General features: G+C 64.7%; 47 protein-coding genes and 2 pseudogenes. 23 read left to right on the top strand and 26 right to left on the bottom strand.

The annotated features are described in order from the left end of the window. Window positions 1–79: 79 nt before the first annotated feature. From GJ700_RS02080 to GJ700_RS02125, 10 genes are all read left to right on the top strand, one after another. Window positions 80–901 carry an IclR family transcriptional regulator gene (locus GJ700_RS02080; RefSeq protein ID WP_154370978.1) on the top strand — a complete coding sequence of 274 codons (822 nt, stop codon included), beginning with the start codon at window positions 80–82 and terminating at the stop codon, window positions 899–901. A 129-nt stretch (window positions 902–1,030) separates the two neighbouring features. Beyond that, window positions 1,031–2,338: an amidohydrolase family protein gene (locus GJ700_RS02085; protein WP_154370979.1), complete on the top strand. Its 1,308-nt coding sequence runs from the start codon at window positions 1,031–1,033 to the stop codon at window positions 2,336–2,338. Between the two features lie 3 nt (window positions 2,339–2,341). Next, window positions 2,342–3,502, top strand: a complete 1,161-nt coding sequence (locus tag GJ700_RS02090) for an acyl-CoA dehydrogenase family protein (RefSeq protein WP_154370980.1) — start codon at window positions 2,342–2,344, stop codon at window positions 3,500–3,502. A gap of 17 nt (window positions 3,503–3,519) precedes the next feature. Continuing rightward, entirely contained in the window at window positions 3,520–4,545 is a 1,026-nt protein-coding gene (locus tag GJ700_RS02095; RefSeq protein ID WP_154370981.1) for an acyl-CoA dehydrogenase family protein, read from the top strand. Further along, the gene (locus GJ700_RS02100; protein ID WP_154370982.1) at window positions 4,542–5,342 is read left to right on the top strand and encodes a crotonase/enoyl-CoA hydratase family protein; all 801 of its coding nucleotides are present in this window, start codon (window positions 4,542–4,544) and stop codon (window positions 5,340–5,342) included. Before GJ700_RS02095 ends, GJ700_RS02100 begins: the two co-directional genes overlap by 4 nt. Before the next feature lie 11 nt (window positions 5,343–5,353). Continuing rightward, window positions 5,354–6,478 (top strand): acyl-CoA dehydrogenase family protein, encoded by a 1,125-nt coding sequence (locus GJ700_RS02105; RefSeq protein ID WP_154370983.1) that lies wholly within the window; start codon window positions 5,354–5,356, stop codon window positions 6,476–6,478. An 18-nt stretch (window positions 6,479–6,496) separates the two neighbouring features. Then, a complete protein-coding gene (locus GJ700_RS02110) occupies window positions 6,497–7,423 on the top strand; it encodes a quinone oxidoreductase family protein (RefSeq protein ID WP_154370984.1) in 927 nt (308 codons plus the stop codon). Window positions 7,424–7,426: 3 nt separating this feature from the next. Beyond that, on the top strand, window positions 7,427–8,425 hold the full coding sequence (locus GJ700_RS02115; protein ID WP_229506738.1) for a Rieske 2Fe-2S domain-containing protein: 999 nt from the start codon (window positions 7,427–7,429) through the stop codon (window positions 8,423–8,425). 5 nt (window positions 8,426–8,430) lie between these two features. Next, window positions 8,431–9,465, top strand: coding sequence for an aromatic ring-hydroxylating dioxygenase subunit alpha (locus GJ700_RS02120; protein WP_154370985.1), 1,035 nt, complete (start codon window positions 8,431–8,433; stop codon window positions 9,463–9,465). A 2-nt stretch (window positions 9,466–9,467) separates the two neighbouring features. Further along, window positions 9,468–10,670, top strand: a complete 1,203-nt coding sequence (locus GJ700_RS02125) for a multidrug effflux MFS transporter (RefSeq protein WP_371867787.1) — start codon at window positions 9,468–9,470, stop codon at window positions 10,668–10,670. Here the strand turns inward: GJ700_RS02125 and GJ700_RS02130 are convergent. From GJ700_RS02130 to GJ700_RS02155, 6 genes are all read right to left on the bottom strand, one after another. Further along, window positions 10,630–11,364, bottom strand: coding sequence for an SDR family oxidoreductase (locus tag GJ700_RS02130; RefSeq protein WP_154370986.1), 735 nt, complete (start codon window positions 11,362–11,364; stop codon window positions 10,630–10,632). The two genes, GJ700_RS02125 and GJ700_RS02130, sit on opposite strands and share 41 nt — an antisense overlap. A 76-nt stretch (window positions 11,365–11,440) precedes the next feature. After that, window positions 11,441–12,622 (bottom strand): thiolase family protein, encoded by a 1,182-nt coding sequence (locus tag GJ700_RS02135; protein WP_154370987.1) that lies wholly within the window; start codon window positions 12,620–12,622, stop codon window positions 11,441–11,443. Continuing rightward, window positions 12,619–13,518, bottom strand: coding sequence for a 3-hydroxyacyl-CoA dehydrogenase (locus GJ700_RS02140; RefSeq protein WP_154370988.1), 900 nt, complete (start codon window positions 13,516–13,518; stop codon window positions 12,619–12,621). Before GJ700_RS02140 ends, GJ700_RS02135 begins: the two co-directional genes overlap by 4 nt. Further along, window positions 13,518–14,375, bottom strand: coding sequence for a fumarylacetoacetate hydrolase family protein (locus GJ700_RS02145; protein ID WP_154370989.1), 858 nt, complete (start codon window positions 14,373–14,375; stop codon window positions 13,518–13,520). The genes GJ700_RS02140 and GJ700_RS02145 overlap by 1 nt, the downstream gene beginning before the upstream one ends. Then, complete coding sequence (locus GJ700_RS02150) at window positions 14,372–15,451, bottom strand: amidohydrolase family protein (protein ID WP_154370990.1); 1,080 nt, start codon at window positions 15,449–15,451, stop codon at window positions 14,372–14,374. The genes GJ700_RS02145 and GJ700_RS02150 overlap by 4 nt, the downstream gene beginning before the upstream one ends. 185 nt (window positions 15,452–15,636) lie before the next feature. Then, entirely contained in the window at window positions 15,637–17,664 is a 2,028-nt protein-coding gene (locus GJ700_RS02155) for a TetR/AcrR family transcriptional regulator (RefSeq protein WP_154370991.1), read from the bottom strand. 167 nt (window positions 17,665–17,831) lie between these two features. Here GJ700_RS02155 and GJ700_RS02160 point away from each other — a divergent pair, with 167 nt between their 5' ends. Then, window positions 17,832–19,472, top strand: coding sequence for an ATP-dependent acyl-CoA ligase (locus tag GJ700_RS02160; RefSeq protein WP_154370992.1), 1,641 nt, complete (start codon window positions 17,832–17,834; stop codon window positions 19,470–19,472). A 44-nt stretch (window positions 19,473–19,516) separates the two neighbouring features. Here the strand turns inward: GJ700_RS02160 and GJ700_RS02165 are convergent, their stop codons facing one another. After that, window positions 19,517–20,317 (bottom strand): SDR family NAD(P)-dependent oxidoreductase, encoded by an 801-nt coding sequence (locus GJ700_RS02165; RefSeq protein WP_154370993.1) that lies wholly within the window; start codon window positions 20,315–20,317, stop codon window positions 19,517–19,519. A gap of 80 nt (window positions 20,318–20,397) precedes the next feature. Between GJ700_RS02165 and GJ700_RS02170 the strand changes: the two genes are divergently transcribed. Further along, on the top strand, window positions 20,398–21,138 hold the full coding sequence (locus tag GJ700_RS02170; protein ID WP_154370994.1) for a DUF2889 domain-containing protein: 741 nt from the start codon (window positions 20,398–20,400) through the stop codon (window positions 21,136–21,138). A gap of 59 nt (window positions 21,139–21,197) precedes the next feature. On the opposite strand, the gene GJ700_RS02175 is transcribed toward GJ700_RS02170, so the two are convergent. The 4 genes from GJ700_RS02175 to GJ700_RS02190 all read right to left on the bottom strand — a co-directional run bounded on the left by GJ700_RS02175 (window position 21,198) and on the right by GJ700_RS02190 (window position 25,034). Continuing rightward, a complete protein-coding gene (locus GJ700_RS02175) occupies window positions 21,198–21,755 on the bottom strand; it encodes a 3-phenylpropionate/cinnamic acid dioxygenase subunit beta (protein ID WP_154370995.1) in 558 nt (185 codons plus the stop codon). Between the two features lie 34 nt (window positions 21,756–21,789). Beyond that, the gene (locus tag GJ700_RS02180; protein WP_154370996.1) at window positions 21,790–23,196 is read right to left on the bottom strand and encodes an aromatic ring-hydroxylating dioxygenase subunit alpha; all 1,407 of its coding nucleotides are present in this window, start codon (window positions 23,194–23,196) and stop codon (window positions 21,790–21,792) included. A gap of 120 nt (window positions 23,197–23,316) precedes the next feature. Further along, window positions 23,317–24,306: a fumarylacetoacetate hydrolase family protein gene (locus GJ700_RS02185; protein WP_154370997.1), complete on the bottom strand. Its 990-nt coding sequence runs from the start codon at window positions 24,304–24,306 to the stop codon at window positions 23,317–23,319. Between the two features lie 14 nt (window positions 24,307–24,320). Further along, window positions 24,321–25,034: an SDR family NAD(P)-dependent oxidoreductase gene (locus tag GJ700_RS02190; protein WP_154370998.1), complete on the bottom strand. Its 714-nt coding sequence runs from the start codon at window positions 25,032–25,034 to the stop codon at window positions 24,321–24,323. Between the two features lie 108 nt (window positions 25,035–25,142). On the opposite strand from GJ700_RS02190, the gene GJ700_RS02195 reads away from it, so the two are divergent. Together GJ700_RS02195 and GJ700_RS02200 are read left to right on the top strand one after the other, a co-directional pair. Then, on the top strand, window positions 25,143–25,547 hold the full coding sequence (locus GJ700_RS02195; protein ID WP_154370999.1) for a Zn-ribbon domain-containing OB-fold protein: 405 nt from the start codon (window positions 25,143–25,145) through the stop codon (window positions 25,545–25,547). Further along, window positions 25,540–26,742, top strand: a complete 1,203-nt coding sequence (locus GJ700_RS02200; RefSeq protein ID WP_154371000.1) for a thiolase family protein — start codon at window positions 25,540–25,542, stop codon at window positions 26,740–26,742. The genes GJ700_RS02195 and GJ700_RS02200 overlap by 8 nt, the downstream gene beginning before the upstream one ends. A gap of 30 nt (window positions 26,743–26,772) precedes the next feature. On the opposite strand, the gene GJ700_RS02205 is transcribed toward GJ700_RS02200, so the two are convergent. The 10 genes from GJ700_RS02205 to GJ700_RS02250 all read right to left on the bottom strand — a co-directional run bounded on the left by GJ700_RS02205 (window position 26,773) and on the right by GJ700_RS02250 (window position 42,732). Further along, window positions 26,773–28,002 (bottom strand): NAD(P)/FAD-dependent oxidoreductase, encoded by a 1,230-nt coding sequence (locus GJ700_RS02205; RefSeq protein WP_154371001.1) that lies wholly within the window; start codon window positions 28,000–28,002, stop codon window positions 26,773–26,775. Between the two features lie 2 nt (window positions 28,003–28,004). Then, a complete protein-coding gene (locus GJ700_RS02210) occupies window positions 28,005–29,309 on the bottom strand; it encodes an MFS transporter (protein ID WP_154371002.1) in 1,305 nt (434 codons plus the stop codon). Window positions 29,310–29,338: 29 nt separating this feature from the next. Then, a complete protein-coding gene (locus GJ700_RS02215; RefSeq protein WP_154371003.1) occupies window positions 29,339–30,199 on the bottom strand; it encodes an SDR family NAD(P)-dependent oxidoreductase in 861 nt (286 codons plus the stop codon). 4 nt (window positions 30,200–30,203) lie between these two features. Beyond that, window positions 30,204–31,004 carry an enoyl-CoA hydratase/isomerase family protein gene (locus GJ700_RS02220; protein ID WP_154371004.1) on the bottom strand — a complete coding sequence of 267 codons (801 nt, stop codon included), beginning with the start codon at window positions 31,002–31,004 and terminating at the stop codon, window positions 30,204–30,206. Then, entirely contained in the window at window positions 30,998–31,963 is a 966-nt protein-coding gene (locus GJ700_RS02225) for a VOC family protein (RefSeq protein WP_154371005.1), read from the bottom strand. The genes GJ700_RS02220 and GJ700_RS02225 overlap by 7 nt, the downstream gene beginning before the upstream one ends. A gap of 36 nt (window positions 31,964–31,999) precedes the next feature. After that, window positions 32,000–34,531, bottom strand: a complete 2,532-nt coding sequence (locus GJ700_RS02230; RefSeq protein ID WP_154371006.1) for an efflux RND transporter permease subunit — start codon at window positions 34,529–34,531, stop codon at window positions 32,000–32,002. 17 nt (window positions 34,532–34,548) lie between these two features. Next, the gene (locus GJ700_RS02235; protein ID WP_195763748.1) at window positions 34,549–35,688 is read right to left on the bottom strand and encodes a WD40/YVTN/BNR-like repeat-containing protein; all 1,140 of its coding nucleotides are present in this window, start codon (window positions 35,686–35,688) and stop codon (window positions 34,549–34,551) included. A gap of 99 nt (window positions 35,689–35,787) precedes the next feature. After that, window positions 35,788–37,146, bottom strand: coding sequence for a DUF1329 domain-containing protein (locus tag GJ700_RS02240; RefSeq protein ID WP_154371008.1), 1,359 nt, complete (start codon window positions 37,144–37,146; stop codon window positions 35,788–35,790). A gap of 23 nt (window positions 37,147–37,169) precedes the next feature. Beyond that, the gene (locus GJ700_RS02245) at window positions 37,170–38,810 is read right to left on the bottom strand and encodes a DUF1302 domain-containing protein (RefSeq protein ID WP_229506739.1); all 1,641 of its coding nucleotides are present in this window, start codon (window positions 38,808–38,810) and stop codon (window positions 37,170–37,172) included. Window positions 38,811–39,195: 385 nt separating this feature from the next. Then, window positions 39,196–42,732 (bottom strand): indolepyruvate ferredoxin oxidoreductase family protein, encoded by a 3,537-nt coding sequence (locus GJ700_RS02250; protein WP_154371010.1) that lies wholly within the window; start codon window positions 42,730–42,732, stop codon window positions 39,196–39,198. A 93-nt stretch (window positions 42,733–42,825) separates the two neighbouring features. Here GJ700_RS02250 and GJ700_RS02255 point away from each other — a divergent pair, with 93 nt between their 5' ends. Beyond that, on the top strand, window positions 42,826–43,731 hold the full coding sequence (locus tag GJ700_RS02255) for a LysR family transcriptional regulator (RefSeq protein ID WP_154371011.1): 906 nt from the start codon (window positions 42,826–42,828) through the stop codon (window positions 43,729–43,731). A gap of 77 nt (window positions 43,732–43,808) precedes the next feature. Then, a complete protein-coding gene (locus tag GJ700_RS02260; protein ID WP_154371012.1) occupies window positions 43,809–44,159 on the top strand; it encodes a nuclear transport factor 2 family protein in 351 nt (116 codons plus the stop codon). On the opposite strand, the gene GJ700_RS02265 is transcribed toward GJ700_RS02260, so the two are convergent. Continuing rightward, the gene (locus GJ700_RS02265) at window positions 44,138–44,794 is read right to left on the bottom strand and encodes a TetR/AcrR family transcriptional regulator (protein ID WP_154371013.1); all 657 of its coding nucleotides are present in this window, start codon (window positions 44,792–44,794) and stop codon (window positions 44,138–44,140) included. The two genes, GJ700_RS02260 and GJ700_RS02265, sit on opposite strands and share 22 nt — an antisense overlap. Window positions 44,795–44,920: 126 nt before the next feature. Between GJ700_RS02265 and GJ700_RS02270 the strand changes: the two genes are divergently transcribed. From GJ700_RS02270 to GJ700_RS02280, 3 genes are read left to right on the top strand one after another with little or no spacing between them, the layout of a single operon-like run. Next, entirely contained in the window at window positions 44,921–46,498 is a 1,578-nt protein-coding gene (locus GJ700_RS02270; protein ID WP_154371014.1) for a phytoene desaturase family protein, read from the top strand. A 24-nt stretch (window positions 46,499–46,522) separates the two neighbouring features. Continuing rightward, a complete protein-coding gene (locus tag GJ700_RS02275) occupies window positions 46,523–47,794 on the top strand; it encodes a cytochrome P450 (protein ID WP_154371015.1) in 1,272 nt (423 codons plus the stop codon). 10 nt (window positions 47,795–47,804) lie between these two features. Continuing rightward, window positions 47,805–48,836, top strand: coding sequence for a hypothetical protein (locus GJ700_RS02280; protein WP_154371016.1), 1,032 nt, complete (start codon window positions 47,805–47,807; stop codon window positions 48,834–48,836). Between the two features lies 1 nt (window position 48,837). Here GJ700_RS02280 and GJ700_RS02285 read toward each other — a convergent pair whose 3' ends face one another. Continuing rightward, window positions 48,838–50,943 carry a DUF6351 family protein gene (locus GJ700_RS02285; protein ID WP_371867788.1) on the bottom strand — a complete coding sequence of 702 codons (2,106 nt, stop codon included), beginning with the start codon at window positions 50,941–50,943 and terminating at the stop codon, window positions 48,838–48,840. A gap of 150 nt (window positions 50,944–51,093) precedes the next feature. Here GJ700_RS02285 and GJ700_RS02290 point away from each other — a divergent pair, with 150 nt between their 5' ends. After that, entirely contained in the window at window positions 51,094–53,397 is a 2,304-nt protein-coding gene (locus GJ700_RS02290) for an FdhF/YdeP family oxidoreductase (RefSeq protein WP_154371018.1), read from the top strand. On the opposite strand, the pseudogene GJ700_RS02295 reads toward GJ700_RS02290, so the two are convergent. Continuing rightward, window positions 53,295–54,270 (bottom strand): annotated as a pseudogene (locus GJ700_RS02295) (formate dehydrogenase accessory sulfurtransferase FdhD). The gene GJ700_RS02290 and the pseudogene GJ700_RS02295 sit on opposite strands and share 103 nt — an antisense overlap. 427 nt (window positions 54,271–54,697) lie before the next feature. Here GJ700_RS02295 and GJ700_RS02300 point away from each other — a divergent pair. Continuing rightward, on the top strand, window positions 54,698–55,888 hold the full coding sequence (locus GJ700_RS02300; protein ID WP_154371019.1) for a tyrosine-type recombinase/integrase: 1,191 nt from the start codon (window positions 54,698–54,700) through the stop codon (window positions 55,886–55,888). A 288-nt stretch (window positions 55,889–56,176) separates the two neighbouring features. Here GJ700_RS02300 and GJ700_RS02305 read toward each other — a convergent pair. Next, window positions 56,177–56,314, bottom strand: a pseudogene (locus GJ700_RS02305) (4-hydroxybenzoate 3-monooxygenase); the annotation flags it as partial. A gap of 8 nt (window positions 56,315–56,322) precedes the next feature. Between GJ700_RS02305 and GJ700_RS34905 the strand changes: the two are divergent. Beyond that, window positions 56,323–56,883: an MDR family NADP-dependent oxidoreductase gene (locus tag GJ700_RS34905; RefSeq protein ID WP_229506762.1), complete on the top strand. Its 561-nt coding sequence runs from the start codon at window positions 56,323–56,325 to the stop codon at window positions 56,881–56,883. 82 nt (window positions 56,884–56,965) lie between these two features. After that, entirely contained in the window at window positions 56,966–57,142 is a 177-nt protein-coding gene (locus GJ700_RS02310; protein ID WP_154371020.1) for a hypothetical protein, read from the top strand. Window positions 57,143–57,237: 95 nt separating this feature from the next. On the opposite strand, the gene GJ700_RS34910 is transcribed toward GJ700_RS02310, so the two are convergent. Beyond that, the gene (locus tag GJ700_RS34910) at window positions 57,238–57,642 is read right to left on the bottom strand and encodes a hypothetical protein (RefSeq protein ID WP_195763750.1); all 405 of its coding nucleotides are present in this window, start codon (window positions 57,640–57,642) and stop codon (window positions 57,238–57,240) included. Window positions 57,643–57,671 lie beyond the last annotated feature (29 nt).

Raw genomic sequence — 57,671 nt, forward strand, 5'->3', positions numbered from 1 at the left:
CGGCGAGGCGGCAAATATCCGTATTGGAATGTAATTTTCAATATAGAATGGAGCGATCATTGTTTTCCTGATCGCTCCCATGAAACCAGCTCCCGCCCCGGCCGCACAAACTGAACCGGCGCCAGCCCACGCGGCGACCATCACCATGGTCAAGCCCGTCATCAACGCCCTGCACATCCTGCGCCACCTGGCCAGCGCCGGCGAACCGGCGCGCGCCATCGATATCGCGCGCCTGCTCGGCATTAACCAGAGCACCTGCTTCAATATCCTGCGCACGCTGGTGGCGGAAGACGTGCTGGCGTTCGACCCGCTGTCGAAGACGTATACCGCCAGTATCGGCCTGGTGAACCTGGTCGGACAATTCATCACCCAGGGCCAGCGCCTGGAAGTGGCCAAGCCCCTGATGCGCGAACTGGCGCGCGAATTCGCCGTCACCGTCACCTTGTGGCGACCGATCGGCACCGACCGCATCGTACTGGTCAGTTCGGAAACCAGCCCCACCGACGTCTCGATCGACATGGCCGAAGGCCAACGCCTGCCCTACCTGATGGGCGCCAGCGGCCGTGTCTTCGCCGGCCAGTTGGGCTGGACGGAGCAGCAAATGCGCGCCACGTTCGAGCAAATCCGCTGGTCCGAGCCGCTGACGTTCGACGCTTACTGGCGTGAAGTGCTGGAGGCAAAAAAACGCGGCTACGCCATCGATGACGGCAACTTCGCACGCGGCATCCTGGCCGTTGCCGCGCCGGTGCGGGATGCGAATGGCACGATTGTCTTTACAGTTTCCGGAGTTATGTTCCGAAACCAGTACGACAAGGCCGGGGTCGCGACGGTGGGAAAAGCTTTGAATGCACTGGGAAACAAGCTTTCCACCCTACTTTTCAATACAAATAAGGATAAATAGTTCAAATATTGTCGCAAACCCGGTTAAGTTTATAAACAAATTTTGATTTAGTGTTTACATACGAAGTTGTATCCACTATCATCAAATTTCTCCACGCCAGTGCGTGGCAAACACTTTTCCGAGGATGCGATGAAACTGGAAGACCTCATACTCGTCAGCGTTGACGACCATGTGATTGAACCCCCTAACGCCTTTGCCCGCCACATGCCGGCCAAGTACAAGGGCCGCGAGCCCAAGGTCGTCAGCATCAATGGCCGCGACGTATGGGAATTCGAAGAAAAAGTCACGGGCTACATGGGCCTGAACTCGGTGGTCGGCCGCCCGAAAGAAGAGTACGGCATGGAACCGCTGTCGTATGAGCACATGCGCAAGGGCACCTGGGACATCAGGGCCCGGGTCGACGACATGAACGCCAACGGCGTACTGGGTTCGCTGTGCTTCCCGACCTTCCCCGGCTTTGCCGGCCAGCGTTTCCAGACCGTGCCCGACAAAGGCGCCGCGCTGGCCGCGATCCAGGCGTATAACGACTGGCACCTGCATGACTGGGCCAACGCCGCGCCGGGCCGCTTCATTCCCTTGATGCTGGCGCCATGGTGGGACCCGCAACTGGCCGCCGCGGAAGTCCGCCGCATGGCAACCCAAGGCGTGCACGCGCTGTCGTTCTCGGACAACCCCGCGCTGCAAGGCTTCCCGTCGATCCACAGCGACTACTGGGATCCGGTCTGGAAGGCCTGCTCGGACCACAACGTGGTGATCTGCTGCCACATCGGCACCGGCGCCAAGGCGGCCCACGCATCCGACGAATCGCCGATCGACGCCTGGATCACCTCGATGCCGATCTCGATCGCCAACTCGGCCGCCGACTGGATCTGGGCGCCGATGTGGAAAAAATTCCCCAAGCTGCGCATGGCCCTGTCCGAAGGCGGCATCGGCTGGATTCCTTACCTGCTGGAGCGCGCCAACTTCACGCACCGCCACCACCACGCGTGGACCAATTCGAATTTCGGCGACCTGCAGCCATCCGACATCTTCAACAAGCACATCATCACCTGCTTCATCGAAGATGAATTCGGCCTGCGCAACCTCGATTCCATCAACGCCGACATGGCGACCTGGGAATGTGACTATCCGCACTCGGACTGCACCTGGCCGACCTCGGCGGACGTGTTCCATACCCAGTCGCGCCACCTGAGCGACGACGTGATCAACAAGCTGACCCACCTGAACGCGATGCGCGAATTCTCGTACGATCCGTTCGCCATCCTCGGCCGCGAAAACTGCACGGTCGGCGCGCTGCGCGCCAAGGCCGCGCACGTCAGCATCGAGCCGGCGCTGGGCATGGGCGGCGCGGCGCCGGTGCGCGATCCGAACAAGCCGGTGACGTCGGGCGACATCAACCGCATGTTCGCGCAAGCGGACGCCGGCACGGCGCTGTAAGCCATGCCAGTCGACCAATTCCAGTACAGCCGCATCCCCGATGCGGCCGCGGCCAGCGCCCTGCGCGCCGAAGTCAGGGCGTTCCTGGCCGATGCGCTGCACAACCGGCCGCCGCAACTGCGCGCCCACTCGTGGATGGGCTTCGATCCGGAGTTTTCCCGCAAGCTGGGACAGCGCGGCTGGATCGGGATGGCGGTGCCGCGCGAGTATGGCGGCACCGACGCCGGCGCCTTCGCACGCTACGTGGTGGTCGAAGAATTGCTGGCGGCCGGCGCGCCGGTCTCGGCACACTGGATCGCCGACCGCCAGAGCGCCATGCAACTCTTGAACTACGGCACCGAGGCGCAGAAACAGCGCTACCTGCCGCCGATCTGCCGCGGCGAAAGTTATTTTTGCATCGGCATGAGCGAGCCGAATTCCGGCTCCGACCTGGCGTCCATCAAGACCCGCGCCCGCCGCGACAGCGACGGCAAGCGCTGGATCCTGAACGGGCAGAAACTGTGGACCACCAACGCCCAGCACTCGCATTACATGATCGCGCTGGTGCGTACTTCCGACACCGGCAAGGCGCGCCATGAAGGCATGTCGCAATTCATCGTCGACCTGCGCCTGCCCGGCATCACGGTGCGTCCGATCCGCGACCTGGTCGGCAGCGAACATTTCAATGAAGTGTTCTTCGACGACGTGGTGCTGGAAGCGGACGCGCTGATCGGCGTCGAGGGACAAGGCTGGGAGCAAGTCACGGCCGAACTGGCGTTCGAGCGCAGCGGACCGGAACGTTTCCTCAGCAGCATCGCCCTGGTGCACACGCTGATCGACGCGGTCGGCGCGCAGCCCGATCCGCTGCAGGCGCGTGAAATCGGCCGCATCACGGCACGCCTGATGGCGCTGCGCCAGATGTCGCTGGCGGTCACCGCGCAACTGGCTGCGGGCGCCAACCCGGCGTGGGCAGCATCCTGCGTCAAGGACCTCGGCACATCGCTGGAACAGGAGATCCCGGAAATCGCCCAGTTATTGCTGGAGACCGCGCCCTGTGCGGCCGGCGGCACCGTGCATGCGCAAGTGCTGTCCTACGTGATGCAATCGGCGCCCTCCTTTTCCCTGCGCGGCGGCACGCGCGAAATCCTGCGCGGCATTATCGCGCGCGGACTTGGACTACGATAACTTGGATACCGTTTATCATGCGCGACCTTTTTGATACAACCGTACAGCGCCTGTTCGGCGACCTGGCCACACCGGAACTGGTGATGGCACTGGAGCCGGGCGACTGGCCCGCCGAACTGTGGGACGCCATCGCGGATTCGGGATTCAGCGTGGCCAGTGCGCCGGAAGATGCGGGCGGCGCTGGTTCGGACTGGAACGACCTGTACGTGGTGGTGCGCGCCAGCGGGCGCCACGCCGTGCCCGCACCGCTGCCCGAGGCGCTGCTGGCCAACTGGCTGCTGGGCCGCGCCGGCCTGGACGCCCAAAGCGGCGCAGTGACCTTTGCCGCCAGCGCCACTTTGAAGCTTGACAATGGCACGGTCTCGGGCCAGCTCGACGACGTGCCCTGGGGCCGCCACGCCACCCACGTGGTGGCGCTGGCGGGACGCCAGGTGGTGTTGCTGCGCAACGGCGACGCGGTGTCGGTCTCATTGACGCTGAACATGGCGGGCGAGCCGCGCGACACGCTGAGCTTTGCCGGCGCCGAAGTCCTGGCCAGCGCGCCGCTGCCGGCCAGCCTGCCGGACGATATCTTGCTGCTGGGCGGCGCCATGCTGCGCGCGGCGCAACTGGCGGGCGCGCTGCAGGCGGTACTGGACATGACGGTGCGCTACGCAGGCGAACGTTCGCAGTTCGGCCGCCCCATTTCCGGCTTCCAGGCCATCCAGCACCGCCTCGCGGTGCTGGCGGAACACACGGCCGCCGCCATGGTGGCGTCCGAAGCGGCGTTCGCGGAATCCGGCGAGACGCTGGACCGGCTGGCCATCATGGCCGCCAAAGTCACCGCATCCGAGGCCGCCGGCATCGCCGCCGATACCGCCCATGCTGTTCACGGCGCGATCGGCATCACGGAAGAACATGCGCTGCACCTGCTGACCCAGCGGCTGTGGTCATGGCGCAGCGAATTTGGCTCCGCCACCTACTGGGCGCAAGCAATCGGCCGCCTCGCCTGTGCCGGCGGCGCACAGCAATATTGGCCAACCATTACCAGGGACGCGGCATGAAACCATTCCTCCAATGTGAACGCGACGGCGGCGTGCTGACCGTCCGCATGGACCGGGCCGAGTCGCGCAATGCGCTGACCGATCCGCTGCAAATGCAGGAGTTCGTCGACCTGTGCACGCAAATCAAACGTGACCGCTCGGTGAAAGTCGTGGTCCTGACCGGCAACGGCAGCGCCTTTTGTGCCGGCGGCAACGTCAAGGACATGCGCGAACGGGGCGGCATCTTCGCCGGTTCGCCGTACGAAGTGCGGGAAAGCTACCGCGGGGGCATCCAGACCATTCCACTGGCGCTGTACGAACTGGACGTGCCGGTGGTCGCCGCCGTCAACGGTCCGGCCATCGGCGCCGGGCTGGACCTGGCCTGCATGTGCGATATCCGCATCGCGTCGGACAACGCGCTGTTCGCGGAAAGCTTCGTCCGGCTCGGCATCGTGCCGGGCGACGGCGGCGCCTGGCTGCTGCCGCGCATCGTCGGCATGCCGCGCGCCAGCCTGATGGCGTTTACCGGCGACACCATCGATGCGGCGAAGGCGCTGGCCTGGGACCTGGTGGCGGACGTGGTGCCCGCTGACCAGCTAGACGCCGAAGCGCAGGCCCTGGCGCAGCGCATCGCCGCCAACCCGGCGCATGCACTGCGGCTGACCAAGCGGCTGCTGCGCGAAGGCCAGCACATGCGCCTCGATTCACTGCTGGAACTGTCGGCCGCATTCCAGGCGCTGGCGCACCATACCGAAGACCACCACGAGGCTGTCAACGCATTCCTTGAGAAGCGCACAGCCCAATACACTGGCAAGTAACAAGGAATCCTATGCGTAACGTTTTCCGTGAAGACCATGAAGCTTTCCGCGAGCAGGTGCGGCGCTTCATCGACAAAGAAATCGTCCCCTTCCACGCCGAATGGGAACACGCGGGCATCGTGCCGCGTGAACTGTGGCGCAAGGCCGGCGAGCACGGCTTGCTGTGCGTGACGGTGGCCGAGGAATATGGCGGCGCCGGCGGCGACTACGGCCACTCGGCCGTGCTGATCGAAGAACTGGCGCGCGCCAACGCCACCGCCGTCGGCTTTACCACCCACTCCGAGATCGTCGCCAACTACATCGTCGCCTATGGCAGCGAAGAGCAGAAACAGCGCTGGCTGCCCAAGATGGTCAGCGGAGAAATCATCGCCGTGATCGCGATGACGGAACCGGGCGCCGGCAGCGACCTGCGCTCGATCCGCACCAGCGCACGGCGTGACGGCGACGACTACGTGATTGCCGGCCAAAAAACCTTCATCACCAATGGCGGCAATGCCGACCTGGCGGTAACGGTGGCCAAGATGGACCCGGCCGGGAAGAACCTGACCCTGTTCTGCGTCGAGACCGACCGTCCCGGTTTTGGCAAGGGCAAGCTGCTGGAAAAAATCGGCCTCAAGGGCCAGGACACGTCGGAACTGTATTTCGACGACGTGCGGATCCCCGCCGCCAACCGCCTGGGCCTGGAAAACGAAGGGTTTAATTACCTGACCCACCAGTTGGCCTGGGAACGCCTGATCATCGCGCTGCGCGCGGCCGCCTCGGTGCACGCGCTGCTGGAGGAAACCATCACGTATACGCGTGAACGCAAGGTGTTCGGCAAGCCGTTGATCGACTTCCAGAACACCCGCTTCAAGCTGGCCGAAGTGAAAGCACAAGCCACCATGCTGCGCGCCTTTGTCGACGATTGCCTGGCGCTGGTGCTGCGCGGCGAACTGACGCCCGAAGTCGCGGCCATGGCAAAACTCAATGGCTCCGAAATGCAGGGCAAGCTGCTGGACGAACTGCTGCAACTGCACGGCGGCTACGGCTTCATGAGCGAATACAAGATCAGCCGCGCCTGGGTCGACGCGCGCGTGGCCCGCATCTATGGCGGCACGTCTGAAATCATGAAGGAAATCATCGGACGCAGCCTGTAAAGACAAAAGGAGATACCCATGAAAGCAGCAGTCATCACCGAACGGGGCGCGGCCCCGGTCGTGCAAGACTTTCCCGCGCCGGCCGCGCAGGATGGCGCGGTCCTGATCGCGGTCGAGACGGCGGGCCTGGGCGGCTGGGACGTGCTGGGCGCGTACCGCCTCGGGGTGCAATATCCGTGCGTGATCCGCGGCGAAGGCGTGGGCCGCGCACCGGACGGGCGCCGCGTATACTTTGGCGAACGTTCGGTACTGCCGTATGGCGCGTTCGCGGAAACCACCCTGGTGCCGGCCGAGGAAGTATGGGACGTGCCGGACCACGTGGACGACAAGACCGCGATTACCATGGGCATCGCCGCCACCGGCGCGCTGGTGCCGCTGGAACAGGCCAATATCCAGCCGGGCGAGAACGTACTGATCCTGGGCGCCACCGGCACCCTGGGCCAGGTCGCGCTGCAGTTGGCGCGGCTGCTGGGCGCGGGCCGCGTGGTGGCGGCGGCGCGTTCCGCGTCGGCCCTGCAGCGTTTGAAGGAACGCGGTATCGCCGATGACACCGTGGCGCTGGGCGGCGAGGATGACGTGGCGGCGCTGAAGGCGGCCTCCAACGGCGGCTACGACGTGGTGCTGGACCTGGTCTGCGGCCAGCCCATGCTCAACGCACTGAAGGCGACCCGCTGGGGCGCCCGCATCATGACCATCGGCACCGGCGCCGGCCGCCAGGTCAACCTCGACATCGCCGACCTGCTGTTCCGCACGCTGTCCTGCATCGGCACCGGCCAGCGCCCGCCGGCCGTCCGGCGCGCCATCTGGGAACGTCTGCTGCGCATGGCGCGCGAGCACCGTATCGAAGTGGACTACGCCGATTACACGCTAGACCAGGCGCCCGCAGCGTGGGCCGCGCAGCAGGCCGGTCCGCACGCCAAGATCACCGCCACCATCCGCGGCTGAGCCATGACCAGCCACGTGATGACGCAAGGCGCCTGGTGGGCGGTCGCGCTGCGCGAACAGGTACCGGTGGAAAAAACCCTGGCGGTGGTTTGCGAGGGCATGGACATCGTACTGTTCAGGGATGCCCGGGGCGCCGTGCATGCGCTGGAAGACCGCTGCCCGCACCGCCGGGTGCTGCTGTCGGACGGCGTGGTGCTGCCGGGCGGATTGCAATGCCCGTATCATGGCTGGACTTTCGACGGCGCCAGCGGCCGCTGCACCGACATTCCCAACTTGCGGCGCGACGAAACGATCCCCGCCAAGTACAAGGCGCAAGCCTTTCCGGTCGAGGAATTGAACGGCTTCATACACGTCTGGCTGGGTCCCGGCGAACCCGCCGGTGCCCTGCCATCGGCGGACTATCTGCCGGGGCAGCGGGAACGATTCGGCCATGCCGTGGTGGCCATCTCGCGCCGGCACTACCTGGACATCATGCTGGATGGACCGCAACACCTGCTGGCGTTTCCCGGGGTGCAGATCACCGACTTTTTCATGGGCGATGCGCGCCGCGAGCACGGCCACCTGGTGCTGGACCGGGGCGCCATCTGGCGCGGCCGGGGCCCCGGCCCCGCGTTCGTGCGCGACCATCCGCTGGTGCTGCGCACCCGGGTTCCGCAGGCGGCTGGCGCCATCACGGTGGAACTGCTCACCGCGCAGGAATTGCCGCTGGTGACGGTGCGGATCGCCGCCAGCAGCCACCGGCGCGGCACCATCGCCATATGCTGGCGCGGCTACTGCCACGCCGGCGCCTCGGTGCAAGAGCCATGGCGCGTGCGGCTGCGGCGCGCCATCTGCCCCTACGTGCGCGCTCCATTCACGGTGCATACGCAGATTGACGGCGCCGCCATTGCCGCGTTGCCGGTGGCGCCATCGCTGGAACGCCGGCGCGGCGGCATTGCTGGTTTGAGCGGCATGGGCGCAGGCGACCTGCACGCGGACAGCCCCGCTTGCCAGGCAAGGTGACACGCATGAGCAACATCGAACAAGCACTGCCGGTGCAGCCTGCCGCGCCGGGCGCGGGCGACTGGATTCCCACCAACCTCGACTTGCGCGACACCTGGTTCCCGGTGGCCTACAGCGCCGACGTCGGCAGCGTGCCGATCCGGCGCGTCATGCATGCCCAGTTCATTTACCTGTGGCGCGAAGGCAGCCGCCTGCATGCGACGGAATTCCGCCCTGAACAGTTGGCGCGCCTGCGCCACAGCGCCACCCTGTTTACCGGCGGCAGCGGCTGCTATCCCGTGATCGAACGCTATGGCTATGTGTGGGCCTGGTATGGCCACACCGACAACGCGCACGAAGAATTGATCCCGGCCATCCCGTTCCTGCCGGCCGACGGCAGCGGCATTCCGCGCTATACCCAGCGCGCCGTGCGGTTCGATGCCGCCACCGCATTGTCGGTGGAAAACCTGATCGACCTGACGCACGCGGACTTCCTGCACGCGAATACCATCGGCGACGGCAAGTCCGAGAGCGACGTGGTGGAATTCAGCTCGACTTCGGAAACCCTGACCCGCACCCGCATCGTCACGAAAAAATCCGTGGCGCCGGTGATGCGCTGGATCGGCGGCGTACGCGCGCAATACCAGGATTTCCGCGCGGTGCTGCATGTCCACCTGCGCAACAGCGTGTGCATTTCGTATCCGCGCTTTACACCCGGTTACGCGATCCCGAACGTGCAGCCGTTCGTCCCGGTGGGAAAGCACCGCTCGCGCGTGGACCAGACCAATTACTCGGTCAATGCGCCGGCGCCGTTCCGCTGGCTGATTCCGCGCATTTCGTATGTGATCCAGCCGCAGGACAATTCCGTGCTGCGCGCACAAAACGCGCGCTATTTCGAGCACGGCGAGCGGCGCGACCTCAGCTCACGCTTCGACGCGCCGGGCAACCGCTACCGGGTATTGATGCAGCGCCTGGCCGAGCGGCAACGCCAGGGCGATTACAGTTACGGCGCCGATGCCGATCCGCGCGCCGATATCGCCGCGCTGCTGGGCATGCGGTGAGCGTGCGCGGCATTGCCGTGATGCTGGCCGGCCTGGCCATCGTCGGGCCGTTTTCCATCAATACCTACCTGCCCTCGTTCGGTGACATGGAGACGGCGCTGGGCGCCAGCCGCGTCGCGTTGCAGCAGACCGTCTCGATTTACTTCGCCTCATTTGCCTTCATGGCACTGTGGCACGGCGCCATCTCCGACAGCTTCGGCCGCCGCCGCGTGGTGCTGGCCGGGCTGGCCGTGTATGCGGCGGCGTCGCTGCTGGCGGCGTTTGCCACGCGCGTCGAGCAGTTGTGGGTATTGCGCGCGTTCCAGGGCTTTTCCGCCGGGGCCGGCATCGTGGTCGGGCGCGCCGTGGTGCGCGACCTGCATGAAGGCCCTCTGGCGCAGCGGCTGATGTCACAGGTGGTCCTGATGTACGGCCTGGCGCCGGCGGTGGCGCCGCTGATCGGCGGCGCGCTGCAAGTGGCGTTTGGCTGGCGTTCCGTGTTTGCCTTCCTGGCGCTGCTGGGCGCCGCACTGCTTGCCATCACCTTTGTACGGCTGCCGGAAACCCTGCCGGCGGCGCAGCGCCAGCCTTTCAACGCGCGCGCGCTGGCGGCCGGCTACCTGGAGGTGCTGGGCAACCGGCGCTTCATGGCATGGTCCCTGTCCTACGCGGTCATGTTCGGCGGCTTCTTTATCTATGTCCTGTCGGCGCCGGTGTTCCTGATGCGCCACCTGCACCTCAGTGAAACCGCCTTCCTGTGGATGTTCGGCCCGGCGACAGCGGGCCTGATGCTGGGCTCCACCCTGGCCGGCCGGATCGCCACCCGCTTGAGCACGCGCGCCACGCTAGGCCGCGCCTTTGCCATCATGGCGGCGGCCAATTTGTATAACGTCGGCATTTGCCTGGCGGCGCCTTCCGGTGTGGCCTGGTATGTGGCCTACCTGCTGGTCTTTAATTTCGGCATGGCGCTGGCGGTACCGGCCATGACCATGCGCGGTCTCGATTGCGTTCCCCTACGGCGCGGCATGGGCTCGTCGGTGCAACTGTTCGTGCAAACCGGCTTCAATGCGCTGATCGCGGCCGTGCTGGCGCCTCTGATGTGGGATTCGCCGCTGTCGCTGGCGACGGCCGCCGCCTGCCTGTGCGTGTGCGCAGGCATCGGTACCATCGCGGCGGCGGCAGGGGCTAAAAAGCTTGCGACAGCGGGCGCACCACAATCTCGTTGACCGCGACGTGCGCCGGCTGGCCGATCGCGTACAGCACCGCGTCGGCAATCGCCTCGGCCGGCATTGCGCCTTCATACAGCGTCTTGACGCGCTCCTTGAATGCCGCATGCGTCACGCTGTCGACCAGTTCGGAAGCCACCAGCCCGGGGCAGATCGAGGTGACCCGCACTTTGCCGGTGCACTCCTGGCGCAGGCCGTCGCTGATGGCGCGCACAGCGAACTTGGTGCCGGAATAGACAGCGCCCCCAGGACCGACAGCCAGCCCCGCCACCGATGAAATATTGATGACGTGGCCCGAACCCTGCGCCAGCATATCGCCCAGTACCGCGTGTATGCCGTACAGCACGCCCTTGATATTCACGTCGATCATGCGGTCCCAGTCGTCAACGCAGCCTTGCGCCAGCAGCGAAACCGGCATGATGCCGGCGTTATTGACCAGCACGTCGATGCGGCCATAGCGGGCCCGCGCCGCCGCCGCCAACGCCTGCACCTGATCGACACGGGTCACGTCGGTGGCGGCCCACAGCACGCGGTCGCCGCCGCCGATCTCGGCTGCCAGGCTGGCCAGCCGCTCTTCCCGCCGCGCCGCCAGCACCAGCCTGGCGCCCCGCCGCGCCAGAAGGCGCGCGCATGCTGCTCCGATGCCGCTGCTGGCGCCGGTAATCATGATGACTTTGTCCTGGATCGTATCCATTTGAATTTTCCTCTGCAATAAAAAAAGCGGGACGCCGCTTGCGCGGGCCCCGCCAACCTGGAGAAACTTGTTTACATTAGTCGAGCCGCTCGATAATGGTCGCGGTGCCCATGCCGCCCGCGCAGCAAATGGTTTGCAAGCCGAACCGGCCCTGGCGGCGCTCCAGCTCATGCAGCATGCTGGTCATGATGCGGGCGCCGCTGGCGCCCAGCGGGTGCCCCAGCGCGATCGCGCCGCCATTGACATTGAGTTTTTCGTGCGGCACGCCGATTTCACGCATCCACACCATCGGCACCGAGCCAAAGGCTTCGTTGACTTCGAACAGGTCGATGTCGTCCAAGGTCAACCCTGCCAGTTGCAGCACCTTGCGGGTGGCGGCGATCGGTCCGGTCAGCATCAGGGTGGGGTCGGAACCGACCGACGTCACGGCGCGGATACAGGCGCGGGCTTTCAAGCCCAGCTCCCTGGCCTTGTCGGCCGACATCAGCAGCAGGGCCGCCGCGCCGTCCGAGATTTGCGACGAATTGCCGGCCGTGATGCGCCCGCCTTCGGGACGGAAGCTGGTTTTCAGGGTCGCCAGCTTTTCCAGGCTGGTGTCGCGGCGGATGGTTTCATCGGCCCGCAAATCCGCCGCCTCGCCTTCCATCCCTTGTTCGCGCAGCGCCGCCACCGGCACCGGCACGATTTCACGCTCGAACCAGCCGGCGTCGGCCGCGGCGCCCGCGCGGCGGTGGCTTTCCAGCGCAAAGGCGTCGAGCGCTTCGCGCGACAATTCCCACTGGTCGACCAGGCGCTCGGCGGCTTCGCCCTGGCTGGTCAATTCATAGCGGTCGCTGATTTGCCAGCCAAACACGGCGCCGTGCACGTCGCGGTTGCCGCCCATCGGCACGCGCGACATGTTTTCCGCGCCGCCCGCCACCACCACCTCCATCATGCCGCTGCGGATGGCGCCAAATGCGGTGTGCACCGCGACTTCGCCGGAACCGCATTTGCGGTCCAAGGTCAGGCCCGGGATGGCGACTGGCCAGCCGGCGCCCAGCAGCGCGGTGCGTGCGATGTTGCCGGACTGCTCACCCACCTGCGTCACGCAGCCGAACACCACGTCGTCCACCAGGTCCGGCGCAATGCCGGCGCGCTTGACCAGCGCGTCGATCACCAGCCCGCCCAGGTGGTCGGCGCGCACGCCGGCCAGGCTGCCGCGGAAGCGGCCTACCGGCGTGCGCAGCGCCTCGACAATCACGACGTCGCGGCTGCTCATATGCCCGCCTTCAGGCCGGAATTCGGCACGCGCTGGCCATCTTCATACTTGTAGACGCCGTGGCCGGTCTTGCGGCCATAGCGGCCGGCCGCCACCATCTTGATGATCAGCGGGCACGGGCGGAATTTCTCGCCCAAGGTCGCATGCAGGTATTTCAGCACGTTCAGGCGCGTGTCCCAGCCCGTCATGTCGCCCAGTTCCAGCGGTCCCATCGGGTGATTGAAGCCCATGCGCAGCGCGGTATCGATGTCTTCCGCGCTGGCGGTGCCCTCCTGCAGCATGTACATCGCTTCATTACCCAACAGGGCAGACATGCGGCTGGTGGTCAATCCCGGCGATTCGTTGACGACGATCGAGGTCTTGCCGATGGCGTCGCAATACTGGCGCGCGGTGACCACGGCTTCGTCGCTGGTGGCGATGCCGCGCACCAGTTCCACCAGTTTCATCTTGTGCACCGGATTGAAGAAATGCATGCCGAGCACGCGTTCAGGCGACGGCACGCTGGCGGCGATTTCCGTCACGCTCAGCGCCGAAGTATTGGTCGCGACCAGCGCGCCCGGCGCCAGCACCGGCAGCGCCTCGGCAATCACCGCCTTCTTGACGTCGAGCTTCTCGGTGACGGTTTCCACCAGCAGCGCGGCGCCCCTGGCGGCCACCGGCAATTCGCCGCTGAACGTCAGGCGCGCGGCGGCGGCGGCGGCATCGGCCGGATCGAGCTTGCCCAGCTTGATGCCGTCGGCGAAAATCTTGCTGATCGCCTGCTCGGCCCGCACCAGCGCTTCCGGGTTGGCATCGACCAGCACGGTGGCAAAGCCGGACGCGGAAAACGCGTGCGCGATGCCGGTGCCCATCAAGCCGCTGCCGACCACCACGACTTTTTCAGTTTTGGTACTCATCACTTCTCTCCCTTGGGTGGGGACTTGGGTCCCACGATATTCTTCAGCGTGCCGATCCCTTCCACCGTGGCTTCCACCACGTCGCCCGGGTTCAGGTAAATGCCGGTGCCCATGCCGACGCCGGCCGGCGATCCGGTGAACAGGATGTCGCCGCAGGCGAAGCTGGAGCGCTGGTCGACAAAGCGGAGCAATGCCGCCACGTCCCACGTCATCTCGCCGGTATTGGCGTCCTGCCGTGTTTCACCGTTGACGCGCAAGGTCAGGCGCAGCCGGGGCGACCCAGGGCCGAACTCGTCGCGCGTCACGATCCACGGGCCGACACCGGTGGTGGCGTCCTGGCTCTTGGCGGCAAACAAGTCCATGCCGATGCCGGGCGGCCCGCTGTGCTGCAAGTCGCGTGCGCTGACATCATTGCCGACCGTATAACCGAGCACGCTGGAGAGCGGATCGGCGTGGTCGATCTCCGTACCGATCACCGCCACCAGTTCCACCTCGTGGTCCAGTTGCTGCGTCAGCGGCGGATAGCGGATCGGGTCGTTGGCGCCGATCAGCGCGCCATAGGCCTTCAGGAACGAGAACGGCTGGCCCGGCGGTTTCAGGCCGAATTCGACCAGGTGCTTGCTGTAGTTGGCGCCCGCCACCACGACGCGGCTGCTGCGCTCGATAGGCGCCAGCAGGCGCAATTCAGCCAGCGGTCGCGGCGGGCCGGCCAATTCCAGCGCGGCCAGCCCCTCGCCGCGCGTGACCCGCGGCGCCCACGTTTCAAAGGCGCCGGCGATGCGCGTGACGGTGCCCGCCGCCACGTCCACCAGGCCCCAGAACGGCGCGCCGCCATCGGTGCAGCGGGCCAGCTTCATGCTGCTTTCACCACTGGATTGACGGCGCCGATCTTGGCCGGGTCCAGGTGCAGCAACTTGCAGGCGTTTTGCCAGCGGATCTTGTCCAGGTCCGCATCTGACAGGCGCAGGCCATGCGTCAGGTCGTGACGCACCGCGTCGCTGCCGCCGAAGTTCGAGCCATACAGGATCTGGTCGGCGCCAATGATGTCGACCAGCGCCTGGCGCATTGGCACTTCATGCAGTTCCACGTCGAAGTAGAAGTTTTTCAGGTAATCGAGCACCGGCTTCTTGTTGTGGCGCACGTCCAGGTTTTCATTGGTCTTGGCCAGGCGGCCCAGCTGGTATGGCACGTAGCCGCCGCCGTGGGTAATGTACACCTTCAGGTTCGGGAAGCGGTCCAGCACGCCGCCGCACACCAGGTTCCAGAAGCAGCGCGTTTCGTCGTACTGCATGCCGACGATGGCGGTGGTTTCATAGCGGTCATCGTTGGCGTTCTTGCCCCAGGTGACCGACTGGTTGTAGCCGTGGATGAACATCGGCAAATCCAGGTCGCACAGCGTGGCCCATACGACGTCCAGCTCCGGCGAATCGAATTCCAGGCCGCCGAAATTGGCGCCGCCGGCCACCAGGCCTTTCGCGCCCAGCGTGGTGCAGGCACGGCGGATTTCCTTGGCGGCTTCTTCCGGCACGTTCAGCGGCGCGTGGGCCCAGAACATCAGGCGGTTCGGCGCGGCCGAGCAATACTCGGCCAGCGTGTCATTGACCTTTTGCGCGAACGGCACCGCGAATTCAGGTTCGGTCCAGTACATGTAGCAGTGCGACGGCACCGACACCACTTGCAGGTTCTGGCCGGCCGCATCCATGCCGCGCAAGCGGGTTTGCGGGTCGGCCCAGCGCGCCAGGTAATCTTCCAGCTTGGGACCGTTGCCGGAAGCGACAGCGGCTTTGCGCTCGGGCGAACCCAGGCCCAGGATCCAGTCGCCCACGCGCAGCTTGATGTCGCCATCCGGGTGCTGCTCGAAGAAAGGCCCCCAGTGTGGGTGCTGGTTGTAATAGCCCGGATGCGGGGCGTGCGCGTGCAAATCGATAAGCATTCTGTTGACCTCTGCTGGTATAAGTAGGGGATCGAACACGTGGACATGAACACATCCACGGTTTATGTTCGATTTCTCGCCGCCAACGGCTTACCCTTACTATAGCAAGATTTAGTCAGAAAATGCAAATATGTTTAACTTAGTTTTGAACAAAAAGCTGGAATTTGTATTTTTAAGCGCTGAATCTACCGTCCCTGCGCCATCAGGATCGCGCCGAACATGGTCTCGAGCTGGCGCGGCAACAGCGGCTTGCGGGCATCGGTCGGCACCAGCAATTCGCTGAGCATGTAGCGCACCAGCAGCTCACAGGCAAAATCGCGGTCGATGCCGGCGCCCAGCCGCTGTTCCCATGCATCGAACACAATGTCCAATACTGTCTTGTAGCGTGCGATGGCGTCGTCGAAGGTGCGCTGGAAGAAGTCGAACGCATACTCGGGGGCCACTTTCAGCAGGCGACGCACCTTGTCGCGCCGCAGGAAGGCGTCCATGTGATCGATCACGGCATGGAAGCGCAAGACCGGATCCACGTGCCCGGCCGCCACTTCCGTCAGCGCCTGGTGGAAGCGCATGCGCTGGTCTTGCGTGAAGGCGTCCAGCAATTCATCCTGCGACTTGAAGTAGCGGTAAAAGGTGCCGCGCGACACGCCGGCCACTTCGCACACTTCCAGGATCGACACGCGTTCGACCCCGCTTTCCAGGATCACGGTTTCCGCCGCCGCCAGAATTTGCGCGATGGTCTGGTCCGAGCGGCGGTTGCGGCCCGGTTCTTCGGGCGCCGGCTCCGCAGCGCCGTCCGCCGCCGATTCCGCCGCCGAATCCGCCACGATGGCGCCATCCCGCCGCCCCGCCTGGCTGTGCACGTGGGTCTGCGCAATGCCGCGCACCAGCGCGGCAATCCGCTGCGGCACCTGGCGGCGATTGTCGTCGCCCTGCACCAGCAATTCGCTCAGCACATAGCGCAACAGCATTTCACTGACCAGCATGCGGTCCAGGCGCACGCCCAGGCGCGTGTCCCAGGCGTCGTATACGATGCCCAGCAAGTCGGTCAGGCGCGCGACGGTATCGTCGAAACCGCGCTGGTAAAAGCCAAACGCGTAGACCGGTGCGACTTCCAGCAGGCGGCGCGCCTTGCTGGTGCGGATGAAATGGTCGAAGAAGCCCACCACGGCATGAAAGCGCTGGTCCGGATCATTGTGCTGCAGCACGGCCGCCAGCAAGCCCTGATGAAATTGCGCGCGCTTGTGCTGGGTATAGGCATCCAGCAAGTCGTCCTGGGCCGAGAAATAGCGATAGAACGTGCCACGGGAAATGCCCGCCACTTCGCATACGGCCTGGATCGACATGCGCTCCACGCCCGATTCCAGCACCACGGTCTCGGTGGCCTTCAAGATCTCGTTGATGGTTTCTTCGGAACGGCGGTTGCGGCCCGCTTCGCGCGTGGCGGCCACGGCGGGCAGCGGCGCCATCGTGCCCTGGGCCGGCGCCGGGGCCGACAGCGGCATCGCGGTGGCAGCCCCCGCGCCGGCCGCCGACTGGCCCGCGATCACGGCGGTCATGCTGGCCACCGATTCCAGCAGCACCCGGCGGTCACCCTTGCGCGGCACCAGCAATTCACTCAACACGTAGCGGATCAGCATCTCGCAGACCAGCTCGCGGTCCAGCTTGACGCCGAGGCGCGCGTCCCACGCATCGAACACGATGCCCAGCACCTCCTGGAAGCGCTCGATCGAGTCGTGGAAGATGCGCTTGAAGAAGGTGAACGCGAAGTCCGGCGCCACTTCGAGCAGGCGGCGCGCCTTGCTGTGCTTGAGGTAGTTGTCCAGGTAGGCGATCAGGGCCTTGAACCGTTCGTCCGGCACCAGATACGGCGCGGTGGCCGCGTGCAGCGCCAGGTGGAAGCGTTCGCGCTTGTGCGCTGAAAAGGCATCCAGCAATTCTTCCTTCGATGAAAAATACCGGTAGAACGTGCCGCGCGACAGTCCCGCCACTTCGCACACGTCCTGGATCGCCACCCGCTCCACGCCGGACTCCAGGATCACCTGTTCCGCCGCCACCAGGATTTGCTTGATGGTTTCATCGGAACGCTTGTTGCGTCCCTGTGCGCGTGGCGCTGGTTCGGCCGCCGCACTGGCGGTTTTCCTGCCTGCCCCCGCATCACTTCCCTTCACCGCGACCGCTTGCGGCTTGTGCGGCACCCGCTCCTGCTTACCCATGACAATCCTTTTATTCTTAACTTTAAGTCCATCAAACACGCCGCACTGCGATCTTGGCACAGACGCCGCGATTATTCTAGCTGACACAAATCTCATTTCCGTATTAGAATGAAATTCTATATATGGAATTACCGGATTTGCCGCATTTCTATCCCCAAGGAGACAGCATGACCAGCACTACCCACCCCGGCGCCTGGAGCGTCGGCGAACAGGACACCGTGATCGCCGCCCTGGACCGCGCCGTTGCCGCCCACCCAAGCCGCGTACTGCTCGACTTCGGCGGCACGCTGTACACCTACGCCGAGGTTGACCGCCTGTCGACCCGGATGGCGCACGCCTTTGCCGCGCTCGGCGTGCAGAGCGGACAAACCGTGGTGTCGATCCTCGACAACAATATCGACGCCGTCATCTGCTGGCTCGCCGTCAACAAGCTGCGCGCCGTCAGCGTGCCCCTCAATACCGCGCTGCGCGGCGAATTCCTGCGCCACCAGATCGCCGACGCCGGCGCCGCGCTGGTGGTCTGCGAAGCCGACTACGTGGCCCGCATCGCCCAAGTTGCCGCCGGCCTGCCGGCCGTCAAACAAGTGCTGCACCGTGGCGCCGCCGGCAGCGCCGACGGCGCCGGCATCAGCGGCCTGCCGCTGGCGCCACTGGATTTGCATCGCGGCGACGACGACACGCCGATCACGGCCAAGCCGGCGCCGGGCGAACTGGCTTGCCTGATCTACACTTCCGGCACCACCGGCCCGTCCAAGGGCTGCATGCTGAGCTACAACTTCATGTGCAACCTGGCCCGTTTGCAATTGCGCGCCGGCCCCGCCACCGCCGACGACGTCACCATCACGCCGTTGCCGCTGTTCCACCTGAACGCCCTGTCGGTGGGCATCATTTCCAACATCCTGGTCGGCGCCCGCGTCGCCATCGTGCCGCGCTTCTCGGTCTCCAACTTCTGGCCGGAAGTCGAACGCTCCGGCGCCACCATCGCCTCCATCCTCGGCAGCATGGGCAACCTGCTGGCCCAGGCCGAGGACAACGACGCGATGAAACGCTGCATCGGCCAAATCCACACGGTGCGCGGCAATCCGTTCACCGAAGACACCAAGGCCGTGTGGCGCGAGCGTTTCGGCGCGCGCCAAGTGGGCGGCAATGGCTACGGCCTGACCGAAGCCTGCGTGGTCACCTCGCTGCCCGCCGGTGAATACGCCGCGCCCGGCTCCTCCGGCAAACGCATCCCCGACTTCGACGTCCGCATCTTCGACGACAACGACCAGGAATTGCCGCCCGGCGTGGCCGGCGAAATCGTGGTGCGCCCGAACCGCCCGCACATCATGTTCGAAGGCTACTGGCGCCGTCCCGAAGACACCCAGAAAATCATGCGCAACATGTGGCTGCACACCGGCGACATCGGCAAATTCGACGAAGACGGCTTCTTTTACTTCGTCGACCGCAAGAAAGACTACCTGCGCCGCCGTGGCGAAAACATTTCCAGCTTCGAGATGGAAACCGCGTTTGCCGCCCACCCCGACCTGGCCGAGGTGGCGGTACACGCGGTTCCATCCCCCAAGGGCGAGGATGACGTGAAAGTCACCGCCATCCTGCGCCCGGGTTCCACCCTGACCGCCGAACAACTGTTCCAGTGGGCCACCACCGCGGTGCCCTACTACGCCCTGCCGCGCTACATCGAATTCCGCACCACCTTGCCGAAGAACCCGCAGGGCCGCGTGCTGAAATACGAACTGCGCGACGAGGGTAAAACCGCCACGACCTGGGACCTTGAGGAAAGCAATATCAAGGTCGCGAAACGCTGACTTCCCTTATCGGCATCCCCGCCCGCGCGGGGATGCCGGACCGCTCAATACTCCCGCACCTTCACATGCGCCGGGCGCGAGTTATAGCCCGGCATATGCAGCCCGCCATCGACGTGGATCGCCTCGCCCGTCATATAGCATGACAAGTCCGACGCCAGGAACAGCACGGCCGGCGCGATATCGTGTTCCGGGTCGCCGCAGCGTCCCAGCGGCCGCAGCGATGCCGAGCGTTCGGCAAAGCCGGGATTGTCCTGGCACAGTTGATGGAAGGTCGCCCCCATCGCGGTCGGCGCGATGGCGTTGACCGTGATGTTGAAGCGCCCCCACTCGGCCGCCGCGCTGCGCGTCAATCCCAGGATGCCAGCCTTGGCCGTGTTGTAGTCGGCATGCAGCCAGGCGCCGACGTCGACGTCGATCGAATAGAAATTCACCACCTTGCCGCCGCCGCGCCGCTGCATGTGCGGCAGCGCGGCGCGCATCGCCCACCATGCGGCCCAGATGGTGGAATTGAGCGTCTGCTCCAGCATCTCGTCGGTCTTGTCTTCCATTAAGATATTGGGGGTCGGCGCGAACGCGTTGTTGACCAGGATGTCGATCCCGCCGAATTCATCCACCGCCTTTTGCACGGCCGCCAGCACTTGTTCTTTCTTGCACACGTCGGTCTGGATGAACACGGCGCGCGCGCCCAGTTCGCGCGCTTCGCGGGCGATCTGCTCGCCGCTTTCCGCATTGATTTCCGCCAATACCAGCGCCGCCCCTTCGCGTGCGAAACGGCGCGCGATGCCGCGCCCGATGCCGCCGCCCGCGCCAGTCACCAGCGCGATTTTATTGTCCAGTAAACCCATCAAACGCCTCCACAATAGTTATGAACACATTCTACAATACTGTACAATTTATGGTAATTTATTTGACGAACTTCGAATATATGACATCTTTTCGCCGCAGTATCCACATCGCCACCCGCCTGGAAGGACCCGGCACCGGCAGCGCCCGCGCGGCGCTGGAAGACGACTTCCACCATTTCCGCGTCGAACTGGCGTTTGCCGCGGGCGTGGTAGCGCGGGCGCATGGCAGCGGATTGCGGATTCCCTACACCGGCTGCGCCGCGGCGGGGGCGGCGCTGGCCGGCCTGGCCGGCATGCGGCTCGACAGCGTGGCCAATTCCGTCACGCGCGCCACCGACGCCAGCCAGCAATGCACGCACCAGCTGGACCTGGCCGGACTGGCGCTGGCGGCAGCCGCGCGCGGCATCAGCGCGCGCCGCTACGATATCGACGTGCCGCGCCGCATTGGCAAACAGACCAGCGGCCGCATCGACCGCGACGGCGTGACCGTGCTGGACTGGCGTATCGACGGCGAGACCATCGTGGCGCCGCAGGAACACGCCGGCGTCAGCCTGCGCGACGGCTTTGCGCGCTGGGCCTTGACCAGCTTGCCGGAAGACGTGGCGGAAGCGGCGCTGATCCTGCGGCGCTGCCTGATGATTTCACGGGGACGGGAGCGCGACCTGGATGTGCTGCCGCACGCGGAACCCAGCGGCAGGTGTTTCGCCCAGCAACCGCAGCGGGCGGTGACGGCGTTGCGGGTGGTGGGGTCGACGTGGGATTTTACGGAGCGCGCCGGAGAGCTTTGTGCGGAGGACCGGGCGTTTTTGCAGGCGGTGTGACGATGCGGGCTTGCCGGATTACGCGCCATGCGCAGCGCGTAATCCGCCAATGTCACCCGTTACAGGAAAATCGCCAAATTCGGCGTCCCCAGTACCGACTGGTCAAGAATGATCTCGCGCCGCGCCAGCTTGAACTGGCCGTCGCCGCCGAGGCGCACCACATCGTGCCGCTCGCCGCTGATCAGATCGAAGTGGTCGTCGCTGAAGCGGCTGCGCGTCACCAGCATGTAGCTCGAGACCGCGAACTCGTTGTCCTTTTCCGTGGTCTCGACGAACACATTGGTCACCAGCCGGCGCGTGCGCGATGGCGGGTCTTCGGCCCACGCGCTCTTGGTGGCGGTCAGGCGCATCACGCGCCCCATGACGGAGCGGTAATTGTCCTTGTAATGCTGCACCGTGCGCACCACGGACTTGGCCTGGTCCGTGATGGAACGCGTTTCGCGCACCGGGGCGCCGTACACCAGGTCGGTGTCGAGCATTTTCACCCACTCGGTCAGCCGGATCTGGTCCAGCAGGCGGGCTTCGTCATACAGAAATTCGGTAATGCGGTTATGCATCTCCGACCCGACGGGCAAACGGCGCCGTTCGGTCGTCGGCAGGGTTGCTGCTGCTTCCATGGAAAGCTCCTTCAATTGGTTTGCGGACGGGAGATCAAGCCTGCTTTGCCGTCATCAGCTCGTGCCAGTACAGCCACCAGTGCCACTGCGTATCGTCCTTGGTAAAGCCTTCGTTGACGATGCCGGGGCCGGGCCAGCCGGCCGGTGCGCCGGTTTCAAACATGGCCTGGTATTTCAGCGTCTGTTTCTTGCCTTGCGCGCCCTTGGCGGCAATGGTCATGTGCGGCCAGGTGTCCGAGTCGTCCTGCTCCACCATGCCGGAGGTGCCGAACAGCTGGATACTCTGTTCCAGCATTTTTTCACGCAGCTCGGGCGGCGTGTCGCGCTCGCACAGGATCCAGTTGACGAATTCCAGCTTGTCCGGGCCGCGCGGCACGTAGGCGTGCACCAGGGTCAGCCCCAGTACCGAGCCGTCGCCTTGCGGAATATAGACAAACGCGAACAGGATGTTCGGGAAGATGCCGCCCACTTGCGGTGGCATCGACACCAGCACCTTCAGCTGGTCTTCGCTCAGGTTGCGCTTCAGTTGCGGCACCATGTCCTTGCTGACACCCGGCGGCGGCAGCGCGTTGAGCTTTTCATCGAGCGTCAGCTTGGATGAATCCATGCCGGTCAGCGCCACGAACTTGCGGGCCAGGTCGATGCAGCGCAGCGCGTGGCCGTGCGGCGAACTGATTTCCACGCCGATCATTTCAGGACTCAGGTCGTTGGCGGCGCCCGCCTCCTTCTTGTCGTCCTTCTTCGCATAGTTGCCCACTTCGCCCAGCCAGCGGTGCAGGGTCAGGGTGTGGAAACCATCGGCGGCGGACTGCTCGCCGGCGGTCTTCCAGTTGGCGCGCACCATGAAGCGCTGCGGCGGTCCCAGCACTTCCAGGCCACGGTCGCTGCGCTGGAACAGGATATCGAAATACCACTTGGTGTCGCCAAGGAATTCCTCGAACGACGGACCGTCCAGGTTCCAGGTGGCGAAAATCAGGCCGCCATACAGGGTCACGCGGGCTTTTTGCAGGCCCAGCTGTTCCTTGCACAGGATCTTGCCGTGCATTTGCTCGCGCTCCACCGGCGCGCCGATAAAGTCGCCGTTCGGGCGGAACGCCCAGCCGTGGTAATTGCACTTGTGGATTTGCGTGTTGCCGCAATCGGTGGTGGCCACCCGCATGCCGCGGTGCGGGCAAACGTTCAGGTTGACCGCGATGGCGCCCTTGGTGCGGGTCACGATCACGGAGTCGGAGCCCATGTCGCGCACCACGAAATCGCCGTCGTTCGGCAATTCGGATTCGTGGCCCAGCAGCAGCCAGGTCTTGCCGAAAATGCGTTCCATTTCCAGCTCATACAGTTCCGGGTCCGACAGCACCCGCATTTGCACTTCGCGCGTGGCCGGCGCGATCAAGTCGTCGATCCGCGTGCCATCCGACAGCGTTGTGCTTGTGTTCGTCAACATTTCTGTCTCCTTGAATTACTTGGAATGGTTGAACTTACCCGAGCCATTATATATGACACTTTTATTTTTTATGTTCATTTTCAAGAATTTTATTGAACATATTTTTGCATTTTGCACTTCCTATTGCGGTTTCACCACGCTCGTGCGCAAGATGCCCAGTTGCTCGACTTCCAGCTCCACCACGTCGCCCGGCTTCAGGTAGCGCATCTGTTCCAGGCCGCAGCCGTTGCCGACCGTGCCGGAGCCCAGGAATTCGCCCGGATACAGCGTCTCGGAGCGGGAAATATGGACGATCAAGTCTTCGAATTGCCAGCGCATGGCGCTGGAATTGCCGCGCCCCCATTCTTCGCCGTTGACGCGGGCGATCATGGTGAGGTTGTACGGGTCATCGATTTCATCGGCCGTCACCAGGCATGGCCCCATCACGTTGGCGGTATCGAAGTCCTTGCTCTTGGCCGGCCCCAGCATGCCGCCCATTTCCACCGACTGCATGTCGCGCGCACTGAAATCGTTGTAGATGGTGTAGCCGAAGATCGCTTCCCGGGCTTGCTCGCGCGTCGCGTCCTTGATCTTCTTGCCGATGTAGACGCCGAATTCCAGCTCGAAGTCGAGCGCTTTGGTAAACGACGGCCACTCCACCTGCTGGTCGGCGCCGATCACGGCAAAGCGGTTGCACTTGTAATAGATCGGCTGGCGCTGGAAGGTGGCGATCACGCGGTCGTCGGCGCGGGTGTTCATCGCGGCCAGCGCCGCTTCCGGATCGGGTTCGCGGGCGGCGCGGGTCTTGCGGGCGGCGGCAAAGCTTTGCTTCAGGTGCAATTCAAAGCACGAACAGTCGCGCATTTGCGGTGGCGGCTGGATCGGCGCCAGCAGCGTCACGCCGCTGCGCGGCTGGATGGCGGACGCCGGGGCGCGTTTCAGCACGCTGCGCGCCAGGGCCAGCGCGGCCTGCCCGCCTTCGGCCATGGCTTGCACGCTGGCCAGCAGCGGACTGGGTTCGCTGGCGACCGACAGGAACGCATCCTGCAGGTCGACCACTTCGGTGTCCTGGTTGATCAGGGCGCCCGCGCGCTGGACGCCGCGCGCATCGGTAAAGGTCACGAGTCTCATGATGCGGCTCCCCGTTAAACCCGGCCGGCCACGGGCAGGCAGGCGCCCGTGATGGGCGCGCCCTCGTCCGACAGCAGGAATGCAATCACGCCGGCCAGCGCTTGCGGCGAAACCCAGCGCGTGCAATCCGCATCGGGCATCGCGGCGCGGTTGGCCGGCGTATCGATAATGCTGGGCAATACCGCGTTGACGGTAATCGCGTCACCCTTGAGTTCTTCGGCCAGCGCCTCGGTCAGGCGCGCCACGCCCGCCTTGGCCGCCGCATAGGCGCCCATGCCGCCGCCCGCCTTCTGCGACGCCAGCGCGCCGATGTTGACGATGCGCCCGGCGCCACGCGCCTTGAGGTGCGGCAGCACGGCCTGCGCGCCGATCACGGCGGTGCGCAAGTTCATTTCATACATGCGGTCCCAGGTCGCCACGCTGCCCCCGCTCAGCGTTTCCCAGGCGAAGCCGCCCGCCACGTTGACCAGCGCATCGACACCACCCAGCACGTCGGCGGCCGCATCGAAGGCCGCCACCGAGGCGGCGCCGTCGTTCAAGTCGACACCGCCGCGCAGCAGCAGGCGGGCATTCGGCTGCAGCCCGGCCGGCGGTTCCGCCACGTCCAGCAGCGCCACGCGCGCGCCGCGTTCGGCCAGCACGGCGCCCAGCGCGCGGCCCAGCGCACCGAAGCCGCCGGTGACGATGATGTGCCGGCCTTGCAGTTGGGATGATAAAGTAGTAGACATAATTTTTACTTTTGAACAGTTTTGATAGTTTTTCGAGACGTTTTTAAAATTTATGTCTCAATAGTACACTACAATGCGTTCTGTACAAATTAAAAATCAGGAGATCCCATGAGCAGGAAACTGCCAGCGCTCAACGCCGACACCGCCGCCTTCTGGCAGGGCGGCCGCGACGGTGCGCTGCTGATCCACCATTGCGCGCCGTGCGCGCGCTATTTCCACCCGCCGGCGCCGGTCTGTCCCCATTGCGCCAGCTTTGAGGTGGCGCCGAAAGCCGTGTCCGGGCTGGGCCGGGTGCTGAGCTACACCATCAACCACCAGGCCTGGGTGCCCGGATTGCAAGTGCCATACGTGGTGGCCATCATCGCGCTGGACGACCAGCCGGGTTTGCAATTGGTCAGCAACATCGTCGGCGGCGCGCCGGACGACGTTGCGATCGGCATGCCGGTGCGCGTGACGTTCCTGCAAGTCGAGGATGTCTGGCTGCCGCTGTTTGAAAGGAATGACCATGTTTGACCGCCTGTTTGAAAAAGACGTCGCCATTACCGGCATCGGCCAGTCCGAAGTCGGACGCCCTTCCGCCAAATCAGCGATGCGGCTGACCGTGGATGCCTGCCTGGAAGCGATTGCCGACGCCGGCCTGGAGCGCAAGGACATCGATGGGGTGGCGTGCTGGCCGGGCGACAACGACAATGGCAACAGCTTTTCGCCGGTCGGCCCCAGCGCCCTGAAAAGCGTACTGGGGCTGGACGTCAACTGGTTTGGCGGCGGCTACGAAGGTCCCGGACCGCTGGCCGGCATCATCAACGGCGCCATGGCGATCGCGACCGGCCTGTGCAAGAACGTCTTGGTGTTTCGCACCATCACCGAATCGACCGGGCGGCTGGCCAACAAGGGCGCCAATGCGCTCAGCAACAAGACCGTCGGACGCGACACCAGCTATTTCTGGCAGTGGTACACGCCATTCCAGGTGCATTCCGGGATCAACCTGATGGCGCTGTATGCGCAGCGCCATTTCCACGAGTACGGCACCCGGCCGGACCAGCTGGCGCAAATCGCGCTCAATGCGCGCCGCAACGCCGCGCTCAACCCGAAAGCCGTCTACCGCACGCCGCTGACGATGGACGACTACATGAATTCGCGCATGATCTCGACCCCGCTGCGGATGCTCGATTGCGACGTGCATTGCGACGCCTCCACCGCCATCGTGCTGTCGCGCATCGACGATGCGCGTGGCCGCCGGCGCGACGGCGGCCACGCCCCGGTCCGCATCGAAGCGATCGGCGCGGCGCTGAACCAGCCGTGGTCGTGGGACCAGATTTCACTGACGGAAATGGCGACCTTCGACGTGGCCAACATGATGTGGGCCCGCACCGACTTGAAGCCGTCGGATGTGGGGTCGGCCCAGCTGTATGACGGCTTCTCGATCCTGACGATGATCTGGCTGGAAGCGCTGGGTTTGTGCGGCAAGGGGGAAAGCGGCGCGTTCGTCGAAGGCGGCAGCCGCATCGCGCGCGAAGGCGGCTTACCGGTCAACACCAACGGCGGCCAGATGTCGGGTGGACGCACCCACGGCCTGGGCTATGTGCACGAAGCGTGCTTGCAGTTGTGGGGCCGGGCCGGAGAACGGCAGGTGGCGCCGCATGACGTGGCGGTGGCCGCCGCGGGCGGCGGACCGCTGGGGGGGAGTTTGTTGCTGGTGAAGGAGTAACGTGCCAGAAGGGGCTTGCCCCTTCTGGCATTACCTTGTCGCCAGTTCGTACGCCTTCAATTCAAACCCTTCCGCCCCCGCCTCGCGCGGCGTCAACTGGCACGACCGTCCCAGCAGCTTGCGCGCCACCATGTGGTCGGCCGGCCGGTTCAAGGTTTCCACCGCCACCAGTTGCCCACGGCGGAAGCACAGCACCGTCATCTGGTACGCCGCCTTGCCGCGCAGCACCACGGTATCGTCATAGCCATCGTTCAAGCCGACGATTTGCAGTTTCAAGTCGCGCTGATCGGTCCAGAACCACGGCAGCGCCGCATACGGAGCGGTTTTGCCCATCAGGCGCGCCGCCACGGTCCTGGCCTGGTCCATCGCGTTTTGCACCGACTCGAGCCGGATATGACGCTCCACGAAATGGCTGGGGAACGACGCCACGTCGCCGATGGCGGAAATCGCCGGGTCCTGCGTCAGCAGGTTGGCGTCGACCTTGATGCCATTGTCGACATCCAGGCCGGCTTCCACCGCCAGTTTCACGTTCGGGATCACGCCGATGCCGAACACCACCAGGTCGGCCGGCAACCGCCGCCCGTCGGTGGTTTCGACCGCGCACACCCTGCCGTTGTCGCCGTCGATGCGGGTCAGCCCCTGGCGGAAGTCCAGGTGCACGCCCCACGACTGGTGCGCCGCGCTGAACGCGTCCGACATCTCTTTCGACACCGCGCGCGCCATCGGCCGGTCGCCCAGTTCCAGCACGTGCACATGGACGCCCAGTGCCGACGCGACGGCGGCGAATTCCAGGCCGATAAATCCAGCCCCCACCACCACTGCATTTTTCACGTGCGCCAGGCGCGGCGCCAGCGCATCGGCGTCGGCCAGGGTCTTGACGCCGAACACGCCGTCCAGCTCCGCGCCCGGGACCGGCAACAGCCGGTTATGGGCGCCCACCGCCAGCACCAGGTGGCCATAGTCGAGCGCCCCGCCCGACGCCAGCGTGACGCGGCGGTTGGTGCGGTCGATTGCCTGCACGCTGTCGTGCAACAGCGTCACGCGCTGCTCTTCAAAGAAGCTGGCCGGGCGGAAGTGCATATTGGCCAGGCCGATCTTGCCCAACAGGTAGGCCTTCGACAGCGGCGGGCGCTGGTAGGGCAAACCGGGTTCATCGCCTATCAGCGTAATGGCGCCCTGAAAACCTTCCTGGCGCAGCGAAGCGGCAACCTGCAGGCCGGCCTGGCCGGCGCCGGCGATAACAACGGATTCGACAGACATGATTAATCCTCGTGGGTGAAAACAGGATAGCGGCCGAGCGTGAGCAGCAGCAGCGCGCCAACCGTGAAACAAATCGTGCAGTAGGCCAGCAGGGCGACATAGGAACCCGTCATCTTGTACATGGCCCCGAACAGCAGCGGCGACAGCGACGAACCGAGCGTGATCAGGCCCAGGTGCACGCCGAACAGGCGGCCGTATTCGCGCAGGCCGAAAAAGCGCGCGACCAGGAAAGCGGCCAGGTCGAACTCGGCGCCCGCGCCGATACCGACCAGCAAGGTCGCCAGCACCAGCAGCGGCACGCTGCCGCCGGCCAGGCCGAACAGCACGCACCCCACTGCGGGCAACAGCAAGGCGACCGCCGCCACCCCGGGCGCCCACAGGCGGTCCACCAGGTAACCCACCACCACCCGGCCCAGGATCAGCGAAATGCCGAAACTGCTGAAAATCTGCCCCGCTTCCATGGCGGACATGCCGCGCTCACGCAATATCGGCACGCCGTTGGTCACGATGCCGAGTATCGCCGACACCACCAGGGTCAGGCCGATATTGCAGCGCCAGAATTTCGCCGAGCGCAGGCCGGCGCGGAAGCTCAGGCCGGTCAGCGCGGGGGGCGCCGGCAACGCGCCACTGCCCGCGCCATCGGCGGCAGCGGCTGCGGCTGCGGCTGCGGCATGGGGCGCGCGCATCCACAACGCCACCAGCGGCATGGCGATCAGCGACGACGTCAGCGCCATGACCACGAACCCGCCCTGCCAGCCCCATGCCTGCGCAACGTAGGTCACCAGCGGCGGCATGGCGATGGCGGCAATGCCGGTGCCGGACAAGGTGATGGCCAGCGCCAGGCCGCGGTTGCGTTCATACCAGAGGTTGACCAGATTGGTCCACGTCACTTGCAGGGTGCCCAGGCCGGCCCAGGCGATCGCCATGAAGCCCAGGTACAGCGACCAGACCGAGCCGCGCAATTGGGTCAGCAGCAGGAAGCCGCACGTCAGCGCGGCCAGCGACAACAGCGTCACCCTGCGCAAGCCATAGCGCTGGTTCAGCCAGCCCACCACTTGCGACGACACGATCGCCCCCAGGAACAGGAAGGTGATGGCCGGTTGCAGCTCGGCGCGGGTCCAGCCGAAAGCCTGTTCCAGCGGTCCGAGCATCGCGCTGAAACCATACAGCAGGGTCGCGTTGACGCTGGTGGAGACCCCGGCCACCGCCACCAGCAGCGCGCGCCAGCCGAGCTTGAATTCGGTGAAGTCGAGCGCGGCGCCGGAAGCGTGATTGGCGGTGGTGTCGGCTATCGTCGTGGTTTGCATGATCGTTCCTGGTGACGGGCGTCTGGCGCTCAAAGGCTGTTCGAACCGACCTTGGCGAAATACGCGCGCATGGCCGCCATCGATGGCGTGTGGCTGGAAAACCCGCCATCCGCCGCCAAGGTATGGCCGGTGATGAACGACGATTCGTCGCTGGCCAGGAACGCCACGATATCGGCCAGCTGGCGCGGCTTGCCCAGGTCCGGCGTCAAATGGTTGTCGAGCAGGATCTGGCGGATGTCCGGCGGCAGCGGATGGCCCGGGTTTTCCACCAGGCCGATCTGGATCGCGTTGGAACGCAAGCCCTGCTTGCCATATTGCGCGGCAATCGACTTGGCCAGCATCGCCACGCCCGCCTTCGAGGCCGCGTAAGCGCTCAGGGTCAGGTCGCCCTGCGCGCCGAGGCCGGAAGTGGCAAACATCACGGAACCGCCGCCGGCCCGCAAGATGTGCGGGATCACATACTTGGCGCACAGCATGGCGCCGCGCAAATTCACCGCCATGGCGCGGTCCCATGCGCCGAGGTCCATGTTGACAACGTCGCGGTCGCCGGCGCGCTGTTCATTGGTCAGGATCGCCGCGTTGTTGTACAACACGTCGATCCGGCCAAAATGCGCGGCCACCGTCGCCGCCATGGCTTCCACCTGGCGTGCGTCCGACACATCGGTGCACAAGGCCAGCGCCTGGCCACCCTGCTCCACGATGGCGCCGGCCACCCGCTGCGCGCCCGCCAGGTCGATATCGACCACGGCAATGGCTGCGCCGTGGCCGGCCAGTACGCGCGCGCATTCCGCGCCGAGGCCGCCGCCGGCGCCAGTGATGACGACGACTTTGCCGTCCAGCTTGCCGCCTGGTTTGCCGCTCGATGCCTCTGCCGACTTGGATGTACTCATGATGTCAATTCCCCGTGAAATTCGGTTCGCGCTTTTCAGCGAAGGCCAGCGCCGCTTCCTTGACGTCGCCGCTCGGCGCCAGCAGCGCAAACAGGTTCAGTTCCAGGTCCAGTCCGCTTTTGAGTTCCAGTTCCAGCGCGCCGCGCGCGGCCCGCTTGACCGCCGCGCTGGCGGCCGGCGGCTTGCTGGCGATCTTGCGCGCCAGCGCCCGCACCTCGTCCAGCAAGCCGTCCGCCGTGTCGGCTACGCGGGTCACCAGGCCGGTCTGCAGCGCCTCGCTGGCGCTGACCCGTTCTCCCGTCAACAGCATGTCCATGGCGCGTCCCGGGCCGATCACGCGCGCCAGGCGCTGCGTGCCGCCACCGCCCGGGATCAGCCCGAGGCCGGTTTCCGGCAACGCGAATTGCGCGTTCGGCGCGGCATAGCGGATGTCGCAGGCCAGCGCCAGTTCCATGCCGCCGCCCATGCAGTAGCCGTGGATCGCCGCGATGACGGGCTTGGCGATGCCGTCCAGGGTTTCAATCCAGCGTTTTTTTTCCATGCGCTGGCGCACCTGGATCGCGGTTTCGGGGCCGCGCTTTTCCTTGATGTCGGCGCCGGCGCAAAAGCCCCGCTCGCCGGCCCCCCGGAACACGATCACGCGCACGGCGGCATCGTCGTCGAGCAGCCGCAGCGCCTGCGGCACACCCACGCGGATTTCGTCGTTAATTGCATTTAACTGGGCCGCGCGGTTCAGCACGATCCAGGCCACGGCCCCGTCGCGCTCAACCAGGACCGAATCGTTAATTGAAAATATGTTCAGCATTGTTCGAACTCGAAAAGTTGGCCGCGCAATTGCGCCGGGTCGACCTTGATCAGCGAACGGCCGCCAACCGCCTCGGATTCCTCGATCCACGTGAACGCCGTGCCACGGGCGCGCAAGTCTTCCGCCTTGGCGTTCAAGTCATTGACGCCGATACGGATGTAGTACGGGCCCGGGCCCCAGTTGTTGACGTACAGGCCGGCGTCGCTGTCCCAGCGGGTCGCTTCGATCACGTCCAGCGACGCGCTGTTGGCCACCGTGAAGCCCATGCGGGCGCGGCGGTATCCCTCGTTGCGCAACAGTTCGACCGGGCCAACCGGTTCCCAGTCCAGGTTGGTCGAAACCTTGCGCAAGGTTTCATCGAGGTTACGCACCAGGAAGCCGCGCGCGGTGACGCGCACCATGCCGCCCGGCGCCAGGTCGCGCGGCTGCGGCGGGATGTCCGCGAAGGTCTCCGGCGGCATTTGCAGCGGCTCGGTCGGCATCACTTCAATGCACAGGCCGCCGTCCACCGACGGCTCGTAATACGGGCGTTCCGGCGTGCAGCCCAGCCACAAGCGGTCGAACGGCATGTCGTCGGTGCGCTGCGCCATGCGGAACGGCAGGCGGCGGCGCATCAACTTTTCCACGAACTTGTCGAATTTCGGGCCATGCATGGCCAGCACGATCGAGTGCGTCAGCAGCGGACGGTGCTTGCCCTGGTAAGCTTCCAGGCTTTGCAGGAAGTCATGGAACAGCGGGTCGCCCGGGTTTGGCTTGTCCAGGTGCACTTGCGGTTCGATTCGGGTCGGCGACACGGCCAGCGACTTGTGCACGCGCAGGAAGTGCGCGATGTACGGGTGGTGTTCGAAGGCCTGGCGCCATTTTTCGTGCTTGTAGATGCCCAGTTTGTCGACCAGCAATTCGGTCATCCCGTCCGGGTCGGAAATCATCATGTCAGCGGAGAGCAGCAGTTCAAACATTGTGTAGCCTCTGTAGGTGGGGAATCAGGGTAAAGATCAGGCCGACCGGGCCATGGGCCGCGGCGCGCCGGCCGGTGCGGCGTCGGCCGCGCCGTTGACATGCTTGCCGCCGGTCCGCTTCGGGTTCAGCAGGAAGTGCGACAGCGCGGGGATCAGGATCAGTGCGCCCAGCATGTTCCACAGGAACATAAACGCCAGCAAGATGCCCATGTCGGCCTGGAACTTGATCGGCGACCAGGCCCACGTGATCACGCCGGCGGCCATGGTCAGGCCCACCAGGGCCACCACCTTGCCGGTGAAGTCCAGCGAGCGGCGGTACGCCACGGCCAGCGTTTCGCCACGGCGCTGCATCAGCAGTTGCACGCTCAGCAGGTACAGCGCGTAATCCACGCCGACCCCGACGCCGACCGCGATCACCGGCAGGGTGGCAACCTTCAGGCCGATGCCAAGCCAGACCATCAGCGCCTTGCAAATCACGGTGGTCATCAAGAGCGGGATCATCGCCACCACGGTGGCCATCACGCTGCGGAAGGTCAGCAGGCACAGCAGCGCGGTGGCGCCGTACACGGCCAGGTACATGGTGACGATGCCACGCGACACTTCGATGTTGGTGGCCGCTTCGATGCCGGCGCTGCCGGCGGCCAGCAGGAACTGTACCGGCGGCGCCGATTGCTCTGGCGCACTGCCCGGCGCCACCGCGGCCTGCGGCTTGACGGCCGCGACATCGTGCGTGGCGGCATACTGCTCGGTGACTTTCAGCACGCGCTCGAGCGTGTCGGCCTTGTGGTCGGCCAGGTACGCCACCAGCGGCGTCACCGAGCACTTCATGTTGGTCAAGTCCGGCACCGCCACCAGCGCCGACGACACGGCGGTGTTGATGATGTCCTGGTTGCGGCTGATGGTCATCCACTTGCCGTTGCCTTCGAACAGGCTGGACGTCACGAACGGCACCATGTTGGCCAGCGACGCCGTGGTTTGCACGCCAGGCGTGGCGCGCAGCGCCTGCGACAGGCCGTCTAGCTTTTGCAACACGGGGTACAGGCGGCAGCCCTCGTCTTCGGTTTTCATGATCACCACGAACTGGTCGCTCGACAGGTCGTAATGGCTGGTGATGTAAGCGTTGTCGAGGTTGTAGCGCGAGGTCGGGCGCAATTCCGGCGCGCCCGCGTCGAGGTCGCCGATTTTCAGGTCGCGCATCACCACCACGCTGACCGCGGTCAGCAGCACGGCGCCCGCAACCGCCCCGGCCGCATAGCGGCGTTCGGTCAGCCGGTCCAGGGCGCGCCACAGGCGGCCCTTGATGCCGCCGACCTTGCCGGTGGCTTTATCGTCGCGTTCCTGCACGGCGCGCCGCGCCGCGCCCGGGCTGACGCCGATATACGACAGCGTGACCGGAATCAGGATCAGCTTGGTGAAGATCAGTACCGAGATACCCATGCTGGTGGTGATCGCCAGGTCGCGGATCACGGGAATATCGATGATCGCCAGCACCGCGAACCCCACCACGTTGGTCAGCAGTGCGGTCAGGCCGGCCATGAACAGGCGGCGGAACGTGTAGCGCGCCGCCACGTATTTATGGGTGCCGCGGCCGATGTCCTGCAAGATGCCGTTCATCTTTTGCGCGCCGTGCGACAGGCCGATGGCAAAGATCAGGAATGGCACCAGGGTCGAATAGGGGTCGAGTTCATAGCCGGCCAGCTGCATCAGGCCCAGCAGCCAGATCACGCCGGCGATCGACACCGTCATCAACAACAGCGTGCTGCGGATGCAGCGGGTATACAGGAACACAAACAAGCCGGCAATCACGACCGAGGCGGCAAAGAAGCCCAGCACCTGGCGCAGGCCTTCGATCAGGTCGCCGGCCAGCTTGCCGAAGCCGACGATGTGCACCGCCACGTGCGGGCTTTCGAACGAACGCACTTTTTCTTCCAGCGCCTGCGAAAATTCACTGTAGCTGAGCGGCTTGCCGGTGGCGGGATTGGTGTCCAGCAGCGGTGTGACGATCATGGTCGACTTCATGTCGGACGCGACCAGGGAGCCGGTGATGCCGGCGCGCGCGATGTTGGCGCGCAGCTTGGCAATCGATTCGGGGCTGCCGTTATAGTCCGACGGCATGACGGCGCCGCCGTTCAAGCCTTCCTCGGTGATTTCCTTCCACCGCACGATCGGCATCCACAGCGACTTCATCCACGAACGGTCGACACCGGGCACCAGGTACAGCGCGTCGTTGATCTTGCGCAGCGTCTCCAGGTATGCCGGGTCATAGATGTCGCCGCTCTTGTTTTCCACCACGATGCGGATGCTGTTGCCCAGTCCCGGCAATTCTTTCTTGTATTGAAGGTAGTTCTGGATATACGGATTGCCGACCGGGATCATGCGCTCGAAATTCGCATTGACTTGCAGGCGGCTGGCGTACACCGCCAGCACCACCGTGGCGATCAGGCACAGCAGCATGATCACGGTGCGGTTGTTGAAAATGAAGCGTTCGATCCATGAACCCGAACTGCGGTCGAAATCACGCAGGTCGCTGATGGTGGGCATGTCGGAACGGGAAGAGTAACTGGCCATCTGATTCTTTCAAACACTTAAGGTGTGGACAGGGGCACGCTGCGCAGCACGCTGGCGCCCGCCATGCCGGTTGCCACCAGCGCGCCGCCGGCGATGGCGGCGCCATACACTTCGCCGCGCGGCTGGCCGCGGCGGTTGTCCGCCCCGGCGCTGTCCGCGCCGGAGTACGGGCGTGCGCTGCCGTCGGCGCTGCTTTCCAGCACGTCGCCGGTCTGCGTGACCAGCAGCAGGCCGGCGCCGGCGGCGGCGGAAACCGGCAAGGCGGCGACGATGTTGGCGCCGCTGCCGGTGTCGATCTTGCGCCAGCGGGCGCCGCCATCGTCACTGGCGTAGGCATTGCCGCGCAAGCCATGCACCACCAGGCGCGACTGGCTAGCGGCCAGCCCGAAGAACGACCCCTCGTACGGGCTGGCCATCGGCACGAACGCGCCGGTGGTGTCATCCAGGCGGCGCAGGAACCCCTGTTCACCGGCCAGGTACACTTGGCCGCCATCGCCACCGATGGCATAGATATGGTTCATCTTGATGTTGGCGGTGCGCTCGATCATCGGGGTCCAGCTGGCGCCGCCGTCGCGGGTTTGCAGGATCAGGCCAAACGCGCCCGCCACGTAGCCTTCATTCGCGCTGCTGAACCAGACGCTCAGCAGCGGATATGGCAACACCCCCGGCGTGGCCGACTGGCTGCCGGCCCGCTCGATATCCTGGGCGATCGCGTCGTCCGGCGTCTTGCCCTGCGGGCCATAGCTGGCGTTCAGCAGCGCCAGCGCGGCGTGGCCATCCAGCTTGCGCTCCCAGGTCTTGCCGCCATCGGTGGTTTTCAATACCACCGCGTCATGGCCGACGATCCAGCCGTGTTGCGCGTCGACGAATTGCACGGCGGTCAAGTCGCTGCTGACGGGGCTGGGCAGTTGCTGCCAGCTCTGGCCGGCATCGGCCGACGCGAGGATCACGCCGCGCCGCCCGACCGCCACCAGGCGGGAGCCGGCGGCAGTCACGGCGGTGAGGGAACTGTACGCGCCAAAGGCGGTATCCGGGGCCGGCGTGGCGATCGGGTCGCGCAGGCCGCTGTTGCTGGTGCTGTTACCGATTGCGGCGCCGGCGCCGATGGCGCAGCAGGCCAGCGCGGCAATGGCGCCCAGGGCAAATCGCTTGTTCATGTTGTCTCCTTGAATCGAGGCGCGCACCAGGGTACGCGCCGGCAGCACCCGCATCTGAGCGTGCGGTTTGTGCTGCCTGGGGTATTACCGGGGCATTACTCAGCGCGCGCTGGAGCGCGCCACCACGGCTTCCGCGTTTTGCTCCTTTTCCGAGCGCATGGTCTTCGGAATCTGGTAGCCCTTCGACAGCGAATCGTTCAGCAAGGCGTACATGCCCTTGTTGAAGTCGTACACGGCGTTCTTGACCGCATACGGCACCATCGCGTCATACAGCTGGACGAAGGAAATGAACGACGAACGGTACAGCGCGCCGCTCTGGTCGAACGCGTCGAACATGCCGGCGTTCGGCGAATCCTCGTCCAGGTAATACACCCGCTTGCTGTACACGTGGCGCATGCCGGGCTTCAGCGTGGCTTCCACCACCCACACGCGGTGCAGTTCGTGGCGTTCGCATTCCGGATTCACGTGGGCCGGACGGAACTGGTCGTCTTCCTTGCATTCGAAGTAGTACTTGTAGCCGTTGTACGGGATGTACATTTCTTTCTTGCCGACCAGCTTGAAGTCAAAGCGGTCCATCTTGCCCGAGAACAGGAACAGTTCATCGAACAGGGTCACGCCACCCTGGCTCGCCACCGGCGTGTCATAGGCGAATTCCGGCGCGAGTTTCACGCGGCGCTGGCCCGGCGTGTAGCTCCATGCGCGGCGCGGCTTCTCGGTCGGGTCCAGGTAGTCCAGCAAGCCGCTGGCTTCGCCGGCGCGCCGCGCCGGGCCACGCGTGACGGAAAACGCGCGCGAATACATTTGCTCGTCGCGGTCGCCGGTCTGGTAATACGGTTTTTCCTGGACGGTCGACTGCTCGGCCGTCATGGTCACCTTGCCGCCCGAGTCGACCACCCATGAGCGCGACATTTCCGTGGTGGTGCCCAGTTCACCGGCATACGCCAGCTGCTGGTTCCACATCACTTCATAGCCATTCTTGGGAATCGGGAATGGCAGGCCGCCACGGCAAGCCTGGTCCACCGCCAGGTTTTCCTTCAGGGTCTTGCAGGTGGTGGCGTTGCGCACCGTGGCTTTCAACACCTTGTCCGGGAAGGCCGCAGTGCGGTGGCTCGGATAAATGTCGATGTAATACGTGGTCGGATGCTTCTTCAACAGCATCTTCTGGCCTTCGGACAGCTTGTCCGCATGCTGCGCCATGTTTTTCGCGTCGATGCGGAACAGCGGCTTTTCATCTTTGTACGGGTCGGCCCAGAAGCCCGAACCGGCCTTGTAGCCGGCCGGCGCCTTGGTCAGGCCGCCGGTATAGGCGGGAATCGTGCCTTCCTTGTTGCCGGCCTTGATGGCGCCGAACTCGGTCAGGGTGGTGCCCAGCTGTTTGGCTTCCTCGGGCGTCACCGCGGCCAGCGCCGGCATCGACAGGACCGCCAGCGCGGAGCAGATCAGGGTGTAGGGTTTCATGCTTGTCTCCTGGTTGAACCGGGTCAGAAGCCGGTTTTGTAAGTGAATACCAGCCAGCCGCGATCGGTCGCGCCGAGCGTGCTCGATAGCCCTGCACCGCCAATCACGGTGGTGCCGGCCGCGTTGTATTTCTTGTCCGCGCGCGCGTCGGAATAGCGCAGCGAGAATTCATGGTTCTGGGCATAGGTCGCGCGCAGCCCCACCGACCAGGTCAGCGCGTGTTCAAAACCGCCGCCGCCGGTCGGCGCGTTGCCGTGCAGGCCGTAGTTCAAGGTCATCGGCACATCCAGGTTCCAGGACGGCAGGATGTTCAGGTATTGCGGCGTAAAGCTCACCGCCAGCGCGGCGAAGTTCCTGGTGGCGCAGCCATCGGATTTGTCGCCCGCCACGTTGGTAGTGCCGGTCTTGATACAGGCATAGCCCTCGCCCTTGAACAGTTCCGGATGCGACGTGACTTTCGCCAGGCGGCTGTAGGCCAGTTCCGCCACCAGCGAACCGGTGCTCCACAGCGGCGTTTCCGGCAACAGCATCACGCCGTTGACGATGGCGTGCCAGGTATTGCCGCGCGTGCCTTCGTGGTCGGTCAGGCTGACGCCGGTGGTGGTCGAGTGCAGGCCGGCGCCCTTGCGGTACGAGATTTCCGCGCCGGCGCTGACCGGACCGATCACGCGCGCAAAGCTGGCGCCGATCAGCTTGACGTTGTTCGGATAGGCAAAGCGGAACTGGCGCGCCGGGATATTGAATTCACTGCCGGTCCATGGCGTGTAATCGTCGAACTGCCGGTAGTACAGGCCCAGGGTCGATTCAATCGATTCCATGTTGTAGCGCGCATTGACGCCGAAGTTGCCGCGGTCGCGTGGCTTGAATGACGGCACGCGGTTCAGCACCAGGCCCGGCGCCGCCGCCACGCGGTCGACCTCGAACGTGGTGTCGGGACCGGACAGGTAGGTGCCGCCGTGCGGGGCGCGGGTGCTGGCCCATTCATAGAAATATTGGGCAGCGATGGAGAGGTTGTCGGTGACTTGCGCCTTGGCCGAAACCTGGCCGATCGGCAGGAACACTTCCTTGGTTTCAATGCCGGGGCTGGTCACGGCCTTGACGCCGTCGACCGGCGACTGCGAATACGAGATCGCATGCTGGCCCAGCAGCAGCCCCTCGCCCCAGACATTGGTGTGGCGGCCGACCTTGACGTTGACCGGGATTTCGCCGACGCTGAAGTTGGCCCACACAAAGGCGTCCAGCAATTCGCCGGACGGGCCATGCACGTAGCGGTTGACGGTGCTGCTGTAGGTGTCGTTGAAGTAGCTGCTGGCAAAGCCCGGCACCACCGACTTGACGGTACCGTCGCGGTAAGCATGGTCATACCAGGCGGCGGCGCTGACGCGGGCCCCCACCTTGCCGTCATAGTTGACGTCCATTTCCGTCAACCAGTCCAGGCGGTTGGTCACCACGTCATGCTTGCCGAACTTGGCGTCCGATTCATCGAACGTGGCGCTCGACAGCAGGCGCTTGTCCTGCGCTTCCATCCGCATGCCGAGGTTGTAGCGCAGCGTGTTATCCCAGCGCAGCGACAACCCTGTGACGCCGGTATCGAATTCAGCTGCGCCGCCCTGCCCCGCCCAGGCCAGCGCCAGTGCGGCGGCCAATAACTTCTTGTGAGTCATGTGCATCTCCTCTTTCTGGTTTTTGTCATTTCAGGAAGTTCAGCGTCTGGTGCGCTGTCCGGATTTACATCAAATTCTGTATTCCGATTTTTATTCTACCCTGAAATTTTGCACACATGCTTGTTTTTTGTACCTCTCTTCGAAATAAATATAACACATTCGTTTTTTGTGTTCACTAAATATGCTCAGCAGCGCATTCCGGCCGCCCGACCGGCCACACCGTGTCCGTGAAACCGGCTGGCGGCGCGGACTTCGCCGGACTATTGAACAATTCCGCGCGTATCTGTTCAATAGAGGGCAACGGCGCGTTGCTCTGGCGGCGTCGGCGCAGCCAGTCGCGGATGGATTCCTTGTCAGGCCTCGCTGTCGCCGCCATGGCGCACTCCTAGGCCGCCGCGCCGGCGGCGCGCTGTTGGTACTGCACGGTCAGTTCCGCCCGTTTCAACGCGGCCTGCACCATGCTGGCTTCCTTGACGTGACCATAGCCGCGGATGGTGTCCGGCAGGCTGGCCAGCGCGATCGCGGCGGCGCGGTTGTCCAGGGTCAGGGTGACACAAAAATCGTCCACCATTTTTATATAGTCCTCGATCAGGGCGCGCTCCTTACGCCGCTCTTCCGTAAAGCCGAACGGGTCCAGCGCGCTGCCGCGCAGCGGCTTCAGCCTGGCCAGCAGGCGGAACACCGGCAGCATCCAGCCGCCGAACGGCCGCTTGACCAGTTCGCCTTTCGCGTTGCGTTTTGCCAACAGCGGCGGCGCCAGGTGGAAGCGCAACTGGTAATCCCGGCCCGGCTCGCCGGCAAACTGGGCGCGCAGCTTGTCGAGGAAGGCCGGATCGGCATACAGCCGCGCCACTTCGTATTCATCCTTGTACGCCATCAGTTTGGCCAGCTGGCGCGCCACCACGGCGGTCAGCGGCACGCGCTTGCCGTCGCCCAGAGCCTCCTCGCGGGCCCGCAGCCGCGCCACCAGCGCCTGGTAGCGCGCGGCGTAACGGGCGTCCTGGTAAGCCGTCAGCAAGGCCACACGGTGTTCGATCACCTTGTCGAGCGACTCGGGCAAATGCAGCACCACCGGGCTGGCCTGCGCCGGCGCCACGCCGTGCACCGCCAGGTGGCGGCCCCAGTTGAAGGCCAGCTGGTTCTTTTCCACCGCCACCGCGTTCAGCTCGATGGCGCGCGCCAAGCTGGCCGCCTGCAGCGGTACCCAGCCTTTTTGCCACGCATAGCCCAGCAGCAGCGGGTTGGCATACAGGGTGTCGCCCAGCAGCGCCAGCGCGCGTTCGCCGGCGTCGAAGAATTCACTGTTGCCGCCGACCCGCTCGCCCACCCGCTGCAGCGCCTGCGCGCCCGGGAAGGTCCAGTCGCGGTCCTTGAGGAAGGCCGCGGTCGGCGTATCGGCGCTATTGACGACGGCGCGCGTGCGCCCGCCCAGGGTCTTGGACAGCACATCGGCCGAACTGGCGACGATCGCGTCGCAACCGATCACCAGGCTGGCCTCGCCCATCGCCACGCGGGTGGCGTGGATGGCCGATGGCGTGGGCGCGATCTGGATGTGGCTGACGACGGCGCCGCCCTTTTGCGCCAATCCCGCCATGTCCAGCACCGTCACGCCCTTGCCTTCCAGGTGCGCCGCCATGCCCAGCAGCGCGCCGATGGTGACCACGCCGGTGCCGCCGACGCCGGCCACCACGATCCCGTAGACCCCGTCCAGCGGCGCCGTGGCAGGCTGCGGCAGCGCGCTGAAATCCGGCAGCGTGCCGCCGGCCACCTTGGGCTTGCGCAATTGCGCGCCTTCGGCCGTCACGAAGCTCGGGCAAAAACCGCTGACGCAGGAAAAATCCTTGTTGCAGGACGACTGGTTGATCTTGCGCTTGGTGCCCAGCGGCGTCGCCAACGGCTCGACCGACAGGCAGTTCGACTGCACTGAACAGTCGCCGCAGCCTTCGCACACCGCGTCGTTGATAAAGGCGCGGCGGGCCGGGTCGGCCATGGTGCCGCGCTTGCGGCGGCGGCGCTTTTCCGTGGCGCAGGTCTGGTCATAGATCAGCACTGTGGTGCCGGGGGTGTCGCGCAATGCCAGTTGCAGCGCCTCGAACTGGCTGCGGTGATGCACGGACACGCTGGCCGGCAGCCCGCTGTCCGCATTGTATTTTTCCGGTTCGTCCGACACGATCACCGTGCGCGCCGCGCCCTCGGCCACCATCTGGTGCGCGATCTGCGGCACCGTCAGGGTGCCGTCCACCGGCTGCCCGCCCGTCATCGCCACCGCGTCGTTGTACAGGATTTTATAAGTGATGTTGGCCTTGGCGGCGACTGCCGCGCGGATCGCCAGGTGGCCCGAGTGGAAATACGTGCCGTCGCCCAGGTTGGCAAATACGTGCTTGTCCTTGGTGAAATGCATCTGGCCCAGCCAGGACACGCCCTCGCCGCCCATCTGGGTAAAGGTATCGGTGCTGCGGTCCATCCACATTGCCATGTAATGGCAACCGATGCCGGCCAGCGCGCGCGACCCTTGCGGCACGGCGGTCGAGGTGTTGTGCGGGCAGCCGGAACAAAACCACGGGTTGCGCTCGGCCACGGCTTTCGCATGGCAGGCTTCCTGCTCCTTGGCCGCGATTACCGCCAGCCGGGCATCGATGCGCTCGCGCAAATCCTGCGGCAAGCCCGCCTTGCCCAGGCGCGCCGCGATGGCCGTGGCGATCAGCGCCGGCGACAGTTCATAGCGGGCCGGCAGCAGCCATTCGCCGCGCGGCACCGCCCATTCGCCGCCCTGGTTATCCTTTTCATCGAACTTGCCGTAGACGCGCGGGCGCACGTCGTCGCGCCAGTTGTACAGTTCTTCCTTCAGCGCATACTCCAGGATTTGCCGTTTTTCCTCCACCACCAGGATTTCTTCCAGGCCGCTGGCAAAGGCGCGCGCATCCTGCGCGTCCAGCGGCCACACGCAGCCGACTTTCATCACGCGGATGCCGGCGCGGGCGCAGCCATCGTCATCCAGCCCGAGGTCGGCCAGCGCCTGGCGCACGTCGAGGTACGCTTTGCCGGCGGTCATGATGCCGAAGCGGGCCTGTGGCGCGTCGAGCACGATGCGGTTGAGCTTATTGGCGCGGATATACGCCAGCGCGGCATACCATTTGTGGTCGAACAGGCGCGCTTCCTGCGCCAGCGGCGGGTCCGGCCAGCGGATGCCGACACCGTCCTCCGGCAGCGCGTAGTCTTGCGGCAGCACGATATCCGGGCCGTCGCTGTCGATCTCGATCGACGCGCTCGACTCGACAATGTCGGTCACGCATTTCATGCCGACCCACAGCCCGCTGTAGCGGCTCATGGCCCAGCCGTGCAGGCCGTAATCGATGTATTCCTGCACCGTGGACGGATACAGCACCGGGATGCCGGCCGCAATCAGCGCGTGTTCCGACTGGTGCGCCACCGACGACGATTTCGCCGCGTGGTCGTCGCCCGCCAGCAGCAGCACGCCGCCATGGCGCGCGGTGCCGGCCGAGTTGGCGTGCTTTAAGACGTCGCCGGCGCGGTCGACCCCCGGGCCCTTGCCATACCACATGGCGAACACGCCATCATGCTTACCGTTAGGCCACAGATTGGTTTGCTGCGTGCCCCACACCGCCGTTGCCGCCAGCTCTTCGTTGACCCCGGCCTGGAACACGATGTTATTTTCCGATAGGTGTTTCTTGGCTTTCCACAAGGCCAGGTCCAGGCCGCCCAGCGGCGAGCCGCGGTAGCCGGAAATGTAACCGGCGGTATCCAGCCCGGCCCTGGCATCCAGCGCTTTCTGCAGCATCGGCAACCGCACCAGCGCCTGCGTTCCACTGATATAGATGCGTCCCTTGCCGACGTTGTATTTGTCGTCAAGGGTGACGGCGGCCAGGGCATCGTGCAGGGTTGGTGTCAGGGGAGCATTCATGTTTGTCTCGCATGGTTGATTTGGACGGAGTATATTTGCGCCTGTCGTCCGCCGTAAAACGACAAATAAACATAGACCGTATCGGAAAAACGCATGGCATCGAACCTCACCCTCAGGCAGCTGCGCTACTTCGTGGCAGTGGCGCAAACCGGCCAGTTTTCACTGGCGGCCATGCAGGAAAACGTCTCGCAATCGACCATCAGCAATGCCGTCATGGCGATCGAGGACGAACTCGGCGTGCGCCTGTTCGAGCGCTTGCCGCAAGGCGTGTCGGTGACGCCGGAGGGACAGGATTTCCTGCGCCATGCGCACCACATCCTGGAATCGGTGCGCGACGCGGTGGCCAGTCCCCGTTTCAAGGAACGCAGCCTGTCCGGCACCGTACGCATTGCCGCGTCGTATACGGTGCTCGGCTATTTCCTGGTCGACCTGATGGCACGCTTCCGGGCCAGCTATCCGGACGTGGTGATTGAACTGCTGGATTTGAACCGGCTCGACATCGAAGCGGCGGTGCTGGCCGGCGACGTCGATATCGGCATGGTGATCTTGTCGAACGTACAAAAGCTGGGCCGCTTCGGCCACGCCGTGCTGGTGCGTTCGCGGCGCCAGTTGTGGGTCGCGCCCAGCCATCCGCTGGCGCAGGTACGCACGCCGTCGCTGGCCGACATTGCGCGCTACCCTTACCTGCTGCTGACCGCCGACGAAGGCGAACAGTCGGCCCTGGCGTACTGGCGCAGCATGGGGCATGAACCGCGGATCTTCATGCGCACCGGCTCGATCGAAGCGCTGCGCGGGCTGGTCGGACACGGCTTTGGCGTGACGATCCTGTCGGACATGATTTACCGTCCGTGGTCGCTGGAGGGCAAACGCATCGAGGCACGCCCGGTGCTGGACGCGATCCCGCACATGGATGCGGGCATGCTGTGGCGGCGCGGCGCGGTGTTTTCCGACGCGGCCGAAGCGTTCCAGCAATTCTTGATCCAGTCATTCGGGATTTGACCAGCGGACAAACGAATCTGGTGGCGCCCGTGGCCTGTCTTCCTATACTGGGGCATCATTTCAACCTCGGAGACACCATGACTGACCGCGACGCCATCGACCACTTCCTGCACGGCCAGATCGAATGCTGGAACGCTTCCGACAAGGAAGGCTTTTTCGCCCATTACCGGCGTATCGCGCCGGAAGGCCTGGACATTGAATACGTGGGCCGCCCGCGCCACGATCCGTGGCAAGTACTGGAAGGCATGTGGGCGCAGCAAAACGCCCGCATCCGGATCGAGGTGGCGTCCTGCATCGTCAACGGCAACGAAGCGGCTTGTCATCACCGCAATGTATTGCGCGACGGTAGCGGCGGTATCGACACGATAGAAACTTACCGTTTCGACGGCGGCCGCCTGTACGTCCGCTACTTCGTCGCGCTGCCCTGAACCGAAATCGCGGCCAGCACGAAATCGGCCGAATGGCGCCGCCACGCGGCCATGCCATCGCTTGAGGTGGTGTCGAAGCCGGCCAGCACCGACAACATGAAGCGGTTGGTGAAGCCGCCGGTGGTGACCAGCGCGGCCATCGCCGTCAACGCGCGCGCGTCCACGCCGGGACGGAATTCGCCACTGGCCACGCCGCGCGCCAGGATGTCGCCCAGCAGGGTCACCAGGGCCGGCGCCATGGCGACGAACTTATTGCCGGGCAAGTCATGCGACTCGTTGTAGCGGGCGCCCTCCTGCGACAGCGAGCGCAGCGCAGGATCGGCTTCATACTGGTTGAACATGTGGCCGAGCAAGGCGCGCATGGCGGCCGGCGGCGGCAAATGCGCGACATCGAGCGCCACCAGTTCCGCCATCACGGCCGCCGACACGTCGGCCAGCACCGCCTCGAACAGTTTTTCCTTGCCTTCGTAATAGTGGTACACCAGCTGCTTGGTCACGCCCGCCGCCAGCGCGATCGTATCGACCCGCGCGCCCGCCAGTCCGTTGGCGGAAAACTCTTCTTTCGCCGCCGCCAGGATGCGCGCCAGCGTGGCCCGCTTGCCGGTGGCCGCCGCGGGTTCCTGCGTCTTGCCCATCGTGTCTCCTGCCTGTTTGCTTTATTTGCTGTATTTGCTTTGACTTGCGGTCAAATGAAATGACTCCGTCCCGCAGAGCGCAGCCAATATGATAGGCCGAATCAAAGCCCAACAACACCGGAGATCATGAGTACCCAACAACAATATGACGTCGCCATCGTCGGCGGCGGCCACAACGGCCTAGCGGCCGCCTGTTACCTGGCCAAGGCCGGCAAGAAGGTGATCGTGCTGGAATCGCAACCCAAGGTCGGCGGCATGTCCGCGTCCGGCTACCTGATGCCGGGCGCGCCGAAACACCTGGTGCATTCGTGCGCGCTGGACTTGATGTCGCTGCGCGTGCACCCGATCGTGCCAGGCGAACTGGAACTGGAGCGCCACGGTTTCCGCCAGGTGGAAATGTCGCCGGCCTATGCCTACCTGCACCCGGACGGCAATTCGCTGGTGTTCTGGCGCGATCCGCACAAGACCGCTGCGGAAATCCGGCGCTATTCAGAAAAAGATGCGGCGGCGTTCCTGCGCCTGATGAAAGTGGTCGACCTGTTCATCTCGATTGCGGTGCCGATGATGCGGGTCGACCCGGCGCGCAAAAACTTGCTGGCCAAGCTGCGCGTAATGCGCACGGCCTTCCTGGGCCGCAAGCTGCGCCCCGAACTGATGGCGCTCGTCACCAGTTCGGCCTACGGCGCCACGCTGGAATATTTCGAACATCCCATCACCATCTCCGCGATGGCGGCCCTGACCGGCGCGGCCGGTCCAATCACGGCCGAAGGCAGCGGCATTTATTTTGCGCTGCTGGGTTTCCTGCACAAGTTCGGCGTCGGCCGCGTGATTGGCGGCATGCAGGCGCTGCCCGACGCCATGGCGTCGCGCCTGGCGGAACTGGGCGGCGCCGTGCAAACCTCGGCCGTGGTGGAAGAGATCGTCGCCGCCAACGGCAGGGTCAAAGGCGTGCGCCTGAAGGATGGCGGCACCATCACGGCAAAGGCCGTGATCGCCAGTTGCCACCCGAAGATGGCGCTCGACATGGTGACCAAGGGCCAGGTCGAGCAGCGCCTGCTGACCCGCATCGCGATGGCCCCGGCCAATGCGCACGGCGCGTCGCCGTTGCGGATCGACCTGGCGCTGCGCGGGCTGGTGTCGGTCGACCGCCACGAGGCGCGGCGCGGCGACGGCGTCAGCCTGCGCAAGTGCGTGCTGCTGATCGGCACGGCGGACGCGGTGCTGGAGAATTTCGCCAGTTCGGCGCGCGGCGAAGTGCCGAAGCTGCCGTACATGTGGATCACCGCGCCCAGCGCGGTCGATCCAACCCAGGCACCATCCGGCCAGGACGTGGTGTATCTGTACCCGCCGGCCATGCCGGTGTTCCCGCGCGAAGGCTGGGATGCGATCCGCGACAGCGCCGCGGCGCAAACCATTGCCCAGGCCAGCCTGTACATGAATGGTCTGGCCGAGTATGAAATTGCGCGCCGGATCGAAACCTCGGCCGACCTGGCCAAGCGCCTGAACGTGCAAAACGGCTGCGTGACGCACCTGGACACGTCGGCGCTGCGCTCGAACACCCTGCGTCCGGCCTATGGCCTGGGCGGTGACACCTTGCCGGTGGCGGGCCTGTATTTCGGCGGCGCCGGCATCCACCCGGGCGGCGGCGTGAACGGCATGCCGGGCCGCCTGGCCGCCAGCCGCGTCAAGCGCTTCCTCGGATAACCCCCATTACAAACGGAGACCATCATGAACGCCCCCACCGAACTTGAAAGCGCCTTCAGCAAGGTATCGTCCAACTACGAAGGTACCGGCGATTTTTACGCTGTTTGCAAGGCGTTGCGCGAAACCACGCCCGTCATGCGCGGCAATTTTGCCGCCAGCATGGGCGTGCCGAACAATGCCGGCCTCGATGCCAGCCATCCGACCGTCAGTCTGTTCAAGCACAAGGACGTGATGTCCGTGATGCTCGATCCGGCCAATTTCACCAGCGGCTTCATTGCCGAGGGACTGGGGTCGTTCTTTGACGGTCTCATCATCATCGCGATGGATGGCGAAGAGCACAAGAAAACCCGGGCCCTGCTGCAGCCGGTGTTCACGCCGGACACCGCCAACCGCTGGCGCGACAAGCTGACCGCCGTCATGCGCGACGAATTCCTGTTGCCGCTGCAGCCGAAGAAAAAGGCCGACCTGATGGAATTCGGCCTGCACTTCCCGATCCGCGCGATTTACTCGATCATGGGTTTCCCGGACGACCAGCCGGAAAAAATCCGGCAATACGCGGCGTGGGCGCTGGCCATCCTGGCCGGTCCGCAGGCCGGCGCCACGCCGGAAAAACAGGCCGCCGCCCGGACGGCCGCGATCACCGCCGCCAAGGCGCTGTACCAGGCGGTGCTGGAAATCGTGCAGCACCGCCGCGCCACCAACGACATCGACGGCCACGACCTGATCAGCCGCCTGATCCGCTCGGAACTCGATGGCCGCGTGCTGGACGACCATGAAATCGCCACCTTCGTGCGCTCGCTGTTGCCGGCAGCCGGCGAAACCACCACCCGCACCTTCAGTTCCATCCTGACCCTGCTGTTGCAGCGGCCGGCGCTGCTGGAGCAAGTGCGCAACGACCGCAAGCTGATCGCCAAGGTCATCGATGAAACCGTGCGCTTTGAACCGGTGGCCACGTTCAAGGTGCGCCAGGCGGCCAAGGACCTGGAAATCGGCGGAGTGCAAGTGGCCAAGGGCACCATGGTCCAGTGCATCACGGCGGCGGCCAGCCGCGATCCGGACGTGTTCGAGCGCCCCGACGAATTCGATATCTTCCGCCCGGTCAAGCCGTCGTTTGGTTTTGGCTACGGCGCCCACATGTGCATCGGCCAGTTCGTCGCCAAGATGGAATTGACGGTGGCGCTGAACGCGCTGTTCGACCTGTTCCCCAACCTGCGCCTGGACCCGGACTACCCGCTGCCGCAAATCACCGGCGTGATGCTGCGCGGCGCGTCCGAAGTCCACGTGCTGTGGGATTGAGGAGTTGCGCATGCATACCACACGAGCATTGCCGCCGCGCGCCGACTTCGGCTACCAGGTCCTGGTGGCGCCCTACCAGGTCACCGGTGCCGCGCTGAACGCCACGCGCGGCTACTTTGGCCTGACCATGAGCAAGACCATGCCGTTCGGTTCGGTGCGCGACGACGAAGGCCATATCTATTCCTTCGTGCGTTCGCTGCTGGCGCCGCAAGGCACGCCCAATCCCACCCGTTTCCTGTACCAGTCAACCCGCCTTGACGGCGCCAACATCCGGCTCGACAAGGCGAAAATGGCGCTGCAGGCCTTGACGCCGATGCCGCTGCAAACCTTCGATGGCGAGTCGGTGCGCTGGAGCAGCGTGCAGGGTGAAACCGGCAACCCGTGGAGCATCAGCACGTCGGGCCAGCGGATGCACTGGCGCGAAGAAGGCTTGTTCGACTTGCAGGGACCGCTGATCGGCAGCGGCATGCAATGGTATCTGCCAGGCGTGGACTGGGGCACGTTTTACGTGTCGCAGCTGTACGACCTGTCCGGCACGGTGGAAGGCCGCCAGGTCAAGGGTGTGGTGGCGTTGGACCAGGTCTACCTGGCCGAGGGCGGCGCGATCCACTTCCAAAAGGACCTGGTGGTCAACAACCAGATGCACGTGATCTGGTGGTCGTTCGCCACCATCTACAAGGATGGCACGTTCGACGCGGGATCGTTCATGGTCGGACATGACCGCCTCGGTTATGCCATCTTGATGAACGAGAGCGGCGAAGTGCGCAGCACCACGCGGGTCGAGGGCAACGTCCGGCATGTGCCGGGCAGTTATTTCGCGGCGGAAGCGGTGGTGACCCTGGAAAATGGCGAACAGTGGGAATTCTTGCCGGACCCGAAGGGGCACATGATCGATTTTGTTGGTGGTTTCCCCATCACGGCGCAGCAGGAAGGGCGCTGGCGCCGCGTGGGCGACACCCGCGAGCCGGACCGCTGGATGGCGTGGGGCGAGTCGGACCGCAGGAATGGCACCGCGCGCAATGTACGCGGCGCCGATTTGTAGATCAATACGACGAATACGGCACCGTCGCCACCTGGTTCACCCCAGGTTTGCTCCAGTCACACACCCCGGCCGGGAAGATCGCGGCCAGCGCCTTCTTCTCGGCGTCGCTGAACGTCACCTTGTAGTCGCTATAGGCGATCGGTTTCAGCTGGCATTTCAGGATGTCGGCCGCCACCGGACCACCCGCCTCGATGCGCGGCGCGGTATACGATGGCCAGATCGCGTTGCACTGCCCGCCCGTGGTGCCCAGGGTCTGGGGCTCCGCGATGAATTGCGGCGTGGTGGATTTGGTGAAGCAGCCATCGACCGCTTCCGCCGGCTTCCTGGCAATCACCTTGTCGCGCTGCGGCAGTGCCGAGCCGTCGGCCTTGACCGCCTCCATCCATTTCACGAACGCGCTCCAGCTCTTGCTGGCGGACGCCTGGCCCACCGCCGCGTTATCGGCGGCCGGCGTGGTGAACAAATCCGTGAACGACACGCCGCCGCGCCACATCACGTGGTTGCGCGTATCGCCGCCATTCCTGCCGGCCAGGCGCTCGCGCACGGCGAAGTGGAACCACTGGTAGTGGTAATAATGGTCTTCGTCGTAGTAGACGCTGGTGTCAAAAATCGGAATCGACGACAGCCCGGCGCCGGCGCCCAGTTGCAGGCCGCTCTGGTAGGCGCGCAGGATGGAGCCCTCGTCGCCCGCCACCCGGCCGGCGATGTAATTGCCGTCGATATCGACGCCGCCCACCTTCTGGTTCAAGTCGAGGAATTGCGCCACCGTGATGGTCCCCTTGTTCAGCGCGGCCAGGCCGTATTGCACGCCAACGTTGTCATAAGGCCGTTTGGCAAAGCCGGTGGCGCTGTCGACACCGTAGATATTGCGGGCGATGTCAAACACGGTCGGACGCGCGCCCTTGGGATTGTTGACCGGATCGTAGCGCAGGCCGGGCGGCACGGCGGCGCTCCACACCGCCGACTTGTAGCCGCCGATGAATGGACTGGCGGGGATAGCGTCGACACGGTTCGGCACCGGGTCGGTGCGGCCCGATTGCAGCGCCAGGTCATACCAGGCGCGCGCGGTCTTGTGGCCGGACACCGCCGTCATTTGCGCCTCGGTCAACCCGGAACCATTGTTCTTCAACAGGTAATTGCTGAGCAGCTTGGCGTCCAGGCTGGAGACTGAAATCGACAGCGCGTCCGGGAACGTGGCGTTGACATAGACGCCGTCGAACAGGCCGGGGAAGGCGTCCGCCACCTGCAGGCTGGTATAGGCGCCGCCGGAGGTGCCGACGCTGACCGTGTAATCGGGCACGCCATAGGTCTTAATAAAATGTTCCTTGCCCATCATGGTGGTTTCACCGGCCAGCGTGGCGTTGCAACTGTTGGTCGGGTGGTTCAGCGAATTGTTGAACACCGCGTAGCCTTCGCCCAGGCGCGCCAGGTTGTCGCCAGTCAGCACGCTGACGCCCAGCGCGGCGCCCTGCACGTACCAGCCGCCCGCGCAACCGGTGCCGTGCACGGCGATCAGGCGCTTGTTCCAGCCCTTGGGCGGCGCCAGCGGAGTGGGCGTGCCATCCTTCGTCGGGTCGAACAGCACCGCGTTCTGGTATATCCCCCGGTTCATGGTGCCGGTTTCCACCCGCACCACGAACGGCACGGCCACCCCCGCCGTGGTGGTGGTGGTGGCGACGTCGGCCGGCAGCGCCTGGGGATTGGGCAGCGGCTTGAGCGCGCCGCCAGCGGTCGAGCGGTAGACGTAGTTCACCCGGGTGGCGGGATCAGGGTATGGCGACCCCAATGGCACCGCGCCCTGGCTGCCGATCGCGCGCAGCGTCGACAGCACCAGGCGACTGACCTCGACTTCCGACGACAGGTCCAGGGGAACCGGCGCGCCCGGAATCCGGACCCGCCCTTGCGCGCGCACGAAGAAACCGGACTGGGGGTGGCTTTGCACCACACCCGCGCTTTCCAGCAACGTATACGCCTTCAGCACGGTGGTGATGCTCACGCCGCGATTCTGGCTGGCTTGCCGCACCGACGGGATCCGTTCGCCTGGCCGCAGTACGCCGCGCGCAACCTGGTCCTGGATTTCGGCGGCAACACGTTCATACAGTTTCACAACAGGCCTCCGGGCGATGGCTGTGCAGTATAGCGTAACTGTATTCCTCCAACTGTACTCCTGTTCCATCCTGCCATGTGTGCCCCCGGCGCAACCGCGGCGCGTTCTAGACTTGTGCTGATGACTTGCGCATATTGACCAGGAGGCTACATGGACGACCATCTCAACGAAGGCCATATCGCGCCTTACCCCCACGCCGCCGCAGGCTGGGGCGCCCTCAAGCATGTCGCGCTGAACCTTTGGCGCGAGCGCGTCAAGGCAACCGACTTCCGCATGCTGCTGGAGCAGAACCAGCACGGCGGCTTCGATTGCCCCGGCTGCGCCTGGCCGGACCGCGAGCATGCGTCAACCTTTGAATTTTGCGAAAACGGGGTGAAAGCGGTGGCGGCGGAAGCCACCAGCAAGCGCGCCACCCCCGCCCTGTTCGCCCGGTATACGGTGACGCAGTTGTTGCAGCAATCCGATTATGAACTGGAACAGCACGGCCGCCTGACCACGCCGCTGGCCTATCACGCCGAGACCGACCGTTACCAGCCGGTCAGCTGGGACGCTGCGTTCCAACTGATCGCCGGCCATTTGAATAGCCTGGACAACCCGGACCGCGCGGCCTTTTATGCATCGGGCCGCGCCAGCAACGAAGCGGCCTTCCTGTACCAACTGTTCGTGCGCGCCTACGGCACCAACAATTTTCCCGACTGTTCCAACATGTGCCACGAGCCGACCAGCCGAGGCTTGCCGCAGACGGTGGGCGTGGGCAAAGGCACGGTGACCCTGGACGACTTCGAGCACGCCGACACGGTCCTGATCTTTGGCCAAAACCCGGCCACCAACCACCCGCGCATGCTGGGCGAGTTGCGCGACTGCGCGAAACGCGGCGCGGTGATCGTCTCCATCAATCCGCTGCGCGAACGCGGGCTGGAACGCTTCACCAGTCCGCAACATGCGTCCGAAATGCTGACCGGCGCCAGCACGCGCATCAGTTCGATGTTCATCCAGCCGCGCCTGAGCGGTGACTTTGCCTTGATCAAGGCGCTCGCCAAGCGCACGCTGGAGCTCGATGACTGGGCGGCTGCTGCCGGGAGGCCCCGCATCCTGGACGTGGCGTTCATCGCCGAACACACGACGGGGTTCGACGCTTTCACGGCCGACCTGCGCGCCGAGCCATGGGAATTGCTGATCGCGGAGTCCGGTGTTGCGCGCGACCGGATCGAAGCGCTGGCGCAGGTGTTTGTCAAAGGCGCCAATATCATCGCTACCTGGGGCATGGGACTGACGCAGCACCGCAATTCCGTGCAGGCGGTGACGATGCTGTCAAACCTGATGATGATGCGCGGCCAGATCGGCCGCCGCGGCGCCGGCCTGTGCCCGGTGCGCGGCCATTCGAACGTCCAGGGTAACCGCACGGTAGGGATCGAAGAAAAGCCCGGCGGCGCGTTTCTCGACAGGCTGGGCCAGGTCTTTCAATTTACCCCGCCGCGCCATCATGGCCATGACGTGGTGGCGACCATTGAAGCCATGCTGGCCGGCGACGTCAAGGTCTTCGTGGGACTCGGCGGCAACTTCGCCGTGGCGGCGCCCGATACCCCGCGCACCTTCGAGGCGTTGCGGCGCTGCGACCTGACTGTGCACATGGCCACCAAGCTCAATCGCAGCCACCTGGTGCACGGCCACGACGCGCTGATCCTGCCCGTGCTGGGCCGCACGGAAATCGACCTGCAGGATGGCGTGGCGCAGGGTGTGACGGTGGAGGATTCGATGAGCATGGTGCACCTGTCTTATGGCGGCAACCAGCCGGCATCGCCCGACCTGCTGTCGGAAACCGCAATCGTGGCGCGCATGGCGGAAGCCACGCTGGGCAAATTCCCGGTGGACTGGCGCTGGTACGCGGCCGACTACAGCCGCATCCGCGACGCCATCGCGCAAGTGTTCGACGCCTTTTACGATTACAACGAACGGGTGGCCAAACCGGGCGGCTTTCACCTCGGGGTGGCGTCGCGTGACCGCCGCTGGAACACCGCCAGCGGCCGCGCGCAATTCATCGTCAATCCGCTCGATCTGGATACGCCGCTGCATCGGGCCCGCGCGCTGCACGGCGACAAGCTGATGACCCTGATGACCACCCGATCGCACGACCAGTACAACACCACCATCTATGGCATGGACGACCGCTATCGGGGCGTGTTCGGCACGCGCCGCGTGGTATTCGCCAACGCGGCCGATATCGCCATGCTGGGCTTCCAGGATGGCGACTGGGTCGACCTCGAGACCGCGTGGGAAGATGGCGTGCCGCGCCGGGCGGACCGCTTCCGGCTAGTCCCTTACGACATCCCCCGCGGCTGCCTGGCGGCTTATTATCCCGAAACCAATCCGCTGGTGCCGCTGGACAGCGTGGCGCTGGGCGCGGGCACGCCGACGTCGAAATCGATCCCGGTGCTGCTGCGGGCCTCCGCCTGACCGGCCGCATATTGAACACAGCCGCCCTGGCGGCAAAAGCCCAGCAGGGCCATGCCGGCCTGTTGGGCCAGGTCGATCGCCAGCGTGCTGGGTGCGGATATCGCCGCCAGCATGGGGATGCCCATGCGCGCGGCCTTGCGCACCAGTTCATAGCTGGCGCGGCTCGACATCAATACAAATCCGTCCCGCAGGGCATTTACGCCGACTTCCAGCGCGAGGTGCCCAATCAGCTTGTCGAGCGCATTGTGCCGCCCCACGTCTTCGCGCACGGTGCGCACGGCGCCATCGAATGCGCACCACGCCGCCGCGTGCACGCCGCCGGTCTGGTGCATCAGCCGCTGGAATCCCGGCAACTCCCGGACCGCCCGCGCCACCGCCGCCGCCATGTCGAAGCGGGGTGGCGGCAAGACGCGTTCGGGCTGCAGCCGGATCCATCCGTCGCAACAGCCATCGGTGCGCTGGCGCTGGCCGACTATGCAAATCGAGCAAGGCCAGGCTTTCGATTCCGCACAGGCCGCAGCCAGTGCGCCCCGCCAGTGAACGGCGCCTCCCCTTCAATGCATGGAATGCCTGCTGCGAAATGGTCATGCGCACTTCCGCGCCCATGGCGTGCCACCGTGGTTCGATATCGTAAATGTCGTCCACCGTGGCCACGATACCCTCGGTCAGGGCAAAGCCGGCGCCAAACGCGGCCAGGTCGGCGGGCGTGGCCATCATCACCGCGTGGGAGATCCCGTTGAAGACCAGCGCCACCGGCATTTCCTCGGCGACCATATCCAGCGCGCCGTGGCCGGCTTGATTCCCTTCCTGGTCAAACCGGAGCGCCGTCCGTTGCCGGGCGCCATACCGCTCATCGTTCAGGTCGCAATCCATGCCATGCTCCAAAGTGTTTTGCGCAGTGTGGCGGCAAACGCGTTGGTGCGGCAGGTACAGTGGGGCGGAGTATGGGGGAGTACAGTGGGGACAATGTGGGCTGCCCGAATGGAAGCGGTCGATTCGAATGGCCTCGCGCCCGTTGGGGGCTCTGTCTTCGAATCCCACTGCTTCCGTCCGTCCGGAGCATTAACCTCGATAGATGACGCATGCTGTGCGCGCCCTCGGCGCGCAGCGCTGGCGCGTTGCGCCAGCAGTTAGTTGCCATACGTCCACAGAACGCTCCGTACGACTCCCAATGTACCAGTTGCAGTATAAATCGGCGATTGATTGTACGGCAAACGTCTCCCGGCGAATCCAAGAATATACTGGAAGCTCACCTTCGTTTGTGGGTAGGTGGTATTTGTAGGTAGGAGCGCGGACGGAAATGGGCAGGCAGGCATTAACGGTTCTTGGTGTCAATGCCAAGAAAAGCCCCGGATATTACAGCGACGGCGGCGGACTATACCTGCAGGTGTCCCCAACCGGGACCAAGTCATGGATTTTCCGCTTCACTCTTCGCGGTCGTGCACGCGAAATGGGCCTCGGGTCCATTGCAGAAAAGCCGCTGGCACAAGCACGAGACGAAGCGTCAAAGTGCCGCCAACTAGTACGCGACGGAATCGATCCGATCACACAGCGGGACAGTCTGCGCGAAGCCGCCGTCACGGCAATTCAAAATACGCGTACATTCCGCGAATGTGCCGTCGAGTATCACCGAACCCATAGTTCCGCATGGCGCAATCCTAAACATACCAAGCAATGGATCGACTCCCTCAGCAGATTCGCGTTCCCCATTATCGGCGATAAAGACGTCAACCAGATCGGCAAAGCTGAAATACTCGCCGTCCTGGAACCGATCTGGGTTACGTTCCACGAAACAGCCTCCCGGGTACGGCAACGTATCAAAGCTATCCTTGACTGGGCAGCGGCACGCGACTTCAGGACACGCCAAGACCCGCATTTATGGGATCAGCTCGCACGAGCTCTGCCGCATCGGCCGGACCTGCGAAAGCCTCACCATTTTGCCGCGTGTCCTTATGAGCAAGTCGCCTCCGTCATCCGCGCCATCCATGAGTGTGGCGCTGCCGTTTGTATTAAGCACGCGATGGAATTTTCAATTCTGACAGCATCCCGAGTGGGGATGGTACGCTTCGCCAGGTGGGAAGAATTTGACCTGGCAAAGGGCCGATGGACAATACCTGCCGAGCGCATGAAGGCGCGACGCGAACATCGCGTCCCGCTTGCGCCGCGCGCATTGGAGATAATAAAAGCGCGTGCAGAAAGCCGCATTCACCTCTATGGCCTGGTGTTCCCATCCCCCAGCGGTAAACCGTACAGTGACATGGCGTACACCATGCAGCTCAGGAAACTTTGGATGGATTGGACCATGCACGGATTTCGTTCAACATTCAGGGACTGGGCTGCCGAACAGACATCGTTCCCGGCAGAAGTGTGCGAAGCTGCGCTAGCACATGCGCTTAAAGATGCAACTGAGGCAGCCTACTTTCGCAGTGATCTATACGAGAAGCGGCGCGAGCTCATGGAAGCATGGGCGCGATTCTGCACTGAGCTGTAATTTCGGCCATGGCTGCGTGCCAAAAAACATCGGCCCTGCTATCGAGCCGGGCAGTCTATGAAAAAACGGATTTGTGGGGAGCTTCAAAGGCAAATTCAGGTATGAAGCCGAGACCGTGAATATGTCCGTTGGCGCAAGGGAGCGTAACTAGTTGTTGAGAATTGGCGACATTCTTTATATGCGTACTCCGGCACTGTGTAGCTGGTGCAATAAGCTAAGGAAATGCCAGCATAAGACTCGCGCCGCCATGGACTACACCATTTAAGGCTGGGCACCATCGCCGTGACATCACAATACGCCGACGTAGTTTTCTGCGAGCGCTGTCGCCAACTGGTGAGACGCCACAATGTTTTCCAGCTCCGCGCGCTGCATCTGGCGCTCGAACGGCGTGGCATCGGCGAACGTGTGCATCAGGCGAGCCATCCACCGGTGCGCTGGCGGGCCAATTCGCGAAAATCGCCGGCGCACGCGTGGTCGGTATCGCCGGCGGCCCCGACAAGTGCCGCTTTGTCCGCGACGAACTGGGCTTTGATGTCTGCATCGACTACAAGGCCGGCAACTTGCAGGCGGCGCTGCGCGACGCCTGCCCGCAGGGCGTGGACGTGTACTACGAAAATGTGGGCGGAGAGGTGCAAAAGGCAGCCTTCGCCGACTTGAACGATTTCGCCCGCGTCGCGCTGTGCGGGCAGGTGGCGCAGTATTCCGGCGAGGGCGAAGCGCCCGGCCCCAACCTGATGGGGCTGGTGCTGAAACGCGCCACAGTGCGCGGCTTCCTCGCCATGGACCATATGCAGCGCCATGCAGAATTCATCCGCGACGCCAGCCGATGGTATGCCGAAGGCCGCCTGCGGCACCACGCCACCGTCACACAGGGACTGAGCCACATCCACGAGGCGATCAATTCGCTGGTAACCGGACGCAATATCGGCAAGCAGCTGTGCCAGGTGGACGATGAGCGGTCACCCGGCGCACCGGGCTATACGACTGGCCTATAAAGGATATTGGAAATCGTCATTGGCCTTGGAAAGCGTGGGATCATATGATGCATTGCATCAATCACGCATTCAGGAGTTTCCCATGTCGATCCTCGCCTACCTTCCAGCCGTGCTCGCTACCATCGGTATTGCCCTGCGTTTCTGGCAGTCGCGCGAAGCAGCTCCAGTGATCCGTGCGGCGACGCCGCAGGATGGATACGTGACTGGGCGGCCGGTAAAAAAGGCGGCAGTTCTGCAGTGTGAGATGGTCGGGGCATGATTTTTGGCGAGTCCAGCAGCGGGCATTTTTGTTATCGGTTCCTGTCTTCGCCAAATTAGGCCAACGATCCGAATCAGAACGATTGACCCACGAAATTAATCTGGCTGCTCCGCCACTACTTGCCGTCCGCAATGATGGCAATAGCCGACATGGTTTTCCTTGGGGCCGCCATCGGCGAATGACCATGATTCACCACATGCACTAGCCCATGCGCCGCTTTCATCAGCGTGTTGCGTCCAGAGGCAGCCTGGTGCATTCGTGGTGCCGCCGCGGTGCCAAACCATCATGGAAAGAACACCTACATCTACCGGGTTCCCCTTCTGCACATGGTCAGCCAGCAGCAACTGTAGATCTTCGACGGGGAACTGCATTGAGTTGCTCCAGCCACCGCGGCCCTTGGCACGGCCAATAGCCATTTTCTCCTTCATCGCAGCGGCGTACAAGTCGACAGCGATGTCGTCAGGGTGTGTGGCTGTTACCTGTGTCGTAGCTATCATCATTTTTCAACTCCTTAAGTCTTGTCCCGGCC

Origin of the sequence: Pseudoduganella rivuli (assembly GCF_009674485.1) — a bacterium.
GTDB classification, from domain to species: Bacteria; Pseudomonadota; Gammaproteobacteria; order Burkholderiales; family Burkholderiaceae_D; genus Rugamonas; species Rugamonas rivuli_B.

Bases quoted from the DNA above. Each gene is read 5' to 3' on its own strand.
- GJ700_RS02080 (WP_154370978.1), top strand. From the start codon at position 80: ATGAAACCAGCTCCCGCCCCGGCCGCACAAACTGAACCGGCGCCAGCC.
- GJ700_RS02085 (WP_154370979.1), top strand. From the start codon at position 1,031: ATGAAACTGGAAGACCTCATACTCGTCAGCGTTGACGACCATGTGATT.
- GJ700_RS02090 (WP_154370980.1), top strand. From the start codon at position 2,342: ATGCCAGTCGACCAATTCCAGTACAGCCGCATCCCCGATGCGGCCGCG.
- GJ700_RS02095 (WP_154370981.1), top strand. From the start codon at position 3,520: ATGCGCGACCTTTTTGATACAACCGTACAGCGCCTGTTCGGCGACCTG.
- GJ700_RS02100 (WP_154370982.1), top strand. From the start codon at position 4,542: ATGAAACCATTCCTCCAATGTGAACGCGACGGCGGCGTGCTGACCGTC.
- GJ700_RS02105 (WP_154370983.1), top strand. From the start codon at position 5,354: ATGCGTAACGTTTTCCGTGAAGACCATGAAGCTTTCCGCGAGCAGGTG.
- GJ700_RS02110 (WP_154370984.1), top strand. From the start codon at position 6,497: ATGAAAGCAGCAGTCATCACCGAACGGGGCGCGGCCCCGGTCGTGCAA.
- GJ700_RS02115 (WP_229506738.1), top strand. From the start codon at position 7,427: ATGACCAGCCACGTGATGACGCAAGGCGCCTGGTGGGCGGTCGCGCTG.
- GJ700_RS02120 (WP_154370985.1), top strand. From the start codon at position 8,431: ATGAGCAACATCGAACAAGCACTGCCGGTGCAGCCTGCCGCGCCGGGC.
- GJ700_RS02130 (WP_154370986.1), bottom strand. From the start codon at position 11,364: ATGGATACGATCCAGGACAAAGTCATCATGATTACCGGCGCCAGCAGC.
- GJ700_RS02135 (WP_154370987.1), bottom strand. From the start codon at position 12,622: ATGAGCAGCCGCGACGTCGTGATTGTCGAGGCGCTGCGCACGCCGGTA.
- GJ700_RS02140 (WP_154370988.1), bottom strand. From the start codon at position 13,518: ATGAGTACCAAAACTGAAAAAGTCGTGGTGGTCGGCAGCGGCTTGATG.
- GJ700_RS02145 (WP_154370989.1), bottom strand. From the start codon at position 14,375: ATGAAGCTGGCCCGCTGCACCGATGGCGGCGCGCCGTTCTGGGGCCTG.
- GJ700_RS02150 (WP_154370990.1), bottom strand. From the start codon at position 15,451: ATGCTTATCGATTTGCACGCGCACGCCCCGCATCCGGGCTATTACAAC.
- GJ700_RS02155 (WP_154370991.1), bottom strand. From the start codon at position 17,664: ATGGGTAAGCAGGAGCGGGTGCCGCACAAGCCGCAAGCGGTCGCGGTG.
- GJ700_RS02160 (WP_154370992.1), top strand. From the start codon at position 17,832: ATGACCAGCACTACCCACCCCGGCGCCTGGAGCGTCGGCGAACAGGAC.
- GJ700_RS02165 (WP_154370993.1), bottom strand. From the start codon at position 20,317: ATGGGTTTACTGGACAATAAAATCGCGCTGGTGACTGGCGCGGGCGGC.
- GJ700_RS02170 (WP_154370994.1), top strand. From the start codon at position 20,398: ATGACATCTTTTCGCCGCAGTATCCACATCGCCACCCGCCTGGAAGGA.
- GJ700_RS02175 (WP_154370995.1), bottom strand. From the start codon at position 21,755: ATGGAAGCAGCAGCAACCCTGCCGACGACCGAACGGCGCCGTTTGCCC.
- GJ700_RS02180 (WP_154370996.1), bottom strand. From the start codon at position 23,196: ATGTTGACGAACACAAGCACAACGCTGTCGGATGGCACGCGGATCGAC.
- GJ700_RS02185 (WP_154370997.1), bottom strand. From the start codon at position 24,306: ATGAGACTCGTGACCTTTACCGATGCGCGCGGCGTCCAGCGCGCGGGC.
- GJ700_RS02190 (WP_154370998.1), bottom strand. From the start codon at position 25,034: ATGTCTACTACTTTATCATCCCAACTGCAAGGCCGGCACATCATCGTC.
- GJ700_RS02195 (WP_154370999.1), top strand. From the start codon at position 25,143: ATGAGCAGGAAACTGCCAGCGCTCAACGCCGACACCGCCGCCTTCTGG.
- GJ700_RS02200 (WP_154371000.1), top strand. From the start codon at position 25,540: ATGTTTGACCGCCTGTTTGAAAAAGACGTCGCCATTACCGGCATCGGC.
- GJ700_RS02205 (WP_154371001.1), bottom strand. From the start codon at position 28,002: ATGTCTGTCGAATCCGTTGTTATCGCCGGCGCCGGCCAGGCCGGCCTG.
- GJ700_RS02210 (WP_154371002.1), bottom strand. From the start codon at position 29,309: ATGCAAACCACGACGATAGCCGACACCACCGCCAATCACGCTTCCGGC.
- GJ700_RS02215 (WP_154371003.1), bottom strand. From the start codon at position 30,199: ATGAGTACATCCAAGTCGGCAGAGGCATCGAGCGGCAAACCAGGCGGC.
- GJ700_RS02220 (WP_154371004.1), bottom strand. From the start codon at position 31,004: ATGCTGAACATATTTTCAATTAACGATTCGGTCCTGGTTGAGCGCGAC.
- GJ700_RS02225 (WP_154371005.1), bottom strand. From the start codon at position 31,963: ATGTTTGAACTGCTGCTCTCCGCTGACATGATGATTTCCGACCCGGAC.
- GJ700_RS02230 (WP_154371006.1), bottom strand. From the start codon at position 34,531: ATGGCCAGTTACTCTTCCCGTTCCGACATGCCCACCATCAGCGACCTG.
- GJ700_RS02235 (WP_195763748.1), bottom strand. From the start codon at position 35,688: ATGAACAAGCGATTTGCCCTGGGCGCCATTGCCGCGCTGGCCTGCTGC.
- GJ700_RS02240 (WP_154371008.1), bottom strand. From the start codon at position 37,146: ATGAAACCCTACACCCTGATCTGCTCCGCGCTGGCGGTCCTGTCGATG.
- GJ700_RS02245 (WP_229506739.1), bottom strand. From the start codon at position 38,810: ATGACTCACAAGAAGTTATTGGCCGCCGCACTGGCGCTGGCCTGGGCG.
- GJ700_RS02250 (WP_154371010.1), bottom strand. From the start codon at position 42,732: ATGAATGCTCCCCTGACACCAACCCTGCACGATGCCCTGGCCGCCGTC.
- GJ700_RS02255 (WP_154371011.1), top strand. From the start codon at position 42,826: ATGGCATCGAACCTCACCCTCAGGCAGCTGCGCTACTTCGTGGCAGTG.
- GJ700_RS02260 (WP_154371012.1), top strand. From the start codon at position 43,809: ATGACTGACCGCGACGCCATCGACCACTTCCTGCACGGCCAGATCGAA.
- GJ700_RS02265 (WP_154371013.1), bottom strand. From the start codon at position 44,794: ATGGGCAAGACGCAGGAACCCGCGGCGGCCACCGGCAAGCGGGCCACG.
- GJ700_RS02270 (WP_154371014.1), top strand. From the start codon at position 44,921: ATGAGTACCCAACAACAATATGACGTCGCCATCGTCGGCGGCGGCCAC.
- GJ700_RS02275 (WP_154371015.1), top strand. From the start codon at position 46,523: ATGAACGCCCCCACCGAACTTGAAAGCGCCTTCAGCAAGGTATCGTCC.
- GJ700_RS02280 (WP_154371016.1), top strand. From the start codon at position 47,805: ATGCATACCACACGAGCATTGCCGCCGCGCGCCGACTTCGGCTACCAG.
- GJ700_RS02290 (WP_154371018.1), top strand. From the start codon at position 51,094: ATGGACGACCATCTCAACGAAGGCCATATCGCGCCTTACCCCCACGCC.
- GJ700_RS02300 (WP_154371019.1), top strand. From the start codon at position 54,698: ATGGGCAGGCAGGCATTAACGGTTCTTGGTGTCAATGCCAAGAAAAGC.
- GJ700_RS02310 (WP_154371020.1), top strand. From the start codon at position 56,966: ATGTCGATCCTCGCCTACCTTCCAGCCGTGCTCGCTACCATCGGTATT.
- GJ700_RS34910 (WP_195763750.1), bottom strand. From the start codon at position 57,642: ATGATGATAGCTACGACACAGGTAACAGCCACACACCCTGACGACATC.